Raw genomic sequence first — 42,778 nt, 5'->3', positions numbered from 1 at the left:
ATTCTTCATAACTGTGCTCCTCTTTCTGTCATTCATTTGCTAAATCTTGATTTATTTTCACCTGCAACATTAAATATATCGGGTTAAATTTGATATATATTATGTTAAAAGTGTAAATTTTAATCAATTTAGCTGATGGATATTATCATAGCACAATTATGTACAATTACATCATGGTGAAATTAATCACTTTTCTTGATATATTTTAATGAAATGAGTCAAAGTGAAACGTCCCCGGTGTCTCAAAATGAGTCAAAGTGAAACGTCCCCGGTGTCTCATTATGAGACAACGGGGACGTTTCACTTTGACTCATTCATCTTTATGAACTATTACGACAGTTCCGACAGTGACTATATTAAAGAGCTCCTCTGCCTTGTCGTGTGGCAGGTTTACGCATCCGTGTGAGCCGTTTGTCTTGTAAATGTTTCCACCGAACTTCCTCCTCCAGGTGGCGTCATGCAGTCCACAGCCGCCTCTTGAAAACGGCATCCAGTAGTCAACCCAGTTGTGCCAGGTAGGACCGGTCAGATAGGTTCCGGCGACGTGGCCATACACTGCGAAAACTCCGGTGGGAGTGCTTCTTTGTTTGCTGACATCGCCTGATACACAGTCGCTTTCCCAGACAGGTGCGCCATCCAGAATGTAGATTACATGCTGGGTTGTGAGGTTGACGTCAATATAAGTGTTAAGCGGGGTTCCGGCTGCTTCCTCCGCAGCGTTCTGAAATCTCCCTTCACCGATCCCGAAGGTCAGATAATGATTTATCAGAGCCGGCTGGCTTGTTCCTACAGCTGCTGCCACATCCGGGTATCTCTCGGCGTAGTAGACGGGATCAAACCCGCTTGCCATAGCCTGCATCGGGAAAAGAATGATCGCAATCGCCGCCAATATACAGCTCAGAGCCATGCAAAAGAGTCTTTTCTTCATTGTTCATGCTCCTGTTGAATAAACGAAAAATTAAGCAAGTCAATTATTCATCAAAAAGTAATCGCTGTGCCGTACTAAAATTATAGCGCATTTAATATAAAAAATGTATAAATATTGGCTGTTTGAGGGATGCCTGACCTTTTCCGGCACCATAGAAAAAAAACGCCAAATTTGCTATAATCAGAGGTGACCGGTTTTGCGCAGCAGGTCAGGGGAGGAACACTTTGGATATCATCAGAAAACAGGAAACAAGGTCAGGGTTTGAAAAGTTTATTACCATGCTGGCCCTGATAATAGTGTGTATTCTAATTAACAGCGGCGGAGCACTTATATGTAACAGCTTAGGGCTTCCCTTGTACCTTGATCTTATTGGTACAATGATAGCTGCAATGCTTGGCGGATATATACCGGGCATAATTGTGGGCCTTATGGGGCCGGTTCTGACGACCATAACCTCGGACCCTATGGCTATTTCATATGGAGCTTTAAATGTTTCTGTGGCAATAGTCACTGCATTTTTCTACGACCGCGATTGGACTAAAAAGATACAGGGCATAATTTCCATGATCGTCATTGATGCGATCATCGGTGGCGTTTTAGGTGCACTTATCACCTGGTATCTCTACGGCTTTGGAGCGGAAGATACTTCTTCGGGCCTGGTTGCATTCATCCATAATCTTGGTATTTTTTCAGCTTTTACTTCAGAACTTATAGCAGACTTTCTTATTGATCTGGTTGATAAGGTCATCAGTGTGTCTTTTGCCCTTATAGTAGTGCAGATACTGCCTCGCAAATTCAGGGAGCGCTTCCATATTCATGCCTGGAAGCAGGCGCCTCTTACTTCCGAGATTGTAAAAGAGTTCCGCAAAAAGAAGAGCAGACAGATGTCTCTGAGGCTAAAGCTGGTATCCCTGATTACCGTGGCATCGTTCCTTATCGGTGCATCAGCTATGGCCATCAGCTACTACATCTACTACAACAGCCTTGTAGACAGAGAGACTGAGCTTGCAGAGGTCATTGCCAAAAGAGCTGCTTCCTTCGTTGACGGAGATCGCATAGATGAGTTCATTGAAAAGGGCGAGTCAGCAGAAGGCTACAACGAGATATATAAAGAGCTTGAGGAGATACTTACAACTTCCGATGACATAGTTCAGTATGTCTATGTCTACAAGATAATGGAAGATGGCTGTCATGTCGTGTTTGACATTGATACTGAAGATGTGCTCGGAGGAGAACCGGGAGATGTAGTGGGATTTAAAGAGACCATCGGAGAGTACAGGACAGGTCTTTCTGAGGCAGAAGAGGTTGAGCCTATAGTTGTCAATGACAAGTTTGGCTGGGTCCTTACAGTCTTTGAACCCGTAATGAATTCTGCCGGTAAAGTCGCTGCCCATGCAGGTGTCGACATTTCCATGCACCAGATCATGATGCAGGCAAGGAGCTTCAGAGTCAGGATAATCTCTCTTTTCTTCGGTATCTTTGCCTTTATCCTTGCTGTGAGCCTGTACTTTGTTGAGTACCAGATGATCCTTCCGCTGAATACTATGGCATATACAGCTTCTATCTTTACGCAGGACAGGGATGAGTCCCTCCATGACACGGTTGAGCTCTTTAACAAGATCGACATCGAAACCGGTGATGAAACAGAGAACCTCTATCTGGCGTTCTCTGAGATGACAGAAGATAACCTGAACTATCTGGAGGATATAAAGCACAAAAACGAGACCATCAGTATCATGCAAAACGCGCTGATCATGGTGCTTGCGGACATGGTAGAGAGCAGAGACCAGAACACCGGTGAGCATGTTAAAAAGACTGCCCGTTACACCGGTATCATCATGGATGAGCTTAAGAAAGAGGGAATCTATTGTGACATGCTGACGGATAAATTTGTGTCAGATGTCATTAAATCCGCGCCTCTTCATGATATCGGCAAGATCAAGGTCTCCGACAGGATCCTCAATAAGCCATCAAGACTTGATGATGAAGAGTACAAGAAGATGAAGGATCACACTCTTGCAGGAGCTGATATAATAGACCAGGTTATTGAAAAGGTTCCTGATTCCGATTATCTCAAGGAAGCAAGGAATCTGGCGCTGTACCATCACGAGAGATGGGACGGCAAAGGCTATCCGATGGGACTTTCAGGGGAGGATATTCCTCTCTCTGCCAGGATAATGGCAGTTGCGGATGTCTTTGACGCACTGGCTTCAGACAGGTGTTACAAAAAGGCATTTTCAATTGAGGAGTCCATGGATATAATATTGGAGGGCTCCGGAACACACTTTGACCCCAACATCGCCCTGGCTTTTTCAAATGCCAGAGATGAGGTAAGAAAAGTGATAGAGAGCACCAGAAATCAAAAAAGGAGTATTTATGACTAAGAATTATGATGTAGTAATTATCGGCGCAGGCCCCGGCGGAATCTTCTGTGCCTACGAACTTATGGAGAAAAGGCCTGACCTTAAGGTTCTCATAGTTGAGAAGGGCCGTTCGATAGAGAAAAGAAATTGTCCCAAGCGTGTGACCAAGACCTGTGCAGGCTGTAAGCCCTGCTCCATCACAACAGGTTTTGCTGGAGCCGGAGCATTTTCAGACGGTAAGCTATCTCTTTCACCAGATGTAGGAGGAAATCTTCCCGAGATCCTCGGTTATGACAAGGCCACAGATCTCATCCACGAGTCGGACGAGATCTATCTTAAGTTTGGCGCAGACAAAAATGTCTACGGTATCGACAAGGAAGCAGAGCTTCGCGAGATCAGAAGAAAAGCTATCGGAGCAAATCTTAAGCTCGTTGAATGCCCCATCAGACATCTCGGAACAGAGGAAGGCTACAAAATCTACTCAAGACTTCAGGAGCATATCCTGAAGCAGGGCGTAGATATCGAGTTTAACACTATGGTGACAGACATCGTTGTCGAGGATGGAAGAGCCACAGCTATTACCACCGACAAGGGTGATACCTTTACTGCAAAAGAGATCGTCAGCGCCGTTGGACGTGAAGGAGCAGACTGGTTTAAAGACAAGTGCGAGGAGATCGGTATTGAGACAAGCCCCGGCACTGTTGATGTGGGCGTAAGAGTAGAAGTCAGGGATGAGGTAATGCAGTTCCTTAACGAAAACCTCTACGAGGCTAAGCTCATTTACCACACACCTACCTTTGACGACAAGGTAAGAACCTTCTGTACAAACCCTTCAGGCGAAGTTGCCACTGAGTACTACGAGGGCGGACTTGCTGTTGTAAACGGTCACGCTTATAAGGGAAAAGAGTTTAAGACAAACAATACAAACTTTGCACTTCTTGTGTCCAAGAACTTTACCAAGCCTTTCAAGACACCTATTGAGTACGGCAAGAAGATAGCAGAGCTCTCGAACATGCTCTGTGGAGGCAAGATCCTGGTTCAGACCTACGGCGATTTCAAGCGCGGCAGAAGAACCACAGAGGAGAGACTTTGCAGAAATAATCTGATACCTACACTTAAGGATGCTGTTCCCGGCGATCTTTCGCTGGTATTCCCTCACAGGATCATGGTTGACCTCGATGAGATGATACAAGCACTTGATAAGGTAACTCCGGGTATTGCTTCTGATGAGACACTGCTCTACGGCGTAGAGGTTAAGTTCTACTCCAACAAGGTTATAGTAAACAAGGACTTTGAGACCAGCATTAAGGGCCTTAGGGCTATCGGAGACGGCGCGGGAGTTACAAGAGGACTTCAGCAGGCCAGCGCCAACGGACTCTCTGTTGCCCGCAGCATGATAAAGGCACTTGAATCATGAAAAAACGACTAACGGCAGCAGCTCTTTTGCTAATGCTAATACTGTCAGGGTGCTCGGCATCCCTCCCATATAACAAAGTGGTATTTACCACCGGCTTTGAGAAGGATGAAGTCTTTCGGATCGAGGATTCAACCTGCTCTTTGGCTGAGGCATATGTCTACCTTGTGGGAACCCAGTCAGGTTATGAGAATACCTTCGGAAAAGACATCTGGATGGCCCAGACAGACTCGGGCACAGTCGAGGAGAGGTTAAAAGAGTCAGTACTTGCCAAGATTGCTCAGATAAAGGTCATGAATCTTCTGGCAAGAGAAAATGAGATCACACTTGATGAGTCCGAAGAACAGCTCGTTTCGGCAGCAGCGCAGGAATATTTCGAACAGCTCTCCGACGCTGACAAAGAGGCCATGAACGGCGTTGCCTATGAAGATATTGAGGGCATAATAAGAGAACAGGCAATAGCGGATAAGCTCTACGATTACATTATAAGAGACATCAACCCCGAGATTTCTGATGATGAAGCCAGAACCATAACCGTTGAACAGATTCTGATAAAGACCTATTCCCTGGATAGCGAAGGAAACAAGGTTCCCTTCAGCGATGGTGAGAAGGATGCTGCTTACAGAAGATGCAGAGAGGTTTTCAAGAACCTGTTAAACGGTGGAAGCTTTGAAGAGCTTATGGCCCAGTACAACGAGGCGGATGAAGGCACAATCTCTTTTGGCAAAGGCGAAAAAGATGCTGAATTCGAGACAGCAGCCTTTAATCTCGGAACGGAGCAGACGAGCGAGATCATAGAAACAGAAGACGGCTATGTGATACTTAAGTGTATCAGCACCTTCAACCGCGAGGAGACCGAAGCCAACAAGGTAAAGATCGTGGCAGAGAGAAAAAGGGAGGTTTTCGGAGCTCAGTACGATGCCTTTGTGGCAACTCTTACCAAGCAGCTCAATGAAAAGCTCTGGGACAGCGTTAAACTCATCGAGGATGAGAACGTTACTGCTACGGGGTTCATGGAAGTCTACGAGAAATATTTCAACTCATAAGCAGATTTTTTACTTTTATCCGTCATAATTTACAACGGTTTAGCACTTGTGTAAAAACAAGTGCTTTTCTTTTTGTCTAAAATGCATAAAATTTGCAAACAAACAATTAACTTTCTGTTAAAGAAGTAAAAAATGTGCTTGTTGAGGTAAAAGAAATCCATTCTATCAGACAACTCGATTGGATATAGTTAAGTTGTAGTAAGTTTTACTGAAACGGGGAATAAGAGTATGAAAAAATTAAGAGTATATAGTTTAGCAATTGCAATGCTGTTTGTTCTTACCGTACTTGGAGGATGTGGAAGTAAAACTGAAAAATGGGCTTATATCCATGAGCCAATGGAAGCTGTCATTGCTCTCTCAGAAGATGGTAAGGCTACTTACAAGGGGAATGAGTACACTTACACCAAGGATGATACCTATATAACCCTCACGGATGAGAACGGAGAGCAGCAGCGTATCCGCTACGAGATGGACGGAGAGAAGATGCTTCTGTATGAGGAGTCCACCTACACAAGGAGCGGTACAGGTGACGGAATTGTCGGAAACTGGCTCCAGTCAAACGGCTGGTCCTATGTGTTTACGGACAAAGGGGAGTTTAGTGAGGAGAACATTTTCTACGGACACTATACCATTGATGAGGACAAATCCAGGATCAAGCTTATGTATAATGACCCGATGGAGGATGCGTATCTTTATTACACCTTAAACGGTGACAAACTTACGGTTGCTTACCCATGGCCAATGGTCAGGGTTCAATAAAATAATACTTACAACAAAGGAGAGGTGTGTTATGAAAATGAAGCGAATTGTTTCAACCTTGTTGGCGGGAGTTATGGCTATGTCTCTCGTCGCATGTGGCGGATCTTCTGCACCTGCAGAAACCGCACCTGCTGAGCCTGCAGCAACAACCGCAGAGCCCGCAGCTGAGCCGGCAGCAGAGCCTGCTGCAGTAGAGAATACCGACTCTTCAGAGCCTATTTCTCTTACAATGTGGTGTATCGCAACTGAGAGTGATTCAAACCGTCACGCTTATGAAGCAGCTATAGCTGATATGCAGGCTAAATATCCTGATATCAACTTCACATGGGAAGCTTTTGAGAACCAGTCTTACAAGACAAAGATCAAAGCTGCTGTATCTGCTAACGAGATGCCTGATATCTTCTTCACATGGTCATGTGCATTCCTTGGTGACTTCGTTGATGCAGGTAAGGTTTACTGCCTCGATGATGCTTATCAGAACTGGAAGAGCGAACTTCCTGAGAACATGCTTGGCAACACAACTTATGATGGCAAGCACTACGGCGTTCCTACAACAATGAACATCGTTGGTCTTTTTGCTAACATGGAGCTCCTTGAGCAGGTTGGCTACACAGAGATCCCCGGAACATATGATGAGTTTATCGCATGCTGCGACAAGCTTAAAGCAGCCGGAATCATTCCTTTCGGATGTGCAGGAAAAGAGACATGGTGTGTAACTGAGTATCTTGAGTCTGTTATCGAGAAGAGCGCAGGCGCTGACACACTTAATGACATCTTCCTCGGAAGAGCAACATGGGATAATCAGGACGTTACAGACGCTGTTGATACATTCCAGAAGCTTGTAACAGATGGTTACTTCGATCCTTCAGGAATCGGCCTTACAAACGACGAAGTTAAGAACAACTTCATGGCTGGCAAGTATGCATTCTACATGAACGGAACATGGAACTGTGCAGACTTCGCAGCAAACGAAGAGTTCTTCCCTAAGGTAAAGGTTGGTGAGTTCCCTGTAATCAACGCTGACAAGGCTAAACTTGGACAGCTCATCGGTGGACCTTCAGATACACTTGCAGTAGCAGCTTCTTCACCTAACGCTGCAGCAGCTGCTGACTATGCTTTCGAGCTTGGTAAGCTTATCTGCCACTATGGCTACCTTGATGGATGTGGACTTCCTGCATGGACACCTTACGGTGACACAAGCAGCGTAAACGGACTTACACAGACTGTATCAGAGATCTGCAGCAAGGCTGACAGCTTCGTACTCTTTGGTGATACAGCTATGTCTGCTGACGATGCAAATACATATCTTTCATATGTTGATCAGGTTTATGGATGCCAGGTTGACGGAAAAGCATTTACTGACGGTCTTGCAAAAGACATTAGGTAATATTTAACATTACATCGGTCCTTCCTGCGTTTCTTTGGGAATACAGAAAGGACCGATTTTTTTGGAAGGTTGCTTGTATGAATAAAAAAACTGCGGATATACAAAAAGGGATTACCATATTTTTGTTTCTTCTCCCTGCATTACTGCTATTTGTGAGCATTCTGATCGCACCTATCGCTGTGTCTGTTTACAGAAGTATGTATGACTGGAACGGTTTCTCGGAAGGAACTTTTATCGGGTTTAACAACTACATCGAATTATTTACAAACGGATCTATCAAGTTCATGACAGGTCTTAAGAACTCACTTATACTGGCTTTCTTTTCAGTATTTGTTCAGCTGCCGTTTTCTCTTTTCCTGGCACTTCTTCTTGGAAGACGCCCAAAGAAAGAGAGATTCTTTCTGTCAGTATTTTTTATGCCTGTACTGATTTCAACTGTGGTAATTGGCCAACTTTGGCTTAAGATATATAACCCTGATTACGGTCTTTTAAACAGATTCCTTGATGCTGTTAATCTTGGAAGTTGGAAGCACGTATGGGTTGGTGAAGTAAAAACTGCTCTTGGAGCGATCATAGTTCCTACTATCTGGCAGTATATCGGATACCATATGCTCCTTATGTACGCCGGAGTAAAAGGAGTATCCACTGACCTCAGGGAAGCAGCAATGCTTGACGGAGCATCACCTTGGCAGGTTGACAGGTACATCGTTATTCCTATCATCAAGCCTATCATCAGAGTAAGCGTTATCTTCGCGGTTACCGGTTCACTTAAGACCTACGACCTTGTAAGGATCCTGACAGAGGGCGGACCATTCCAGACCACTGAAGTTCCGAGTACTCTTCTTGAGAACATGCTGTTCCTTAGGAACAGATACGGAATGGGAAGTACCATTTCTGTAATGCTTATTTTGCTCTGCTTTGCATTTGCACTGGCGATAACAGCAATATTTAGGGAGAGGGACTAAACAATGGGGAACACTAATTCAGATATAATCAAAAAAACTAATCCGGCCGCCAAAGTCCTGATGTACATTTTCCTTGGGGTCTGGGCGCTGATAAATCTCTTCCCTATTTACTTCATGTTCACTTTCTCGCTTAAGTCAAACGAAGAGATTTTCGGAGCAAACATTGTCGGACTTCCGAGGGAATGGCTCTGGACCAACTACACCAGAGCACTTGGCACCGGCAACATGCTTCTTTACTTTTTTAACAGCTTACTTGTAACAACACTTGCCATTGCGATTTCTCTTTTCGCAGCAATGATGGCAACCTATGCGATAACAAGAATCAGCTGGAAACTCAATAAGCTCACCAACGCATTCTTTATGCTGGGACTTACCATTCCGATCCAGGCTTCGATCGTTCCTGTTTATGTAGTACTTTCAAAGCTTCACTGGCTCAATAAGTATTCAACACTTATTGTTCCTTACTCTGCATTTGCTCTGTCAATGTCAATCCTTATCTGTACAGGATTCATGGTAGAGATACCCTATGCTTTGGACGAAGCTGCAAGGATAGACGGATGTTCTCTTACGGGAACGTTCTTCAGGATCATTCTTCCTCTTATGAAGCCTGCAGTATCAACGGTTGGTGTCTACTCATACCTTCAGTGCTGGAATGAGTTCATGTTTGCCAATGTATTTATTTCAGACTCACAGCACAGAACACTTCCTGTTGGTATCAAAGCTCTTTCCGGAGCCTATACCACAGACTGGGGCCCGATTGGTGCGGCGCTCTGTATAGCTACATTCCCTACACTGATCTTTTACTTATTCTTAAGTGGCAAGATTCAGGAGAGTTTCATTGCCGGAGCGGTAAAGGGATAAAGGATAAGATTATTAGCAGACCTGTCACCGGGGCTCGTGGGCCCGGGCGGCAGGTTTCTTTAATATTAAAAACATGGTATCTTATATTTTATGAAGGAAAAAAATCAGGAAAAAATGAATACTTCCTTATCTAACAAACTTAAACAGCTGATCCTCGGAATCGGCCTGGTTGTTACGGTTGTCTTTTTGGTGTCCATCTATTTCATCACTGAAAGTGAAAAAAAGAATTACGGAATGAGAGAGTCCGAGAAAGTCCTGCGTACTCTGTCAAGCAATATATCCAGTGATATAGCAAGGTATTCTGAACTCTCGAGACTTATAATGACTGAGGACAGGGTGGTAACGTTCCTCAGGGCAGACTCGGACATAGTGGATATCAGTATGATAAATGATGCCAGATACGGCGTCATGGATATCCTCAATGTCACTGAAGGTGTGGACACGGTCATGGTCTTCAGGGAAGATATGATCATGTTTGCCACCAACAGATTTACCTACGAATATGACTACGAGCGTATGACTTCAGATACGTGGAGAAAAGACATATATGAGGGCAAGGGAAAGGCTGTTGTATCCCTAAACTCAAACCACATCGCCAGAAAGCTTGGAAACAAGCCGATGGTAACCATTGCCAGAGCTATCTATGACCTGGATTCCCAGCAAAGGACCGGTCTTATGATGATGAATATTTCTTCCACCATCTTTAACAGGATGCTGGGAGATCTTAGATATACCGATATCTGTATCATGGGAAGCGACGGCTCATTTCTTGCCGGCAACAGAAATCTTGCGCCTTACTACGACAGCTCTTTTATCTCAAAAGACATTGTCCATAAGGATATAACAATAGAAGGCGAAAAGGGACTTGCTTCCGGCTGCAGAGTTGGAAATATGCCTATTGTTTTGCTTAAGGTTTCTACTTACGGCAACGAGGTGGTGCCTTTTACCGCGATAAACGTCCTGATATTTATGCTTGCCATATTTGTTGTACTGGCGCTCTTTACAGGCTCTTTTATCAGCAGGAACATAACCGATCCGGTGTTCAAGCTCTCCTCTGCAATGGAGAAAAACAGAGCATCGGGTGAGCTGAAAAAGATCGACGTTGAGGTCAGCAGCAGCGAGTTTGACATGCTTGAGGGCGACTACAATAACATGATCGACCACGTTAACGAGCTGATCGACAGACTTATGGAGAAAGAAAAGACTCTTCAGAGGGCCGAGATGCGTGTGCTTCAGGAGCAGATAAAACCGCATTTCCTCTACAACTCCATCGAGACCATAGGCTACATGGCGCTGGATGCGGGAGCTGACAAGGTTCATGACGCGCTGGAGACCATGGGAAGCTTCTACCGCAACTTCCTTAGTAAGGGTGGCAGAGATATTCCGTTCTCAAGGGAGATTAAGATTGTACAGGACTACCTGTCCCTGCAAAAACTCAGATATGGGGATATAATAGAAGATGAATATGATATTCCCGAGGAGACAGAGAACTTTATTATTCCTAAGCTTATCCTTCAGCCACTGGTTGAAAACAGTATCTACCACGGCATCAGATTAAAAGGCGAGAAGGGTCTTATCAGTATTTCGGCCTACATCGATGAGATCGAGGGCGAAGAGTATCCCGAGAGGGAGCTTCACATTATCGTCAATGATACCGGTGTTGGAATGGACCAGGATAAGATCGACAAGATCCTCTCTGCGGATGAGAAGGACAGGCCCAAGGAGGCTGATGAGAGCTTCGGACTTTGGGGAACAATTCAGAGGATCAGAATGTACACGGGCAAGAAAGACTGCGTTAAAATAGAAAGTGAACCCGGTGAGTACACCAGAATTGAAATAACCATTGGAGCAAAATGATGAACAGAGCACTGAGAGTAATGATAATAGATGATGAGGAATCCGCAAGAAAGCTGATGCGAGCGGCCATTGACTGGGAGAGCCTCGGAATGGAGGTTGTGGGAGAAGCAGCCAGCGGAATCGAGGCCATCAATATCATTGACGACCTTCGCCCGGATATTGCCTTTGTTGACATCTCCATGCCCTTTATGGATGGAATCGAGTTCACGGAAGTTGCTACTGCGCGTTACCCTAAGCTCATTATCATCATCATGACCGCCATCGATAAGTTCGAGTATGCCAGAAAGTGCGTAAGCCTTCCGGTATTCGACTACATGTTAAAGCCCATGGTAAGGGCTGAGATCACACCGGTTTTAGAGAGAGCGGCGGAGAAGCTCAAGAAGGAAAAAGACTACTGGGAAGAGCAGAAGGCAGATGAAGAGGGCGGATCATCCGAAGAGAGCTCCACGGATCTGATAACCAGGTATCTTGAGGAGAACTTCACGGACAAGGAATTAAACCTTGCGTTTATAGCCCAGCACTTCGGCTTCTCGGCAAGCTATTTATCAAGAAAGTTTAAGGCAGATACGGGTAAAAAGTTTGTTGAATATCTTACGGACCTTCGAATGAAAAAGGCCATGGAGATAGCAAAAGGAAATGTAAAGATGTATCAGGCTGCTGCAGAAGTGGGAATTCCCGATCCCAACTATTTCAGTCGCTGTTTTAAGAAATATACCGGAATGAGCTATTCCGACTATGTTGCAGAACACGTTAAATGATAAGAAATACATTTGTTAGCACTCGCCACTGGTGAGTGCTAAATTTTTGTTGACTTTTGGTTGTGGGGGTCTTAAACTATTTTCTGTACGATGATAGATGTACATTTTTTGCCCTGATGGGTGAATGCAATACATAGAAAAGGGAGTGAGAATTATGGCTTCAAAAAAAGGTAATTTATCAATCAACAGCGAGAATATGTTTCCGATCATCAAGAAATGGCTCTATTCAGACCACGATATCTTTTACAGAGAAGTGATCTCTAACGCCTGCGATGCCATCACCAAGATCAAGAAGATGGATATGATGGGCGAGTACCAGCTTCCCGATGATTTCAAGCCTCGCGTGGACATTATATTAAACGACAAGGACAAGACCATCAAGATCGTAGATAACGGTATCGGTATGACTGCTGAGGAGGTTGAGGAATACATCAACCAGGTGGCATTTTCAGGTGCTACAGACTTCCTTAACAAGTACAAGGACAAGGCCAATGCCGATCAGATCATCGGTCATTTCGGACTCGGTTTTTACTCAACCTTCATGGTTTCTGATTCAGTAGATATCGATACTCTTTCATACAAGGGTGGCACACCTGTGCACTGGACCTGCGATGGCGGTTCGGACTTTGAGATGGATGACGGCACCAAGGCAGAAGTTGGTACAACAGTAACACTTCACCTCTCAGAGGATTGCCTTGAGTTCTGCAATGAGTACAAGGCAAGAGAAGTTATCCAGAAATACTGCTCATTCATGCCTTACGAGATCTATCTGTCAAAAGAGAATGAAGAGGGAACACAGACTATCAAGGCTTCAGAGAAGCTTGATTCAGATACTGTGATCGAAGAGGTTCATCCCGAGAAGAAGGAAGGCGAGACTGAGGAGCCTGAACTTCAGTACAAGATAAAGAGAAGACCTGAGCTTTTGAACGATATCCATCCTCTTTGGGCTAAGACCCCCAAGGACTGCACAGACGAGGAGTACAAGGAGTTCTACAGAAAGGTCTTCAGAGACTACAAGGAGCCACTTTTCTGGATCCACCTCAACATGGATTATCCTTTCAACTTAAAGGGTATCCTGTACTTCCCTAAGATCAACATGGAGTTTGAATCCATCGAGGGAACAATCAAGCTCTACAACAACCAGGTATTTATCGCAGATAACATCAAGGAAGTAATTCCTGAGTATCTGATGCTCCTTAAGGGTGTTATCGATTGTCCTGACCTTCCTCTTAACGTATCAAGATCAGCTCTTCAGAACGATGGTTTTGTCAAGAAGATCTCTGAGTACATTTCAAAGAAGGTTGCAGAGAAGCTTGCAGGTCTTTGCAAGACTGATAAAGAGAACTATGACAAGTACTGGGATGACATCAGCCCATTCATCAAGTATGGTTGCCTTCGCGATGACAAGTTCTGCGAGAAGATGACAGACTACATCCTCTTTAAGAACCTGGATGGCAAGTACCTTACAACTCCTGAGGCTCTTCAGATCAACAAAGAGGCTGAGGATGGAGCGACATCCGACGATCCAGAGGGAGTCGCTGATGGCGCCCATGCCAATGATTCCGAAGAGTCAAGCCAGAATGGCGCAGACGATTCGCTGAATCAGACGGCTAGAGGCGAAAACGGAGAAAAGATTGAAGCTGAGGTTGTAGACGATGGCAAGAAGGTTGAATCAGTAAAAGAGATCAAGGAGCCTCGCACCATCTACTACGTAACAGATGAGCAGCAGCAGAGCCAGTACATCAACATGTTCAAGGCTCAGAAGATGGAAGCTTTTGTTATGAAGCACAACATCGATGTTCCTTTCATGGAGCAGCTTGAGCGCAAGAACGAGGGCATCCGCTTCAAGAGGATCGATGCTGACCTTACAGATACCTTTAAGTCCAGAACTTCCAAGAAGGCAGCAGCTGAGCTTGAAGAGAAGGAGAAAGAGCTCTCAGAGAAGATCAAGAAAGCTCTTAAGAACGACAAGCTCACTGTTAAGCTTGAGAAGCTTAAAGATAAGAAGGTTTCATCAATGCTTACTGTATCAGAGGAATCCCGTCGTATGGCAGAGATGATGAAGATGTATGCCATGAACGGTATGGGAATGGGCGACTTCGGAGCAGAGGGACAGACCCTTATCTTAAATGCTAATCATCCTCTTGTTCAGTATGTGATGGAGCATGAAGACGGCGAGAACACCAAGACCATCTGCGAGCAGCTCTATGATCTTGCACGCATCCAGAATGCACCTCTTGAGGGCGAAGCAATGACCAAGTTTGTACAGAGAAGCAACGAGATCATGATGATCCTTGCTAAATAAGATTTAGATATTTAGGGAAACGCTCTCTAAAGCGTTTCCCTTATTTGCGTTAGATAGGATTTTTTATGTGGAATTATATTAAAGGTCTTTTAACCATTTTGTCATCCTTTAGAATTGCATCGCCGGTTCCTTACTGGGGAAAGCTCTTTGGTCTGGATGCGATTTTTAAGCTCCTTGCTGAGGATAAGTTTTCGCCTTATATAACGAAAGACGGCTATAAGTGCAATGATGTTCTGGTAAGTGAAAGCGGAAGATGGGTCATGATCGTGGGAGAAATTTATCCGATACCCCTTATTAAGGGACTTTCCGGACTTGAAAATGAGTTTGAAATGATAGACGGCGAATCGGTTATGATAAATGTCAAGACGCTCAGGCCGGGACTTGTCAAAATGGCTCTCAGAGAGCTCTTTCCACCACTGGCACTTAGAATTGATGATACTACCTATGATGATCTTCCGAGTAATCGCGCCAAAGCTTTTAAGAAAGTATGGCCCGGAGATTACAAAGAACTGGCCTATGCTGACTGGTTTGAAGTAAGATACCTTTGGGAGAGGGAGTATTCAAAGCTTCTTAGTGGAAAGGCCACTGATGAGGAAATAGAAGAATCCCTTAAAGAGATTACCGAGGAACACATCGTCTACAAGCAGATGTTTCGAAGAGTCCTTCTTGATGATGAGCTCAAGACCATTGCAAAGGCTATCAAAAATGGCGAGATAGAAAGGCCGTATGCTCTTTTTGACATAACAAACTATTCCGATGAGTACTGTGTATGTAATGGAATAAATGTCCTCAAAAGGATCGGATATCCTGCAAATAAGGAATGGATGGGATTTCTTTTTGATTGCCTTAAGGATATTAAGAAGTCATACTTTAATGATGCGATTGCTGTTCTTAAGAATATGTTTCCTAAGGATGAACTTATCGCTCGTATTGATGCGGATATAGTAAAGGCCCATGATGCCGACGATCTTGTCTGGGCAGCAGGACTCATAAGCTTGTCAAAAGAGATCGGATATGAGATAACTCTTAAAGAAGCAGATAAAGAAAAGGAAAAAGCAGTAAGCACATGTGGAACTATTTAAAAGGGTATTTCAGGAGCGGAGAATTATTCAAAAAGATTTACTGGGTATTTGTAACTCTTCTTTGTTCCTTTATAGCATTGGCATCAATGCCGATCGGACTTCTGATATTTGGTGCTCCGGCAGTTCTTTTAATAAAACATACAGCAGAGAGATTTGCTCATGACCAGGTGGTACCTTACTGGGGAGATAAGTTCCTTAAGAGTGAGATATACAGACTTCTCGCAGGAGAGAAATTTCGCCCCTACGTGACAAGTAAAGGCAAGAAAGTTAAGGATGTACAAGTAAGCAGCAGCGGAAGGTGGGTATACATCAAAGGAAAGTACTATCCGCTTGCATTGGTCAAGAGATTTGATTTTAGAAGCAATGATAATAAATGTTTTGTTTACATGATTGATGGAGTATATGGCGGTGAGCAGGAGTGGTCCGGAAACAAAATGATAACAGAAGCTCTGAAGGAACTTATGGGTACTGTATCAGACTATCCGAAAGAAATATGCAAAGAGGCTTTTGACGCTGTCAAGGCAGACATGCGCCTTTCAACTTCCAGATTTGCTACCGCGGACTGGAATGAATTCAGGTATCAGTGGGAACAGAAGTGCCGTGCGAAATTTAATGGCATTGAAAAAGATAACCTTGGGAAGAAGCGAATAAAAACGCTGATATCCCCGGATAATATCAAACCGGTATTTTTCAAGAAGACTCTGACCGATCTTGAAATTGCATCAATATGTGAAGGAATAAAATCCGGCAAGGTCAACAATGGTGATGCTTTTGCGGATTTAGGCAGATATACCAAGGATATCTATGTTCTCAACGGAGTAAAGCTCTATGAAAAGCTGGGTTATCCTGACAACTTAAAGGCGGAAGATTTCCTCTTTGACTGTATTAGGAACATTGAGAAGCCCTACTTTGATGATGCTATCAGGGTGCTTTCGGAATTTCCTAGAGAACACCTTATTGCAAGTATAGAAAGATATGTGAAAAAGGCCCATGATGATGGGGACTACGTTTTCGGCGCGGGACTTATCGCCCTCGCCAGAGCAATAGACTATGAGATCAGCCTGGAAAAAGAGGCTGCAGAAGGATTTTCGGCAGAAGAAGCGAAAGCGTTTGAGACTGCTGCGCAAGGCGAGCAGCAACAGGGTGCTGTGGCTGTGAAATTCCAGGCGTGAGTCACCGGGGACGTTTCAGTTTGACTCAAAATGAGTCAAACTGAAACGTCCCCAGTGACTCACTTGAACTGATTTACCTCTTCATCATATTTATACCCAACACCTTCAAGTTTCCCCACCATCTCTTTTACCTCTTCCTCGCTCATATCAAGGCCTTCAGCGAGTTTATCAAGGCTCGAGTAGTTGTCTCTCAGCTGCGTATTTACATAGCTCAAAAGTATGATCGGATCCTGCGGAAGCATATCATTTTTCTCCTTTTTCTAACATGGTTTTGATAATAATTAAATCATACCATATCTTGATAAAATTTCTATAAATCACCACAGAATGTTGAAACCACGCGATTTGCTGTAGTATAATTATTATGATATATTGTATTATTTTATAACAATTTATGGTGAGGAATTGCTTTTCATCAATTTATGAGTAAACTTGAGCCGACTATTGATATACATTGTCACATCCTGCCGGGGGTCGATGATGGGTCTCCCGACATGGAAACGAGCCTGGAAATGCTGAGGATTGCTGACAAGAACGGGATCACACATCTGATCCTGACTCCGCATCACAAGCCCATGCATCACAATGTAAGCCCTGAGCACAACGTGGTCTACAGGAAAAAGCTCCAGGAGGCCGCCAAGGAAGCAGGTATAAAGGCAAAGCTCTTTTCCGGAAACGAGATCTACTATAGCGATGAAACTATGGAAGAGCTTATAGAGGGCAAGATATGTTCTCTTGCTGGGAGCGACTATGTGCTTGTGGAGTTTCATCCGACCAACCCTTACAAGGCGATACAAAATGCCATAAGCAGGGTTCAGGCAGCTGGCTTTATTCCCATAATTGCTCATGTGGAGAGGTACAGTGATATCGTATCCCATCCGTCTAGGGTAAAAGATCTTATCGAAATGGGAAGCTTTATTCAGGTCAATGCATCCAGCATAATGGGCAAGTATGGATTTGGCATAAGCCATTTTACAAAGAAGCTCTTAAAGGAAGAGCTGGTGCATTTTGTGGCATCCGACGCTCACGATACCGGGCGCAGAGCACCTAATCTTCTTGATTGCAGGAACTATGTAGAGAGAAAGTATGGCGAAGATTACGGGAAGAAGCTCTTTTTCACCAATCCCGCCAATGTGATAAGAAACGAACTAATCTAAGAGGAGTGTCCATGGGGAATAGGGACGACATAATTGAAATCAATCTGGGGGAACTATTTTCGGTACTTCTGGGCAGGGCCTTTCTGATCATCAGCGCAGGTATCTTTTTTGGCCTTGCGGGGCTTTTTGTCAGCAAGTTTGTATTGCACCCTGTCTACGATTCTACCACCAAGATCTACATCCTTAACAAAGAAGAAAACCAGACCGTGACATATTCCGACGTGCAGATATCAACGCAGCTCACCCAGGACTATGCGGAGCTGATAAAGAGCAGATATGTTATTGAGGAGGTCATCCAGAGACTCAACCTTGTGGATGTAGACTATGAGGATCTTTCAAAGGTTCTCAAGGTCGATACGCCTTCCGATACCCGAATAGTTGCAATAACTGCCAGGGATGAGGATCCTTTGATGGCTATGCAGATAGCCAACTGCATCAGAGAAGTGGCCAGTGAGCACATCACCAACGTTATGGATATCGATGCCATCAACGTTGCTGAGACAGCTAATGTTCCAACGCAGAAGTCCGGCCCCAGCGTCACGAGATGGACCATAATTGCAGGATTTTTGGGAGCTGTCATCATTGCTTTCTTCGCAATCCTTGAATACCTTTTGGATGACACAATTAAGAGCAATGACGACGTTGAGAGATACCTTGGGCTCAGCACCCTTGCTCTTGTTCCGCTGACAACAGAAGAGACGGATAAAAAGAAATCCAAGAAGAAAGATAAGAAGAAAAAGTAAGGGGGATATATGCAGAGCGCGAAGCTTCATTTTAGTCAGTCAGAGAACAACTATCAGATAAAAGAAGCATATAAGACCCTTCGAAGCAACGTGGAATTCAGCGGTCAGAACGTCAGAGTAATCTCCGTCACCAGCTGTACTCCGGGAGAAGGCAAGACCACCGTGGCTATGGCACTGGCAAGAGCCTTTGCGGAAGCGGGTAAAAAGACTGTTCTGGTGGATGCCGATATGCGTAAGTCAGTGTTGGTAGGAAGATACCGTACAGGTTCGGTTAGACTGGGACTTACCCATTGCCTGGTTGGAAGAGAGAGGCTCTCAAGTGTTATCTGCGAGACCGACACTCCAAACCTCTACGTTGTCTTTGCAGGACCTGTTCCGCCAAACCCCAGTGAACTTCTGGGCGGAAGGATTTTTGGGAAAGTCCTTGAGAACATGAAGCAGGTATTTGATTACGTGATCATAGATACGCCGCCTCTGGGAAGCGTTATCGACGCGGCGGTTGTAGCCAAGCAGTGTGATGGAACCATCATGGTAATTGAGAGCAATTCCATCAGCTACAGATTTGCTCAGAGAGTTAAGGATCAGCTTGATAAAGCAGGCGCCAAGATGCTGGGCGTTGTACTCAACAAGGTTGATATTTCCGGCAAGGGATATTACGGACATTACGGCAGCTACTATGGTAAGTACTACGGCAAGTATTACGGCAAGTACTATGGCAAATACGGAGAGGATAATCCCGAGACTTCGGGAAGACCAAGGCCTGCTCCGGTAGCTGATATCGAGCCTGATGACGATGACCTTAACGAGCTTAATTATCTATCGGGAGTAACGAGGAAAGATTGAGGGGATTGTAAGTGAGAGGAAATATTCTTGGAATATTCTTTTCCATATTGAGTGGGGTACTGATTTTTCTCATAGTGGTGGCCTACACAAGGAGCGATCGCACAGCTCCGGAGTTTCGGTTTTCCGCAACGGACATCATCTATGATTCGCAGACCACGGACAACAACTTAAAGGTCGGGATAAACGCCTACGATTCCAAAGACGGTGACCTTACCAGCAGGATTGTTGTAGAGAAGGTAGTACTTAACAGGGAAAAAGAGACTGCGGTTGTATATTATGCAGTCGCAGATTACAGCGGAAACGTCACCAAGCAGTCCAGAGTTTTTCCTGCAGACATTGCAGACATAGACAGCTTCGGAGATTCCTCCGAGACCATGGAGGATCCGATGTTTCCAAACATAGCTGCGCCTGATGTTGAGAACTTATCAGGTGAAGAAGAGACATCTACAGGAGAACAGGAAGCCGGCCAGGAAGCTTCATCTACTGAAAATTCTGCCGGCAATCAGGAGCCGTAAACATGCGAGGAAAAGGCAGAGTCTTTCTCATTATCTGGGCCAGTGTCATGACACTTATCGTGCTTGTCATGGCAGGGTTTGAGGCAGTGAGATTCTTTGGAAAATCGAATCTTAGTTCCAAATCTGCAACCAGCACGCCCATGCTTGTGCAGGAGGAAGCGCCTGTAACTGAAGCTGCGGGCGTAGAATGGCAATCGGACTGGGTGCGATATGACGGCTCTGTTTATGATTATAACGAAAACATCACAACCTTCCTGATCATGGGAATAGATAAGAAAGATGAGGTTGTGACGCCGGTCGCCGAGGGGATGGACGGAGGACAGGCTGATGCTCTGTTCTTGCTGGTTTTAAATCCCGACGATGAGACCATAAAGATAATCGGCATCAACCGTAACTCCATGACCAACGTTGATATCTATGATGAATACGGAAGATATCAGAACACAATTGTGGCGCAGATCGCAATCCAGCACGGCTTTGGCGACGGAATGGAAAAGAGCTGTGAATATCAGGTGAAGGCTGTTTCAAGCATGTTCTATCAGCTTCCGATCCACGGCTACGCGGCCATCAACATGAGTGCGATCCCTGAGATCAATGATCAGATCGGCGGAGTTGATGTAAGTGTAATAGAAGACATGACCAAGTGGGATAAGTCTCTTTATGAAGGCGCACAGGTTCACCTGACGGGAGAGCAGGCATTTATTTATCTTAAGAACAGAGATATGTCCAAGTCCGGCGGAAGCGATAAAAGACTTGAAAGGCAGCGCCAGTACCTCAATGCCTTTATTGATGCAGCAAGGGAAAAGAGCCTTCAGGATCCCAATGCGGCTGTAGAACTGTTTACAGCTATTAAAGACAAGATGGTTACGGATATAACGGTTGACGAGATCAGCTATCTTGCACCGGACCTTACCAAATATAAGTTTGATGATACTGATTTCAAGATGATCAAAGGAAAAACACAGATAAATGACATCTATGATGAATTTATCGTAGATGACGACGACCTGTACAAAACCATCATCGAGACATTTTACAAAAAAATTGATTACCTGGACTAAACTAATGTCGAAAATATGCCGATACAAACATATAGATAGGTATGCCTTCGGGAAAGTACTTGCAGTGCTCATGGCTTTGTTATTACTTAGCGGATGCTCAGCAAAGCAGCAGAATGCAGTATCGGTGGGAGTAACCGGAGATGAAAGCTCGGAGCCCCATGTAGATATCGCAAAGCTAAGAGAGACCAATGAAGATATCTTCGCATGGATAAACGTTCCGAACACCTCAATCGATTATCCTGTTCTGCAAAGCTCCGATGGTGATGACTCTTTTTACATAAACCATAATGTGAATAAAGAGGCAGATCCAAAGGGTGCCATATATACCGAGTGTGCAAACTTAAAGGACATGTGTGATTTCAATGAAGTTCTTCATGGCTCATCACCTGAGGACGGAACCATGTTCGCAGATGTAGAGAAGTTTCTCGACAGAAAGTATTTTGAAGAACATCCTTACATATATGTGTATATGGAAGGAAATGCACTTATATATTATGCCTTCGCAGCTTATAGCCGCAGTAACACAAGGCTTTTGCAGGAGTACGATTTTACCTGTGTATCAGGCTGTCAGGCATTTCTGGATGAGATTTATAACTCAAGGTCCATGACCAAGAACATCCGAAGTGGATGGGAAGGGGCTGTGGCACCTGAGAATTTCATCATAACTCTGACTACTACTGACAGTACTGATCCTTCAAAGCAGATCATCGTTGTGGGATGCCTTGTGGGTGATGTAATGGGCAAGATAGACAGAGAAATAGATTACTCTGAGCCGGAATGATATTACTAATCATGGGAATATAGATTCTAGAAAGAAAGTATGGAGGCGCGAAAATGAAAAAAATCATAGCACTTGCACTCGCATCGGTTCTCTTTGTTACATCATCTATCTGCGTATTTGCAGCTGATGAAGTAAGTAGTGTACAGAGTCCAACGCCAAAAGAGATCATGGAAAAGCTCGAAGAACTTGAAAAAGAAAATGCAGAACTCAGAAAGAGCATCTCAGATCTTACTAAGGCCGTACAGGCTAGAAACAAAGGCGGCGGCGGAGGCGGTGGCGGCGGCTCATCAAAACCTTCAGCTCCTTCAAGCGATGGAAACTACGTTAATTTCGGCGGAACCATGACATATCAGGGTGGCAAGATTGAGATAAACGGCGGCAAAAGTAATGTTACCTTCACTATAAAGGCACCTGCAGGCGGAACAATCACATCAGCAAACAGCCTGGCGGGAAAGGTTGGTGGAAACCTTGTAAGCTGCATTGAGACAAGTTCACCGGGTGTTGCATTCTCAACAGCTAAGGTTAACTTCTTCGTAAGCGGCGTTCAGCCCGGCGACAACATTGCTGTATACCAGGCTCAGGGCAACAACTGGGTGCAGCTTCCTGTTGTAGAGATTCGTAAAGACCATGTTGTGGTTAATATGACACGTCACGGAAGTATTGCATTTATCAGAGTTCCTGTATTGGCTTCAATTACACAGTAAGATTGATTTCAAAAGAGGGCGCAGCCTATGTGCCCTCTTTTTTTTGTGCTATCTTGACAGGTTTATAGCAATCCCGTAATATTAATTTTGAAATCGGTTTCAAAGAGCTTATGACGGAGTGATTATGGACAAAGACAAAACGGGCAATGGCAAGACGATTACGATCTACGACATAGCAGAGGAGGCGGGAGTTTCTGCGTCCACTGTTTCCCGCGTGCTCAACGGAAGCGCTTCTGTACGCAAGGAAAAGAAAGAAAGAATACAGAAGCTCATTGAGAAATACAACTTTAAACCCAATGCCCTGGCCAAAGGATTATCTGATACTGCCACGAAGAATATCGGAATTATAGCTGCAGATGTCAGAAACCCTTATTATTCCGCACTTTTTGTAGCCTGTGAGCTGGCTGCCGAGAAGGCCGGCTATAGCGTTGTGCTCTCTAACAGCTTTGGCGAAATTGAAAGAGAAAAGGCTCAGCTTGATATCATGCTGCAGCAAAAGGTTGATGCCATCATACAGATGGGTGGAAGAGTCGATGACCTTATCACAGATGAGGACTATGCTCTTAAGGTGAGAGGAATCTGTGAGAAAACCCCGGTTGTTGTTACCGGCAAGCTGGATAAGACTTCTGTGCACAGCGTTGTCATAGATGAATCCGGAGCTATGGATACTGTAATGGAACACCTCATAGGACTGGGACATCAGAAGATTGCCCTTGTGGGTGGAGAGATGAGGGTTACTTCCACTTATAACAAGTACCTGAAATATCAGGAAGTCTTAAGAAAACATGGGATAAAAGAGAAGGGTGAATATGTCATCAACGGTACATACGATCCTGAATCGGGTTATGAGTGTACCAACAGAATACTTGAACTGGAAGACAGACCGACAGCCATTATAGCGATCAACGACTTTGCTGCCAGTGGCGCTGTCAGAAGTATTCGTGAACATGGCCTTAGAATTCCGGAAGATATATCACTGGTCAGCTTTGATAATACCTATATAGCAGATCTTACCATTCCTAAGCTCACCAGTATTGATTACGATTATGAGAACTACGGAAGAGTTCTTATTGATACAGCGATTGCAGCTGCCAGGGGAGAAGAAGTAGAAGCAGTTCAGATCATTACTCCGAAGCTTGTTATAAGGGAGAGCTCGGGAGAGGTTAACAATTAATATAAACATACAATGTTTTGATATTGTAAATAATTACGGCGAAGTCAACAAAATGACTTCGCCTTTTTGTTGCATATCGCCAAAATTGCAATCGGTTTCAGAAATACTGTTGACTTTCATAGTGCAAACATGATTAAATCTAAGTATGAAATCGGTTGCAAATAGTAATAATGCACAATAAAGATGGCTTTTATGACAACAACCGGAAACATGGCAGTGGGAGGAAGATATGAGTAACAAGAGTAAGAAGGCTTCTACGGGAGTTAAAAAGCGTGGAGTTTTAGAGACACTCTGGAGATACAGAGTCCTTGAACTTATGTGTCTGCCTGCAATTGTCTTTTTCTTTATGTTCAGCTATATGCCAATGCCCGGTATCTGGGTTGCTTTTGTAAAGTACAACTACCGCAAGGGCATATTCGGAAGTAAGTTCGTCGGACTTCAGAATTTCGAATTCCTGGCAGAGTCGGGAAAGCTCTTTTCCCTGACCAGAAATACCGTCCTTTATAATCTGGCGTTTATCATTCTTGGTAATCTTGTAGCGGTTATCATAGCAATACTGCTTAACGAGATCAGAGCCAAGATGTTCAAGAAGGTGTCACAGACACTGATGTTTCTGCCTTATTTCATTTCACAGGTTCTTGTAGGCCTTTTGGTTTACTCGCTTTTGAACTATGATACAGGTTTTGTTAATGAGATACTTGTAGCTCTCGGCAAGGCTAAATGGCAGCCGTACTCAGACCCGTCGGTATGGCCGTGGCTGATAGTGCTGATCCATTTGTGGCAGCAGACCGGTTACAACTCAGTTGTTTACTTTGCTGCTATCTGCGGTATTGATGCCGAGATAATCGAAGCTGCCAAGGTTGACGGAGCCAATGCTTTCCAGCGTATCAGATACATCATTCTGCCATCGCTTCGTCCTACAATTGTAATCCTTATCCTGTTTGCTCTTGGAGGAATCGTAAGAGGTAACTTCGGATTGTTCTGGAACATCATCGGATCCAACTCAGTTCTCTATGAGACAACAGATATTATCGAGACTTTCGTTTACAGAGCTACCATGTCAGACTTCAATTTCTCGACCGCATCAGCAGTTGGTTTCTACCAGTCACTGGTTGGTTTTGCAATCGTAATGCTTGCTAACTTCGCAGTCAAGAAGATAGATCCTGACTACTCGCTATTCTGATGATAAGGAGCAACCAAGATAATGGCAAAGAATAAAGACATTGAGTTTGAGGCTTCAAATTCCAAGATAAAACTGGGAACTTCGGATTACATAGTAAGAGGCATCGGATATGTTCTTGTAACACTCTATGCCGTAGCATGTGTTTTTCCTTTCCTTATAATAATCGGAACTTCATTTACAAGTGAGTCGTATATAAGAACCCATGGTGTTCAGCTCTTTCCAAGGGAATTTACACTCAAGGCTTACGAGATGGTAATCGGAAGCGGAAATATCTGGAAGTCCTATCTTCTTACAATAGCGTTGACTCTTATCGGTACTGTATGCGGACTTCTGATCATAGCCATGACAGGTTATGCCCTTCAGAGAAAAGACTTCCCGTTTAGAAATGCAATTTCTTTCTATATTTACTTCACGAGTCTGTTCAGTGCGGGACTTGCTCCCTACTATCTGCTCATGACACAGACCTACAAGCTTCTTGACAGCTATCTGGCGGTTTTGCTTCCGCTTATGATGTCGCCCTGGCTCATAATTCTTATGAAGAATTTCATCAAGCAGATTCCTCATGAGATAACGGAGTCCGGCAAGATAGACGGCGCGGGGGATATGACAATCTTTGTATATCTGATCCTCCCTATGATCAAACCCGCGCTTGCAACAATAGGTCTTTTCCTGGCTCTTGGTTATTGGAATGAGTGGTATCAGTCTTCACTGTTCCTTACAGCAAAGGTTACGGTTAAGCCACTTCAGTACACTCTTTATGAAATTGTAAATAAGCTTGATGCTCTGCGTAATTCAGTTGCCGGCCAGTACGTAACACTTACTGACATTCCTGAGCAGAGTGTTAAGATGGCTAACGCGGTTCTTGCAACCGGCCCGATCGTACTTCTTTATCCTTTCGTTCAGAAGTACTTCATTGGTGGTATTACTGTTGGCGCGGTTAAAGGTTAAGAGCGCTTCCTTGTTACGACAAGGTTGATAAATAAAAGAAATGTTTAAAGGAGGAAAGAAATGAAGAAGAAGTTATTGGCAACATTACTTAGCGTAAGCATGGTAATGGGACTTGCTGCCTGTGGTTCATCTACAGCCGACAGCACAACAACCGGAGCTGACACTACAGGGGCACAGACTCAGTCAGCAGACACAGCAAAGACAGACACATCTGCAGGGGCAGATGCAGCTGCAATCGATACATCAGAGCATGTGGTTATCTCTTATATGACCACAGGAGATCCGCCGGAGTCAGGAAGCGAGAAGGAAGCTAACCTTAACGCAATGCTTGATGAGCTCAATGCTATTCTTACTGAGAAGGTTAATGCAGAGATTGAGATCTACTATATTCCTTGGACAGATTATCTTTCAAACTACAACCTTACACTTGCACGTATGGACGGCAGCGTAGACCTTGTCGGAACAGCTTCTGACTGGCTTGATGCTTGGCCAAATGCTAAGAACGGTGCTTTCCTTGAACTTTCAGAGGATATGCTCAAGACCTATGCACCTAAGACATGGGAAAGCGTTCCTGCAGATCACTGGGATCTTTGCAAATACAACGGTGATATTTATCTGATGCCTGAAGATAACTATGCACAGTGGACTAACCACGGCTGGATCTATCGTCTTGACTGGGCAAAAGAGGCAGGACTTGCAAATGGTGTTCATAGCTGGGAAGATATGACAACCTATGTTAAGTGGTGCAAAGAGAACAAGACAGATCTTAAGTATGTTTGGGATTCAGACGGAACACAGTACTCACAGATGGCTAACGGCTGGATTGCTTCACATACAGACTTCGTGCCTATCGATGGTATCTGCTCCGGTGCTCTTTGGGGCGGTTCCAAGGACGACCTTTACACAATCACAACTCCTGCTCTTACAGAGACAGAGTCACTTGTTGAGTATGCTAAGCTCATGAAGGAATGGGCTGAGATAGGTGTATGGCCTACAGACGTACTTAACAACACATCAGGAAGTAACCGTGATGAGTTCCGTGTAGGCGATGTTGCTGTTGAGCAGCACCACACACAGACATGGACAGATCTTTGCTCAGCAACACCAGCAAACACAATTTTCCAGGATGATCCTGATGCAGAAGTTGGAATGTTCTACTGGGGCGAGGAGACAGGAAACGTTATCGCACTTTCAATCACACACGGTGCAATGGCTGTTTCTGCAGGAAGTGATAACCCTGAGCGTGCGCTTATGGTTTATGACCTTATCAGAAACGATCCTGAGTGCTACGACCTCTTCTGCTATGGTATTAAGGGTGTTTCATGGGATCTTGATGACAACGGACTTCGTATTACTCCAGAGGGATTCAATGCAGATACACAGAACATCAATGGTATGACCAACTACTGGTGGGGCAGAAATGATGACCTTGAGATCAAGGATGCTACCAGAAACTGGGATGCAATCGATAAGCTCTATGCTGAGTATGACAAAATCAAGATCGACTATCCATATGGACAGTTCGTTCCTGATGTAGACAGCATTCAGGGTAAGATTGATAACTGCAATGAGCAGTACACAAACTATATGAAGCAGATTTCTTACGGTCTTTACAACGGAAGTGCTGAAGACATCGTAGCTGAGATGCAGGCAGCTCTTAAGACTGCAGGTATCGAAGATGTAACAGCAGAACTTCAGACTCAGTTTGATGCTCTTTACAAGTAATTAACTGCCGAAAAAACTATAGCAAAAATAAAAAAGGAATACTGTTTCATTATTGGAGCAGTATTCCTTTTGATTAGAGTAGAGAAATTATGGGAAAATTTGAAATCAGAGATACTTTCTACCTGAATGATAAACCTTTTAAAGTAATAGCAGGCTCTTTTCACTATTTCAGAACTATGCCTGAATACTGGGAAGACAGACTGTTAAAGCTCAAAGCCCTTGGATGCAACACGGTTGAAACCTACATTCCATGGAACCTGACAGAGCCAAAGAAGGGCGAGTTTAATTTCGAAGGGCTCTGTGATGTTGAAAGCTTTATCAAGCTGGCCACTGAACTGGGGCTTTACATTATACTCAGGCCATCACCATACATCTGCGCAGAATGGGAATTTGGCGGGCTTCCGGCATGGCTTTTAAAGGACAGAAACATGCGCCTTAGAGTCAGCTATAAACCCTTTATGGATGCTGTGGAAGACTACTACAAAGTACTGATGCCAAGGATCACTAAGTATCAGATTGATAATGGCGGCAATGTTATACTCATGCAGGTTGAGAATGAGTATGGTTACTATGCCAATGACCATGAGTACATGAAATTCATGGTTGACCTTATGAGAAAGCTTGGCGTTACCGTACCTCTTATAACCTCCGACGGACCATATCATGAGAGCTATCGCGGCGGCTATGCTGAGGGTGCTCATCCTACCGGCAATTTTGGCTCCAGAACAAAAGAGAGATTTGAAGTATTAAAGGAGTACACAGCTGATGGCCCTTTGATGTGCGCAGAATTCTGGGTTGGCTGGTTTGACCATTGGGGCAACGGCGGACACATGAAGGGCAATCTCGTTCAGAGCTGCGAGGACCTTGAGAAGATGCTTGAGCTTGGAAACGTGAGCATCTATATGTTCCAGGGTGGTACTAATTTTGGATTTACAAACGGATCGAATTATTACGACGAGCTTACCCCGGATGTTACGAGTTATGACTATGACGGAATCCTTACAGAGGATGGCAGGATTACCGAGAAGTATATAAAGTACAAAGAGATCATTTCAAAATATGCAGATGTTCCGCAGGTTCAGCTTCCTGCAGAGGTAAAGAGAAAGAACTACGGCAAGCTGACATGCAAAGAGAAGGTAAGCCTGTTTAACGCAGTGGATGATATCAGCAAAGCAGTACACCTTCCATATACGGTAAACATGGAGGAGCTAGATCAGAACTACGGATATATCCTGTATAGGACAACGCTTCATTCCGAGGCTGGAATTGCAAAGCTGAAGCTCTGGGAGACAGCGGACAGAGCAAATGTATTTGTCGATGAAAATCCTCTCATTACTCTTTACGACCATGAACTTGATGCCGAGCATGACATTCCTCTTGAGAAATATCTTGCCTGCAGCAAACCTGCTCAGATGCTGGCCGGCAAGTTTATGATGGAGAGAGGACTGACTCCAGAACAGGCTCCTGCTGCAATTGGCGAGGCCGGACTTTCCACGGGATCTCTGATTGGCCTTAACGAAAAGTTCGATATTCTCGTTGAAAATATGGGCAGAGTCAATTTCGGATCTCGCATGGAACTTCAGAGAAAAGGTATTGGACGATGCGTTCAGATCAACGGCCATATTCACAATGGCTGGGACATTTACACACTGCCCCTTGATAATGTGGATAAGGTTGACTTTAGCAAGGAATATAAAGAGGGAACTCCTGCGTTTTACCGCTTTACATTCGATGCTGATGAAAAGGGCGACACATTCATTGACTTTGATGGCTGGGGAAAAGGCGTCATTTTCATCAATGGATTTAACCTCGGAAGGTTCTGGGAGATAGGACCACAAAAGAGATTATACCTTCCCGCTCCTCTTCTTAAGGAGGGAGAAAATGAGATCATCGTCTTTGAAACAGACGGTAAATGCGCAGACAGTATAGAGCTGAAGGACGAGCCGGATTTGGGCTGAAACTATGGATACTGAGAGAATAATTCTTACTGATAATTGGAAATTTCATTATGGCGAATGCGAAGAGGCCTGGTACAAGGGCTATGATGACAGCGCCTGGGAAGAAGTTACAGTTCCTCATGACTTTTCAGTGAAGGCTCCTTTTTCAAAAGAGTTTTCAAGCGGAACGGGGTATCTTCGCGGCGGAATCGGATGGTATAGGACCAGCATAAGAATTCCGGAAGAGTATCGTGGCAAGAGGATCACATTGATCTTTGATGGAATCTACAAGAACAGCTATGTATGGGTCAACAGCTATTTCCTTGGGAAAAGACCCAGTGGCTATGCCCAGATCAGCTATGACATCTCTGACCGGGCGAGCTTTGGAGATGATAAGCTTCAGATCAGCGTCAAGGTGGTTCATACCGGTATTGCGGATTCCAGGTGGTTTACCGGCAGCGGAATAACGCGTAAAGTCAGCATAATGGTTTCCGAGAAGACAGCTCCGGCTGTGGATGGAATATTCTTTAAGTGCGACAGTGTTGAAACTGACGGAGGTAGGACTCTGGCCAAAGTGTCTGTCAGAAACGAGCTTCTGACGGCAGAGGCGGATAGCATAGTGGTATCTAATATAGTGCTTGATGAAGACGGGATGACTGTTCTTGCTATGGAAAGTGAGCCTGTAGTACCGGAAGGTGATACGTTAGTAATAGACCTTTCGGGGAGCCTGAATGCTCCCAGGCTATGGAGCCCGGATTCTCCATATCTGTACACCCTGGAAACCAGGATAACTGCAGGAGATACGAGCTATGTGGCGGACAGGAAAAAGGTTGGCATAAGGACATTTTCTTTTGACCCGGATGAAGGTTTTTTCTTAAACGGAGAGAGCATGAAGTTCAAAGGAGTCTGCGTTCATCATGACGGCGGATGCCTTGGTGCAGCCATGAAAAAGGAAGTGTGGAGAAGGCGCCTTGAGCTTCTGAAGAAATCCGGTTGCAATGCCATAAGGTGCAGCCATAATCCTCACATGCCCGAGCTCTATGACCTGTGTGATGAAATGGGCTTTATGATGATGGATGAGGCCTTTGATGAATGGGAGAATCCGAAGAACAAGTGGTCAACAGGCCACAACGTTTATCCTCCAAAGCACCAGGGATACTATGAGGATTTTCCTGCGTGGCACGAGACTGACCTTCGGACGATGGTCAGGAGAGATAGAAACCATCCGTCGGTTATTCTTTACAGCATAGGTAATGAAATAGATTATCCCAATGATCCTTATTGTCATCCCATGTTTTCTGAGATGACAGGTAACAATGACAAGAATAAACCTGCAGCTGAGAGGCAGTACGATGCTAACAAGCCAAACATGGAGAGACTTGCTGTTTTGGCTAAAGAGCTTGTGGCTATAGTCAGGGATGAGGATGATTCAAGGCCTGTGACTGTGGCAGCAGCATTTCCTGAGCTGTCAAGCAGGATTGGCTTTATAGATGAAATGGATGTGGTAGGGTACAATTACAAGGAACATCTATATGAAGAGGATCACAAGCGTTTCCCCAACAAGACATTTCTTGGAAGCGAAAATGGCCACAGTCCTGAAGCCTGGAAGATTGTAGAAGATAACAGCTACGTGTGCGGACAGTTTATCTGGACCGGAATCGATTATCTGGGAGAAGCTCACGGATGGCCTATCAGAGGATCATCGGCTGGGTTTATTACCACAGCAGGCTTTGCCAAGGAAGAGTTTAATGTAAGAAGTAAGCTCTGGGGAGGCGAAGGGCTTTCCGAAAAAGAAACTGATGAAGTATCTGTAGAGCTTTGGAAACCTGAGCTTATAAGAGATGCCAGTGTAGATACAGAATTTGTTGATGATCAAAATGCAATTGGCTATCTTTATCAGATACTCATAAAGCTTCCAAAGGGTCTTTTGGAAAAAGATATTATGGCTAAGGTCACCGGAGCAGGAGAACTTGCAGGAATTGACAACGGCAATTTATCCGACCTTACTCCTTACACTGAAGATCACAGAGAAACCTATGAAGGAAGGCTTGTAATATATGTAAGACGCTTATCAGCAGGGGACATAAAAGTTTCTGTTATGGAACTGTTAAGCGATAAGACGGAGCTTATTACAACTGTAAAAATATAATGAAGAAACTGAAAGTTGAAGAGACTGCTCACTGGGCAGTCTCTTTTTAAAGCCAGTTCCACTACAAATTAAAGATATGAGTAAATGCAGTGGAGGATTTCAGGAATAATTTAAAGGAAGATCCACTGCAAATTAAAGATATGAGTAAATGCAGTGGAGGATTTCGGGAATAATTTGAAGGAAGTTCCACTACAAATTAAATATATGAGTAAATGCAGTGGAGAATTTCAGGAATAATTTAAAGGAAGTTCCACTACAAATTAAATATATGAGTAAATGCAGTGGAGGATTTCAGGAATAATTTGAAGGAAGTTCCACTGCAAATTAAATATATGAGTAAATGTAGTGGAAGATTGCTAAGAACATTCAAAGGAAGATCCACTGCAAATTAAATATTTGCACAAATGCAGTGGAAGCTTACTTGCTTTGTTGTAGAATCACCTGCTCAGGGCTAACATTGGTTTCGTATACTGCAGAGCCCTCTTTGTCTGCATGCAAAACCCCCGACATTCTTATGAATGCCGGGGGTCTTTGTGTATATATGAAAGAGATTTCATTATAATAAGGAAGTTCTGCTCTTACTGAGCTTAGCCCTTTACAGCACCCTCTATCATACCTTCCATGATCTGTTTCTGTGCGATAAGGAAGATGATGATCATTGGAATGATAGCAAGCAGTGCAGCGGGAAGAATTCTATCCCAACGCTTTACGTAAGATCCAACGAACTTCTGGATAGCGATCGGGATTGTCATTACCTTACCGTTCTGTCCAAGCATCATTGAAGGAAGAAGGTAGTCGTTCCAGATCCACATACCATTGAGGATTGTAACTGTTGTGATAACAGGTGTGAGCAGAGGGAAGATGATCTGGAAGAATGTCTGCTCAGGTGTACATCCGTCGATGGAAGCTGCTTCCTCAAGGTCGAAGGGAACGCCCTTGATAAAGCCGTTTAAGATAAACACTGTCATGGCTCCGCCGAATCCCAGATAAGCAAATACAATACCGGGAACTGACTGAAGCATTGGAATTCCGATAAACTTTCCTACATCACGGAAGGTAGAAATAAGTGGAAGCATTACTACCTGGAAAGGAATGATCATTGATGCGATGAAAGTAAAGTAAATAATTGTTGACCAAACTGTCTTGTTTCTGCAGATAACCCAGGCTGCCATTGCTCCGAATAATGAGAGCAGAACCAGGGATACAACCGTGATCAGTGCTGAATATCCAAAGGATTTCCAGAACAGGAAGTTAGGGTCATTGATAACTTCGTGAATGTTGAATCTGAACTGTCCAAGGCTTGATCCTGCAAGGCTTACAGGATTAGCTGTGATATTGGAAGTCTCTTTTCCTGAGTTAATAACAAGCAGGAGGAATGGGAACAATACATAAGCTGCGATAATTATAGCAATTACTAATCTTATAGCTACGGCTGCCGGTTTTTCTTTTGTATGCATTATAATTCCACCTCCTTCTTATTAGATATACGTACCTGCATGATAGATACAGCTGCCAGGATGATGAAGAACAGAACCGCTTTGGCCTGGCCCAGAGCATAGTCGTTATTGATTACCGCAGTGGAGTAGATGTTCAGTGCGAGCATCTCTGTACCGTTTGCGATATACTCTCCAAGGAACTGAACTGATCCCTTACCATTTGTGAGAGCAAGGTTTACATCGAACTGCTTGAAGGCTGATGTAAGAGTAAGGAATGTACATATTGTAATAGTAGGAGCGATCATAGGAATCTTTATATTGAAAAGAGTCTGCAGAGGATTAGCTCCGTCGATGGCTGATGCCTCAAGTACATCTCCGGGGATTGTGTTAAGTCCTGTGATGTAGATGAGCATGATGTAACCTGCATACTGCCATATATATACGATGATGATAGCGATGAAGGCTGTCTTTGTGTCCGAAAGCATTGAGTAAGTACCGGTAAACTTCGTGACAACGTTACTGAAAATGAACTGCCAGATGTAACCAAGTACGATTCCTCCGATAAGGTTGGGGAGGAAGTAAGCTGCTCTGAAGAACCCAAGGCCTTTGATCCTTGATGTGCAAAGAAGAGCAAGTAAGAATGCAACCAGGTTAACCAGGATCATGTTGAATACAACGAACAGGAATGTAAGAAGTATTGACCAAAGGAAAGCGGTCTGATTAAACATTCTTGCGTAGTTGCCAAAGCCTACGAACTGGTGCATCAGGATTCCGTTCCAGTCGGTGAAGGAATATCCGATACCGAGGAATAGTGGAATGATTACTGTTACGCCAAATGCGAAGAGCAGTGGGAACAGGAAAATGATGTTTACGATTGCGCGATGATGTTTGAATGTAGGGAACAGATATAGGCCTACGAAGAACAGGACTATACCAATTACGAACATAGCGCCTCTTCCGAAGATAATAGGTGTTGGTGTTCCGTTAATGGGCAACGTACCTAAGATAAGGTCGCCTGCTCCGGTCATGGAAAGTCCAAGTCCGGCAATCGTAAGCACAAGTCCCAGGATAAGGCTACCAAAAGAAGCAACCTTTCTGCCGGTAGAAAATGTACCCATTAGAAAATCCCCCTTTCTTTAAATAGAAGAAAAAATTTTGTGATGTTCATTTTAAAACGGGCAGGGTAGAAATGATCCCTGCCCGTAAATAAAACCTTAATTAGAAATACCTTTTAGCTTCCCCTAATTACTGAGCGTAGTAGCTTGAGATTACCTGAGCCATTGTTGAAACAAATCCGTCAGCATCAAGCTTGCCCTTTGCATAATCTGCAAATACGTTACATGTCTGGTTCTGAAGACCGTCCTTCTTGAGCATTGTGTGCCATCCTGAGTAGTTACCTGCTGTGATGTAGCTGTTCATGCTCTTGTAGAATGGGTTAACTGCCTCATACTGGCAATCGTCGAAAGGAGATACAAGTCCGGCATCATTTACAAGGATGTTCTGAGCTGAATCGCCTGCGCACCAGTTGAAGAATGCCTTAGCACCGTCTACGTTACCGTTTGAATATGCTACCCAGTATGAAGGTGGTCCAGCGATGATTGTGTTGATTCCATCCTCAAATGCATAAGGAGCAAATCCACACTCGAAGCTTACATCGTCAGGAGATGTTACACACCAGTTACCCTGTGTGATGAATGCATACTTGCCTTCCTTAAATCCTGCAACCTGTGTGTCATATGTTCCGTCGATAAGAAGAGCAGGATCTGAGTACTGGTTCATCATTCCGATGAACTCTGCGAAGTCCTTCATTCTTGCTTCATCAATCTTTCCACCGTCGTTAAGAAGATCGATGTATGTTGTGTCGTCGGCCTTAAGACCTGCATCAAGATACTGACCAAATACGTGTGTACCTGAAGACCATCCAAGGTTTGTAGGCTCTGCACACCATCCGAATACAGCTGTGAGACCAAGCTCATCCTTCTTAGCATCAAGTGTCTCGCAAGCTGTCTTCCAAGCATCAGGGCTTGTAAGAGAAGCAGGATCAACACCTGCAGCCTTAAGAACATCAGCGTTGTAACCAAGAGCTGTTGCCTCAACTGTGTAAGGGAATCCGATTGTTCCCATTGTGTCGTTTGTAAGTTCAAAACCTGTCTTGTTTGTCCAGTCTTCACCGGCGAGATCAGCAAGCATGCCGTCCCAGTTAGCTGCCTGGTTAGCTTCGATTACGAAGATGTCAGGCATGTTGTCAGCCTGATACATTTTCTTGAGCTCGTCAGAAGCGTTTGTGTCGCCACCGATTGTCTCAACGATAAGAGTGTTGCCTGTCTCCTCGTTGTACTTAGCTGCAAGAGCCTGCATCTGATCATTGATCTCAGGCTTACCGTTAAGAAGACGAACCTCTCCGAGATCACCTGTAGCTTCTGTGGCAGCGGGAGCCTCAGTAGCTGCTGTATCTGCAGGAGCTGCTTCCTGTGTTGTAGCCTCTGCGTTGTCAGCAGGGGCAGCTGTTGTGTCGGTACCGGTAGTACCTGTAGTTCCACAAGCTGCAAGTGAAAGAACCATTGCGCTTGCAAGAACTGCTGAGATGAGTTTCTTTTTCATTTTGTTTCCTCCTTTTGTGCATTCTGCCATAACATGCAAAAGTTTTGGCGGTTACTTTTGCGCATAAGTTGTACGCTAAATTCAAAATATCACACTTCTGTACAAAATTCAATAGAACTAATCTAAAAAGTCTCGGCTCTTTGCATACTTATGCGCAAAAGTTGGCGTGCCTAGCGGGCTTAAACGATTACGCTAAAAACCAAAAAAATAATAAAACGTTTATAAAATTTATGAAAAAGCATAAAAAAGACCAACTTATGCGTTTAAGCTTAAGTTGGTCAAGTTTAACAATGGGTTATGGATCTTTTAGTTAATCTTTCTGACAGTATCACGAATAACCAGGTGAGTCGGAAGTTTTATTTGGTTAGGTGTCTTTTGCCCTGCCAGCTGCTTAAGTAGTGTGTCTGCAGCAGTAATACCTTTTACTTTTACATCCTGATGGACTGTGGTGAGCGCCGGCCTGTGGAGCTGGCCCAGCATGTTGTCATCAAATCCAACAATGGAAATTTCTTCGGGAACATTAATGCCTCTGTCAGTCAGAGCGCTTATAAGAGTTACTGCATAGAGGTCTGATACGCAGAAGATAGCGGTAAACTCTTTTGACCTGTCACAGATCTCTGCGAGGGATTCGTCAATCTCATCACTCTTAGGGTGGATCTGTAAGAAGTTTGAACTCTTGTATTTGATACCTGCATCCTTAAGGGCTTTCTTGTAACCGTTAAGTCTTGCCAGATCGACGCCGCTCTGGTTATCGGAGAGGAATGCGATCCTTTTGTGCCCCTGGGATATAAGATACTTGATCATGTCATAGGTGCCCTGTTCATCGTCAAGACCGACATTGGTGAAATGCTTAAGGCCTTCAAGCGAGTAGGTGTCTATGCAGACGATAGGCTTTTTGTATTTCTCGCTGACTCTTATACCGTCATCGTTGAGCATACCAAAGAGGATCAGTCCGTCTACGTTCCAGGTGGACACATGTCTCATGATCTCATCTGTATCACTTGAGATATACAGCATCATGAAGTAACCGGCGTTTCTGATGGTCTCCTCAACACCTCCGATAAGTACCGAGACGAAGGGATCCATGATCAGGTTCTCGTATTTATCAGCACGGGCCTTGAGGGCCAGTCCGATGATCTTTGACTCATTCTGTGCAAGGTTCCTGGCATTTATGTTTGGAACGTAGTCGACTTTTTTTAAAAATTCCTCGACCTTTCTCTTGGTATCGTCAGAGACTTCTCCGGCTTTTCCGTGAATAACATTTGAGACCGTCGTAGTGCTCATATTTAGTTGTTTGGCGATTTCTTTGATCGTGATCATTTTTTCAATTGGCTCTTTACAAACAAAAAAAGTTAGTGTATTTTGTCTTCAGCACGAGGAGAAATTTTTTGCCCCGTCTTTTTTTTCAACATAACATGCAATAATACAAGTTGTCAAAAACTAAATTTCAAAGAGGAGAAATCGAAAAACATGAACACTAAATATAACAAAGTGACTGTTTTTAAAGACACTGATGATAAGCTTTCAAAAGCTGCAACAACTGTTTCTAATATAAGTATTCCCGATGACATTCCCCACGGTGATATGCCCGGAGATAAGATCGAGATCGGAGAGAGCCACATCGCCAAGGCCAGAACAATCTTTCCTTTATTGGTAAAAGAGCTTTCGGAGAAGATGGCAGCTAATCCTTATAAAAGAGCTGTTGTTGCCGTATGCGGAGGATCCGGAGTCGGAAAATCCGAAATTGCATCACTTCTGTCATATTTGCTTGAGAGCGCAGGAATAGGCAGCTACACAATGTCCGGTGACAATTATCCACACAGAATTCCAATGTACAATGATGCTGAAAGGCTTCATACATTTAGAAAAGAAGGCATCAGAGGAATGGTTGACGCGGGTGTCATGAATGCTGATACAGTAGCTAAGATAAGAGAGTGGCAGGCAGCTGATGATGACGCAAACAAGGCACATTTAGAGACTGACACATGGTTCAGAAGCTATCTTGAAGCAGGTTCTAAGGGACTTGATGAATACCTCGGTACACCCAATGAAACAGACTTTGCAGAAGTTGATCAGATAATGAAGGCATTTAAGGACGGAGCAGATAAGCTCTGGCTTAAGAGAATGGGACGTGATGAAGCATCCCTTTGGTATGACGAAGTAGATATGTCAGAGAAGCAAGTCTTAATAGTAGAGTGGACTCACGGCAACAGTGACTACATGAGTCAAGTTGATATTCCGGTACTTTTAAACAGCACTCCTGCTGAGACTTTGGAGCACAGAAGATCAAGAAACCGTGACGGTAAGCTGGACAGCCCATTCACAATGCTGGTTCTCGAGCTTGAACAGGCTAAACTTGTTAAGCAGGCTCACAAGGCAAAGATCATCATTTCAAAAGCCGGAGATATAATCAGTTTTGATCAGTTCCAGGAACTTATGAAATAACATTTTGACAGGTTTGGTAATGGGTAAAATCACACATATCAACAACCTCTTTTAAATAATGGAGTGAATAATTATGAAAAAAAATTTCGTAGACAATGGTCCGATGCTAAATGCTTACCCCGATAGTATGGGTGGAACAATGGCAGATATTGTTTCTGTCCTTTCAAAAGAAGAGTTTAAAGATGTATTTCAGTCTTTTTACATTCTCCCAAGTATTTTTAACACAGACCTGGACAGAGGATTTTCTGTAATTGACTACAGCATCAATGAAGAGATGGCAAGCGCCTCTGATATTGATAAGCTCGGCGAGCTCGGAATTGACCTTAAGCTGGACTTTATCTTGAATCATGCATCAGTTCTTTCTCCCCAGTTCCAGGATCTTTTAAAGAACGGTGAGAATTCCAAATATAAGGATTTCTTCATCAACTGGAATAAGTTCTGGGAAGGCTACGGAGAGATGACTCCTGAGGGTTACATCCAGCCCGAAGAGAAATATATCAAGGATATGTTCTTCAGAAAGCCCGGACTTCCGATCCTTATGGTGAGAATGCCCGATGGAAAAGACGTTCCTTACTGGAACACCTTCTATCAGGAAGTTCAGTACAAGCGCCCTGATGCTCAGGACCTCATGGAGAAGATGGATATTCAGTACCTGGCAGCAGACAGACTCTCAAAGAGAATCTGCTCCGGCCTTGATGAGGGCAAGAAGCCTTCAGAGATTGATTTTACAGGTTATGAGAAATATAAGGATGCAGTAGTAGAGCTCCTTGAGTCCGGAAGACGTTATCTTGGTCAGATGGACCTCAACATCAAGTCAGACCTTGTTTGGGAGCATTACAGAAATACATTAAAGAGCCTTTCAGGCTACGGCGCAAGGATTGTAAGACTTGATGCCTTTGCCTATGCACCCAAGGAGCCCGGCAAGAAGAATTTCTTAAATGAGCCTGATACCTGGGATGTTCTTGAGAGGGTAAAAGAGCTTGCTGACGAGTTTGGAGTATCTCTCCTTCCCGAGATCCATGCAAGTTACAGCGAAAAGATTTATGAGACCGTTGCAAACAAGGGCTACATGACCTACGACTTCTTCCTTCCCGGACTTCTTATCTATGCAATTGAGAACAGGGACGGTTCTGTCCTTGAGAAGTGGGCAAACGAGATCCAGGAAAAGAAAATCCGCGTAGTCAACATGCTTGGCTGCCACGACGGTATTCCGCTTCTTGACCTTAAGGGAATCCTTGCAGAGGAAGATATTCAGAAGATGATAGATACAATCGTCGGCAGAGGAGGCTTTGTAAAAGACCTTCACGGTGCCAAGAACATGTACTATCAGGTAAATGCTACATATTACAGTGCCCTTGGAGATGATGACAAGAAGATGCTCTTTGCAAGAGCAATCCAGATGTTCATGCCCGGTAAGCCTCAGGTTTGGTACCTCGACCTCTTTGCAGGTAAGAATGACCACGAGGCAGTTAAGAGAGCCGGAGCAGGTGGACATAAAGAGATCAACAGAACAAACCTTACTATGGATCAGATCTCTGATGCCATGAATAAGGATGTTGTTAAGAAGCAGCTTGAACTTCTCAGATTCAGAAACACAAATCCTGCCTTTGGATTTGATGCGAAGCTGGATATAAAGACTGATGGAAGCGTTATGACCTTCACCTGGACAAACGGTGATAATAAGGCCAGCCTTAAGGCAGATTTCTCAGACTATAGCTTTACGATCGAGTAAAAGACTGCACCTGAAGCATAGGTTCAGCTTCATTCATCTCTTTTGCCAGAGAAATTTCATAACCGATTCTTTTTGAAAGATATATAAGGCCTGCGCCCCAGAGGACATCTCCTGTGGCGTGGGCTGTTTCTACGTTACTCTCTATTCTTGCAACGAGTTCATCATGAGGGTATTTTTCAAGGACAGCAACTGCTTCCTCAAAGTAAGGCTTCTGGATATCTTTCAGGCAGTCAAAGAGGAACTGTACACCCACTTTATTTGCCGGATATCCGAGATTTTTAAGGAGCTTAACACCGTTGCAGATGCACATATCATCTTTGAAAGCTTCCATTTTAAACCATTCCGAGATGTTTTTTATCAAATTCTGATCGATCGCATAGGCAATCTCATGTATCTCCTCGTCCATCAGAACTCTGCTGTGGAGAGCTTCATCCGCAATACGCTTGTTGCGCAATGCTTTGGCGTGGTCTCTTGAATTTTGTGCATTCATGTTTCTTACTTCAATTTCCGAGAGCTCTTTTTCCCATCTGTATCTGAACTCATCCCAGTCAGCTGTTGCGAGGTTCTGGTAATTTCCCTGATAGATTCTTTTAAAAGCACGTGCACAGTCACCGGTGGAGATCATTGTGTGGTAGGCGTTATCCAGGCGAAGTGTCCTATCAGCATTCAGGTATTCCATGAGACCACCGATGAGAATGGAGTCGAACCTCCAGTCGCCGGCTCTGACCTGCGTTCCGTCAATCATGGTAATATCGCCGGTTGCTCCGTTGTAGTCATAAACCAGATAAGTGGGGTAGTACTGGCCTTTAATGCAGAACCATCTGCCGCTTTCACTTACCTCTAATCCGCGAACTTTCCTGCCTTTTTTATTTACATAAGGCTTAAACTTGTCCTCTGACAGGAGTCTGATACAAAGATCGCGCCCGAATTTGTTGCCCCAGTAGGGAACGGTCTCGATATTTTTAAAGTAATTTGCTACACGATTTTTGTACTTCTTAAAAAATGAAAAGCCGCCTATTGCCAAAAATGGCAGAGAGTCCTTCCCGGCAGTGCCAAAGAATGCTAAAAGAGTCATGACTGCAACAAAGACAAATGAGCCAAAAAGAAATTTCGTTAAGAGGCTTCCGTTCCTGATAAGTCCTTTTATATAATTCCACATTTCTAAACAATCAATCCTTCAAATAAATCAAATAATACATTGCTCCCACGCAGAGAGCGCCACCTATTATATTCCCAAGTGTAACGGGAATCAAGTTGGTGACAAAGTAGCCAAAGAGCGAGAGACCATCTGCTGCAATCCCGTAAACGGATGTTGCGATCATACCTGCGGGAATGAAATACATATTTGCAACGCAGTGCTCAAAGCCTCCAATAATGAATAGCATAACAGGGAGCCAGAGTGCAAGTACCTTTCCTGCCAGCTCGTCCGCTGCAAAGGAGCACCATACAGCCATGCAGACCAGGATATTGCACAGAATCCCTTTAAGCACTCCGTCGGCAAAAGAGATACCGGACTTAGCAACAGCTGTGCTGACAACAGCCTTGGCAAGAGCACCGTCTGCAAAGGCATAGGTGTGTGAGAAATTTGCAAGGAGGGCAATGAGAAGTCCGCCCACCATATTTCCGAAATAAACGATAAGCCAGTTCCTCAGCATTCCCGAGAGCTTAGCTTTTTTACTAAGTACAGGAATGATGATAAGGCAGTTACCTGTAAAGAGCTCGGCGCCACCCACAAGCACCATGAATAGACCTATCGGGAAAACCACGCTGCTGACAAGCCTTCCTGTTGACGGATCCGGAGCACATACCGATGCGATCTGGCTTCCGAGACCTCCCAGAGCAATGAAAGCTCCCGCCAGTATTCCCAAAAGGAACGTCTTTCTGAAGTTCATGTTGGTTTTGGCGGTTCCGACAGTTTCATAAGTGGTTGCGATAGCAGCAGGTGATTTCATGAAGAGCTCCTTTCAGACGTGTGGTGGTGTGTCAGTGGGGTGTTTTCAGTTTGGTGAGTCAGTGGGGACGTTTCAGTTTGACTCATTTTGTTTAGCAAAATGAGTCAAACTGAAACGTCCCCACTGACTCACCAAACTGAACCACTGACTTCTACATCATATAGTAGCTCAAAATAATACGAAATACAAGATATAGTTATGCGGCCTTTTCGCGCAGATGCTTCATAACAAAGGCGTAAAGAATAATGGAGAATACACCTGCAGTTACCCATGCAGCAGCATCACCTGCAACAGCCATATTAAAGCTATGCAGCTTCATTGACAAAAATGCAGTTCCAAATCTTGCAAGCAGTTCCACAATGCCCAGCATAAGGGCAGTCTTACCGTATCCACAGGCCTGCATAGCATTTCTGTAGATAAAGATCATGGCCAGCGGAATGTAGAAAGGAACGCAGGCATATACATAAGCTCTTGCATAGGGCAGGTAAGATGCCACATCAACACCGGGATCAAAGAAGAATCCGATAATCACCGGCAGAAGAACAACGCTCAGGATTCCGTTGATGATAGAGTACACAGCTGCAATCTTCATGGCATCCTTGGTGCCCTGATTTACTCTGTCAAGATCGCCGTAGCCGAAGTTCTGTCCTGCATAGGCAGCAATTGTTTGGCCTATGGAAGGCATTCCTGCGGTCATGAGGTTTACAACCTTACCGGCTGCAGTAAATCCGGTAACGGCAGTTGATCCATAGATGTTGATTGAAGACTGCATGACCATCGTTCCCGACGCGGTTA

The 42,778-nt window shown here is 44.2% G+C and carries 36 protein-coding genes (1 of these 36 only partly in view); 27 read left to right on the top strand and 9 right to left on the bottom strand.

What is annotated here, in order from left to right; translation table 11 throughout:
• Positions 1–310: 310 nt before the first annotated feature.
• Positions 311–928, bottom strand: coding sequence for a L,D-transpeptidase (locus G632_RS0108425; RefSeq protein ID WP_022768583.1), 618 nt, complete (start codon positions 926–928; stop codon positions 311–313).
• A gap of 224 nt (positions 929–1,152) precedes the next feature.
• Between G632_RS0108425 and G632_RS21135 the strand changes: the two genes are divergently transcribed.
• From G632_RS21135 to G632_RS0108365, 12 genes are all read left to right on the top strand, one after another.
• Positions 1,153–3,312, top strand: coding sequence for an HD domain-containing phosphohydrolase (locus G632_RS21135; protein WP_022768582.1), 2,160 nt, complete (start codon positions 1,153–1,155; stop codon positions 3,310–3,312).
• The gene (locus G632_RS0108415; RefSeq protein WP_022768581.1) at positions 3,305–4,708 is read left to right on the top strand and encodes an NAD(P)/FAD-dependent oxidoreductase; all 1,404 of its coding nucleotides are present in this window, start codon (positions 3,305–3,307) and stop codon (positions 4,706–4,708) included. The genes G632_RS21135 and G632_RS0108415 overlap by 8 nt, the downstream gene beginning before the upstream one ends.
• Positions 4,705–5,751, top strand: a complete 1,047-nt coding sequence (locus tag G632_RS0108410; protein WP_026512478.1) for a peptidylprolyl isomerase — start codon at positions 4,705–4,707, stop codon at positions 5,749–5,751. The genes G632_RS0108415 and G632_RS0108410 overlap by 4 nt, the downstream gene beginning before the upstream one ends.
• 228 nt (positions 5,752–5,979) lie before the next feature.
• The gene (locus tag G632_RS0108405) at positions 5,980–6,510 is read left to right on the top strand and encodes a hypothetical protein (RefSeq protein ID WP_022768579.1); all 531 of its coding nucleotides are present in this window, start codon (positions 5,980–5,982) and stop codon (positions 6,508–6,510) included.
• Between the two features lie 31 nt (positions 6,511–6,541).
• Positions 6,542–7,897 carry an ABC transporter substrate-binding protein gene (locus G632_RS0108400; protein ID WP_022768578.1) on the top strand — a complete coding sequence of 452 codons (1,356 nt, stop codon included), beginning with the start codon at positions 6,542–6,544 and terminating at the stop codon, positions 7,895–7,897.
• 77 nt (positions 7,898–7,974) lie between these two features.
• Complete coding sequence (locus G632_RS0108395; RefSeq protein WP_022768577.1) at positions 7,975–8,862, top strand: carbohydrate ABC transporter permease; 888 nt, start codon at positions 7,975–7,977, stop codon at positions 8,860–8,862.
• Between the two features lie 3 nt (positions 8,863–8,865).
• Positions 8,866–9,723 (top strand): carbohydrate ABC transporter permease, encoded by an 858-nt coding sequence (locus tag G632_RS0108390; RefSeq protein ID WP_022768576.1) that lies wholly within the window; start codon positions 8,866–8,868, stop codon positions 9,721–9,723.
• 114 nt (positions 9,724–9,837) lie between these two features.
• Positions 9,838–11,580, top strand: coding sequence for a cache domain-containing sensor histidine kinase (locus G632_RS0108385; RefSeq protein ID WP_022768575.1), 1,743 nt, complete (start codon positions 9,838–9,840; stop codon positions 11,578–11,580).
• A complete protein-coding gene (locus G632_RS0108380; RefSeq protein WP_022768574.1) occupies positions 11,580–12,338 on the top strand; it encodes a response regulator transcription factor in 759 nt (252 codons plus the stop codon). Before G632_RS0108385 ends, G632_RS0108380 begins: the two co-directional genes overlap by 1 nt.
• A 154-nt stretch (positions 12,339–12,492) precedes the next feature.
• Entirely contained in the window at positions 12,493–14,643 is a 2,151-nt protein-coding gene (gene htpG, locus G632_RS0108375; protein WP_022768573.1) for a molecular chaperone HtpG, read from the top strand.
• A 65-nt stretch (positions 14,644–14,708) separates the two neighbouring features.
• On the top strand, positions 14,709–15,725 hold the full coding sequence (locus G632_RS0108370; RefSeq protein ID WP_022768572.1) for a hypothetical protein: 1,017 nt from the start codon (positions 14,709–14,711) through the stop codon (positions 15,723–15,725).
• A complete protein-coding gene (locus tag G632_RS0108365; protein WP_022768571.1) occupies positions 15,710–16,897 on the top strand; it encodes a hypothetical protein in 1,188 nt (395 codons plus the stop codon). The genes G632_RS0108370 and G632_RS0108365 overlap by 16 nt, the downstream gene beginning before the upstream one ends.
• 59 nt (positions 16,898–16,956) lie before the next feature.
• Here G632_RS0108365 and G632_RS0108360 read toward each other — a convergent pair whose 3' ends face one another.
• Positions 16,957–17,139, bottom strand: a complete 183-nt coding sequence (locus tag G632_RS0108360; RefSeq protein ID WP_022768570.1) for a DUF4250 domain-containing protein — start codon at positions 17,137–17,139, stop codon at positions 16,957–16,959.
• 180 nt (positions 17,140–17,319) lie between these two features.
• On the opposite strand from G632_RS0108360, the gene G632_RS0108355 reads away from it, so the two are divergent.
• The 13 genes from G632_RS0108355 (at position 17,320) to G632_RS19355 (ending at position 31,817) form a co-directional block, all read left to right on the top strand.
• Positions 17,320–18,054 carry a CpsB/CapC family capsule biosynthesis tyrosine phosphatase gene (locus tag G632_RS0108355; RefSeq protein ID WP_022768569.1) on the top strand — a complete coding sequence of 245 codons (735 nt, stop codon included), beginning with the start codon at positions 17,320–17,322 and terminating at the stop codon, positions 18,052–18,054.
• A gap of 11 nt (positions 18,055–18,065) precedes the next feature.
• On the top strand, positions 18,066–18,797 hold the full coding sequence (locus tag G632_RS0108350) for a YveK family protein (protein WP_022768568.1): 732 nt from the start codon (positions 18,066–18,068) through the stop codon (positions 18,795–18,797).
• Between the two features lie 9 nt (positions 18,798–18,806).
• Positions 18,807–19,640, top strand: coding sequence for a polysaccharide biosynthesis tyrosine autokinase (locus G632_RS0108345; protein WP_022768567.1), 834 nt, complete (start codon positions 18,807–18,809; stop codon positions 19,638–19,640).
• Between the two features lie 11 nt (positions 19,641–19,651).
• Positions 19,652–20,155, top strand: a complete 504-nt coding sequence (locus G632_RS19365) for a hypothetical protein (protein WP_022768566.1) — start codon at positions 19,652–19,654, stop codon at positions 20,153–20,155.
• Between the two features lie 2 nt (positions 20,156–20,157).
• On the top strand, positions 20,158–21,216 hold the full coding sequence (locus tag G632_RS0108335) for an LCP family protein (RefSeq protein WP_022768565.1): 1,059 nt from the start codon (positions 20,158–20,160) through the stop codon (positions 21,214–21,216).
• A 70-nt stretch (positions 21,217–21,286) separates the two neighbouring features.
• Positions 21,287–21,997 (top strand): class B sortase, encoded by a 711-nt coding sequence (locus tag G632_RS19360; RefSeq protein ID WP_051200319.1) that lies wholly within the window; start codon positions 21,287–21,289, stop codon positions 21,995–21,997.
• A 53-nt stretch (positions 21,998–22,050) separates the two neighbouring features.
• Positions 22,051–22,701 (top strand): hypothetical protein, encoded by a 651-nt coding sequence (locus G632_RS0108325; RefSeq protein WP_022768563.1) that lies wholly within the window; start codon positions 22,051–22,053, stop codon positions 22,699–22,701.
• A gap of 124 nt (positions 22,702–22,825) precedes the next feature.
• Positions 22,826–23,875: a LacI family DNA-binding transcriptional regulator gene (locus G632_RS0108320; RefSeq protein WP_022768562.1), complete on the top strand. Its 1,050-nt coding sequence runs from the start codon at positions 22,826–22,828 to the stop codon at positions 23,873–23,875.
• A gap of 229 nt (positions 23,876–24,104) precedes the next feature.
• Positions 24,105–25,058, top strand: coding sequence for an ABC transporter permease (locus tag G632_RS0108315; RefSeq protein WP_022768561.1), 954 nt, complete (start codon positions 24,105–24,107; stop codon positions 25,056–25,058).
• Between the two features lie 21 nt (positions 25,059–25,079).
• Positions 25,080–26,006, top strand: coding sequence for a carbohydrate ABC transporter permease (locus tag G632_RS0108310; protein ID WP_022768560.1), 927 nt, complete (start codon positions 25,080–25,082; stop codon positions 26,004–26,006).
• A gap of 60 nt (positions 26,007–26,066) precedes the next feature.
• Entirely contained in the window at positions 26,067–27,731 is a 1,665-nt protein-coding gene (locus G632_RS0108305; RefSeq protein WP_022768559.1) for an ABC transporter substrate-binding protein, read from the top strand.
• A gap of 89 nt (positions 27,732–27,820) precedes the next feature.
• Positions 27,821–29,689, top strand: coding sequence for a glycoside hydrolase family 35 protein (locus G632_RS0108300; RefSeq protein ID WP_022768558.1), 1,869 nt, complete (start codon positions 27,821–27,823; stop codon positions 29,687–29,689).
• A 4-nt stretch (positions 29,690–29,693) separates the two neighbouring features.
• Positions 29,694–31,817 (top strand): glycoside hydrolase family 2 TIM barrel-domain containing protein, encoded by a 2,124-nt coding sequence (locus G632_RS19355; RefSeq protein ID WP_022768557.1) that lies wholly within the window; start codon positions 29,694–29,696, stop codon positions 31,815–31,817.
• A gap of 587 nt (positions 31,818–32,404) precedes the next feature.
• Here the strand turns inward: G632_RS19355 and G632_RS0108290 are convergent.
• From G632_RS0108290 to G632_RS0108275, 4 genes are all read right to left on the bottom strand, one after another.
• Positions 32,405–33,274, bottom strand: coding sequence for a carbohydrate ABC transporter permease (locus tag G632_RS0108290; RefSeq protein ID WP_022768556.1), 870 nt, complete (start codon positions 33,272–33,274; stop codon positions 32,405–32,407).
• Positions 33,274–34,371 carry a carbohydrate ABC transporter permease gene (locus tag G632_RS0108285; protein ID WP_022768555.1) on the bottom strand — a complete coding sequence of 366 codons (1,098 nt, stop codon included), beginning with the start codon at positions 34,369–34,371 and terminating at the stop codon, positions 33,274–33,276. Before G632_RS0108285 ends, G632_RS0108290 begins: the two co-directional genes overlap by 1 nt.
• 127 nt (positions 34,372–34,498) lie before the next feature.
• On the bottom strand, positions 34,499–35,854 hold the full coding sequence (locus tag G632_RS0108280) for an ABC transporter substrate-binding protein (protein WP_022768554.1): 1,356 nt from the start codon (positions 35,852–35,854) through the stop codon (positions 34,499–34,501).
• 306 nt (positions 35,855–36,160) lie between these two features.
• Positions 36,161–37,174: a LacI family DNA-binding transcriptional regulator gene (locus G632_RS0108275; RefSeq protein ID WP_022768553.1), complete on the bottom strand. Its 1,014-nt coding sequence runs from the start codon at positions 37,172–37,174 to the stop codon at positions 36,161–36,163.
• Positions 37,175–37,324: 150 nt separating this feature from the next.
• On the opposite strand from G632_RS0108275, the gene G632_RS0108270 reads away from it, so the two are divergent.
• Positions 37,325–38,299, top strand: coding sequence for an adenylyl-sulfate kinase (locus G632_RS0108270; RefSeq protein WP_022768552.1), 975 nt, complete (start codon positions 37,325–37,327; stop codon positions 38,297–38,299).
• A 73-nt stretch (positions 38,300–38,372) separates the two neighbouring features.
• Complete coding sequence (locus G632_RS0108265; RefSeq protein WP_022768551.1) at positions 38,373–40,031, top strand: glycosidase; 1,659 nt, start codon at positions 38,373–38,375, stop codon at positions 40,029–40,031.
• Here the strand turns inward: G632_RS0108265 and G632_RS0108260 are convergent.
• The 3 genes from G632_RS0108260 to G632_RS0108250 all read right to left on the bottom strand — a co-directional run.
• Positions 40,018–41,190 (bottom strand): hypothetical protein, encoded by a 1,173-nt coding sequence (locus G632_RS0108260; protein ID WP_022768550.1) that lies wholly within the window; start codon positions 41,188–41,190, stop codon positions 40,018–40,020. The genes G632_RS0108265 and G632_RS0108260 overlap by 14 nt on opposite strands.
• Before the next feature lie 10 nt (positions 41,191–41,200).
• On the bottom strand, positions 41,201–41,983 hold the full coding sequence (locus G632_RS0108255; protein WP_022768549.1) for a formate/nitrite transporter family protein: 783 nt from the start codon (positions 41,981–41,983) through the stop codon (positions 41,201–41,203).
• A gap of 196 nt (positions 41,984–42,179) precedes the next feature.
• A protein-coding gene (locus G632_RS0108250; RefSeq protein WP_022768548.1) for an MATE family efflux transporter crosses the window boundary here: on the bottom strand, positions 42,180–42,778 show its final stretch. Its footprint extends 745 nt past the window's final position; 599 of the gene's 1,344 nt are visible here — the last part of the coding sequence; its start codon lies off the right edge, out of view; the stop codon is at positions 42,180–42,182.

The sequence above is a fragment of the Butyrivibrio sp. NC2007 genome, from assembly GCF_000421405.1.
Classification (GTDB): Bacteria; Bacillota; Clostridia; order Lachnospirales; family Lachnospiraceae; genus Butyrivibrio.
This window is presented reverse-complemented; position numbering and strand designations above follow the sequence as displayed.

Bases quoted from the DNA above. Each gene is read 5' to 3' on its own strand.
- G632_RS0108425 (WP_022768583.1), bottom strand. From the start codon at position 928: ATGAAGAAAAGACTCTTTTGCATGGCTCTGAGCTGTATATTGGCGGCG.
- G632_RS0108415 (WP_022768581.1), top strand. From the start codon at position 3,305: ATGACTAAGAATTATGATGTAGTAATTATCGGCGCAGGCCCCGGCGGA.
- G632_RS0108410 (WP_026512478.1), top strand. From the start codon at position 4,705: ATGAAAAAACGACTAACGGCAGCAGCTCTTTTGCTAATGCTAATACTG.
- G632_RS0108405 (WP_022768579.1), top strand. From the start codon at position 5,980: ATGAAAAAATTAAGAGTATATAGTTTAGCAATTGCAATGCTGTTTGTT.
- G632_RS0108400 (WP_022768578.1), top strand. From the start codon at position 6,542: ATGAAAATGAAGCGAATTGTTTCAACCTTGTTGGCGGGAGTTATGGCT.
- G632_RS0108395 (WP_022768577.1), top strand. From the start codon at position 7,975: ATGAATAAAAAAACTGCGGATATACAAAAAGGGATTACCATATTTTTG.
- G632_RS0108390 (WP_022768576.1), top strand. From the start codon at position 8,866: ATGGGGAACACTAATTCAGATATAATCAAAAAAACTAATCCGGCCGCC.
- G632_RS0108385 (WP_022768575.1), top strand. From the start codon at position 9,838: ATGAATACTTCCTTATCTAACAAACTTAAACAGCTGATCCTCGGAATC.
- G632_RS0108380 (WP_022768574.1), top strand. From the start codon at position 11,580: ATGAACAGAGCACTGAGAGTAATGATAATAGATGATGAGGAATCCGCA.
- htpG (WP_022768573.1), top strand. From the start codon at position 12,493: ATGGCTTCAAAAAAAGGTAATTTATCAATCAACAGCGAGAATATGTTT.
- G632_RS0108370 (WP_022768572.1), top strand. From the start codon at position 14,709: ATGTGGAATTATATTAAAGGTCTTTTAACCATTTTGTCATCCTTTAGA.
- G632_RS0108365 (WP_022768571.1), top strand. From the start codon at position 15,710: ATGTGGAACTATTTAAAAGGGTATTTCAGGAGCGGAGAATTATTCAAA.
- G632_RS0108360 (WP_022768570.1), bottom strand. From the start codon at position 17,139: ATGCTTCCGCAGGATCCGATCATACTTTTGAGCTATGTAAATACGCAG.
- G632_RS0108355 (WP_022768569.1), top strand. From the start codon at position 17,320: ATGAGTAAACTTGAGCCGACTATTGATATACATTGTCACATCCTGCCG.
- G632_RS0108350 (WP_022768568.1), top strand. From the start codon at position 18,066: ATGGGGAATAGGGACGACATAATTGAAATCAATCTGGGGGAACTATTT.
- G632_RS0108345 (WP_022768567.1), top strand. From the start codon at position 18,807: ATGCAGAGCGCGAAGCTTCATTTTAGTCAGTCAGAGAACAACTATCAG.
- G632_RS0108335 (WP_022768565.1), top strand. From the start codon at position 20,158: ATGCGAGGAAAAGGCAGAGTCTTTCTCATTATCTGGGCCAGTGTCATG.
- G632_RS19360 (WP_051200319.1), top strand. From the start codon at position 21,287: ATGGCTTTGTTATTACTTAGCGGATGCTCAGCAAAGCAGCAGAATGCA.
- G632_RS0108325 (WP_022768563.1), top strand. From the start codon at position 22,051: ATGAAAAAAATCATAGCACTTGCACTCGCATCGGTTCTCTTTGTTACA.
- G632_RS0108320 (WP_022768562.1), top strand. From the start codon at position 22,826: ATGGACAAAGACAAAACGGGCAATGGCAAGACGATTACGATCTACGAC.
- G632_RS0108315 (WP_022768561.1), top strand. From the start codon at position 24,105: ATGAGTAACAAGAGTAAGAAGGCTTCTACGGGAGTTAAAAAGCGTGGA.
- G632_RS0108310 (WP_022768560.1), top strand. From the start codon at position 25,080: ATGGCAAAGAATAAAGACATTGAGTTTGAGGCTTCAAATTCCAAGATA.
- G632_RS0108305 (WP_022768559.1), top strand. From the start codon at position 26,067: ATGAAGAAGAAGTTATTGGCAACATTACTTAGCGTAAGCATGGTAATG.
- G632_RS0108300 (WP_022768558.1), top strand. From the start codon at position 27,821: ATGGGAAAATTTGAAATCAGAGATACTTTCTACCTGAATGATAAACCT.
- G632_RS19355 (WP_022768557.1), top strand. From the start codon at position 29,694: ATGGATACTGAGAGAATAATTCTTACTGATAATTGGAAATTTCATTAT.
- G632_RS0108290 (WP_022768556.1), bottom strand. From the start codon at position 33,274: ATGCATACAAAAGAAAAACCGGCAGCCGTAGCTATAAGATTAGTAATT.
- G632_RS0108285 (WP_022768555.1), bottom strand. From the start codon at position 34,371: ATGGGTACATTTTCTACCGGCAGAAAGGTTGCTTCTTTTGGTAGCCTT.
- G632_RS0108280 (WP_022768554.1), bottom strand. From the start codon at position 35,854: ATGAAAAAGAAACTCATCTCAGCAGTTCTTGCAAGCGCAATGGTTCTT.
- G632_RS0108275 (WP_022768553.1), bottom strand. From the start codon at position 37,174: ATGATCACGATCAAAGAAATCGCCAAACAACTAAATATGAGCACTACG.
- G632_RS0108270 (WP_022768552.1), top strand. From the start codon at position 37,325: ATGAACACTAAATATAACAAAGTGACTGTTTTTAAAGACACTGATGAT.
- G632_RS0108265 (WP_022768551.1), top strand. From the start codon at position 38,373: ATGAAAAAAAATTTCGTAGACAATGGTCCGATGCTAAATGCTTACCCC.
- G632_RS0108260 (WP_022768550.1), bottom strand. From the start codon at position 41,190: ATGTGGAATTATATAAAAGGACTTATCAGGAACGGAAGCCTCTTAACG.
- G632_RS0108255 (WP_022768549.1), bottom strand. From the start codon at position 41,983: ATGAAATCACCTGCTGCTATCGCAACCACTTATGAAACTGTCGGAACC.